The organism is Paenibacillus sp. 32O-W (genome assembly GCF_007679495.1).
GTDB classification, from domain to species: Bacteria; Bacillota; Bacilli; order Paenibacillales; family NBRC-103111; genus Paenibacillus_L; species Paenibacillus_L residui.
The window spans coordinates 1-57,671 of sequence record NZ_VEGP01000011.1 but is presented as its reverse complement, the minus strand read 5'-3'; the positions used below and the strand labels follow the sequence as shown (position 1 = coordinate 57,671).

The 57,671-nt window shown below is 49.5% G+C and carries 54 protein-coding genes and 1 pseudogene (1 of these 55 running past the window's edge); 49 read left to right on the top strand and 6 right to left on the bottom strand.

The annotated features are described in order from the left end of the window. From FS806_RS06785 to csaA, 33 genes are all read left to right on the top strand, one after another. Positions 1–410 carry the 3' portion of a PaaI family thioesterase gene (locus FS806_RS06785; protein ID WP_144933826.1) on the top strand. The gene continues 4 nt to the left of window position 1, outside the view, so 410 of the gene's 414 nt are visible here — the last part of the coding sequence; its start codon lies off the left edge, out of view; its stop codon occupies positions 408–410. Positions 411–429: 19 nt separating this feature from the next. Continuing rightward, positions 430–2,571 carry a (Fe-S)-binding protein gene (locus FS806_RS06780; protein ID WP_397346942.1) on the top strand — a complete coding sequence of 714 codons (2,142 nt, stop codon included), beginning with the start codon at positions 430–432 and terminating at the stop codon, positions 2,569–2,571. A gap of 1,775 nt (positions 2,572–4,346) precedes the next feature. After that, on the top strand, positions 4,347–5,078 hold the full coding sequence (locus FS806_RS06775; protein WP_144933825.1) for an ATP-binding cassette domain-containing protein: 732 nt from the start codon (positions 4,347–4,349) through the stop codon (positions 5,076–5,078). A 79-nt stretch (positions 5,079–5,157) separates the two neighbouring features. Further along, positions 5,158–6,396, top strand: coding sequence for an acyltransferase (locus tag FS806_RS06770; protein WP_222126601.1), 1,239 nt, complete (start codon positions 5,158–5,160; stop codon positions 6,394–6,396). Positions 6,397–6,476: 80 nt separating this feature from the next. Further along, positions 6,477–7,160, top strand: coding sequence for a metal-dependent hydrolase (locus FS806_RS06765; protein WP_144933823.1), 684 nt, complete (start codon positions 6,477–6,479; stop codon positions 7,158–7,160). Positions 7,161–7,363: 203 nt separating this feature from the next. Further along, a complete protein-coding gene (locus tag FS806_RS06760) occupies positions 7,364–8,200 on the top strand; it encodes an AraC family transcriptional regulator (protein WP_144933822.1) in 837 nt (278 codons plus the stop codon). 249 nt (positions 8,201–8,449) lie between these two features. Beyond that, entirely contained in the window at positions 8,450–9,778 is a 1,329-nt protein-coding gene (locus tag FS806_RS06755; RefSeq protein WP_144933821.1) for an ABC transporter substrate-binding protein, read from the top strand. Between the two features lie 137 nt (positions 9,779–9,915). Beyond that, positions 9,916–10,815 (top strand): carbohydrate ABC transporter permease, encoded by a 900-nt coding sequence (locus tag FS806_RS06750; RefSeq protein ID WP_144933820.1) that lies wholly within the window; start codon positions 9,916–9,918, stop codon positions 10,813–10,815. Continuing rightward, positions 10,812–11,651: a carbohydrate ABC transporter permease gene (locus tag FS806_RS06745; protein WP_144933819.1), complete on the top strand. Its 840-nt coding sequence runs from the start codon at positions 10,812–10,814 to the stop codon at positions 11,649–11,651. The genes FS806_RS06750 and FS806_RS06745 overlap by 4 nt, the downstream gene beginning before the upstream one ends. Before the next feature lie 29 nt (positions 11,652–11,680). Further along, the gene (locus FS806_RS06740) at positions 11,681–12,805 is read left to right on the top strand and encodes a Gfo/Idh/MocA family protein (protein WP_144933818.1); all 1,125 of its coding nucleotides are present in this window, start codon (positions 11,681–11,683) and stop codon (positions 12,803–12,805) included. Then, a complete protein-coding gene (locus tag FS806_RS06735) occupies positions 12,802–13,254 on the top strand; it encodes a NanQ anomerase/TabA/YiaL family protein (protein WP_144933817.1) in 453 nt (150 codons plus the stop codon). Before FS806_RS06740 ends, FS806_RS06735 begins: the two co-directional genes overlap by 4 nt. A gap of 86 nt (positions 13,255–13,340) precedes the next feature. Continuing rightward, positions 13,341–14,273 (top strand): dihydrodipicolinate synthase family protein, encoded by a 933-nt coding sequence (locus FS806_RS06730; RefSeq protein WP_260982006.1) that lies wholly within the window; start codon positions 13,341–13,343, stop codon positions 14,271–14,273. Between the two features lie 189 nt (positions 14,274–14,462). Continuing rightward, positions 14,463–15,233: a transporter substrate-binding domain-containing protein gene (locus FS806_RS06725; RefSeq protein WP_144933815.1), complete on the top strand. Its 771-nt coding sequence runs from the start codon at positions 14,463–14,465 to the stop codon at positions 15,231–15,233. 341 nt (positions 15,234–15,574) lie between these two features. Beyond that, a complete protein-coding gene (locus tag FS806_RS06720; RefSeq protein ID WP_144933814.1) occupies positions 15,575–16,120 on the top strand; it encodes a GNAT family N-acetyltransferase in 546 nt (181 codons plus the stop codon). A gap of 196 nt (positions 16,121–16,316) precedes the next feature. Beyond that, on the top strand, positions 16,317–16,961 hold the full coding sequence (locus tag FS806_RS06715) for a hypothetical protein (RefSeq protein ID WP_144933813.1): 645 nt from the start codon (positions 16,317–16,319) through the stop codon (positions 16,959–16,961). 136 nt (positions 16,962–17,097) lie between these two features. Then, positions 17,098–17,673, top strand: a complete 576-nt coding sequence (locus tag FS806_RS06710; RefSeq protein WP_144933812.1) for a class I SAM-dependent methyltransferase — start codon at positions 17,098–17,100, stop codon at positions 17,671–17,673. Positions 17,674–17,823: 150 nt separating this feature from the next. Then, positions 17,824–18,273, top strand: a complete 450-nt coding sequence (locus FS806_RS06705; protein ID WP_144933811.1) for a VOC family protein — start codon at positions 17,824–17,826, stop codon at positions 18,271–18,273. Continuing rightward, positions 18,273–19,058 carry a DNA alkylation repair protein gene (locus FS806_RS06700; RefSeq protein ID WP_144933863.1) on the top strand — a complete coding sequence of 262 codons (786 nt, stop codon included), beginning with the start codon at positions 18,273–18,275 and terminating at the stop codon, positions 19,056–19,058. Before FS806_RS06705 ends, FS806_RS06700 begins: the two co-directional genes overlap by 1 nt. A 178-nt stretch (positions 19,059–19,236) precedes the next feature. Next, the gene (locus tag FS806_RS06695; protein WP_144933810.1) at positions 19,237–19,848 is read left to right on the top strand and encodes a TetR/AcrR family transcriptional regulator; all 612 of its coding nucleotides are present in this window, start codon (positions 19,237–19,239) and stop codon (positions 19,846–19,848) included. 275 nt (positions 19,849–20,123) lie between these two features. Next, positions 20,124–20,972, top strand: coding sequence for an ABC transporter ATP-binding protein (locus tag FS806_RS06690; protein ID WP_144933809.1), 849 nt, complete (start codon positions 20,124–20,126; stop codon positions 20,970–20,972). Positions 20,973–21,215: 243 nt separating this feature from the next. After that, positions 21,216–22,268: an NAD(P)/FAD-dependent oxidoreductase gene (locus FS806_RS06685; RefSeq protein WP_144933808.1), complete on the top strand. Its 1,053-nt coding sequence runs from the start codon at positions 21,216–21,218 to the stop codon at positions 22,266–22,268. An 89-nt stretch (positions 22,269–22,357) separates the two neighbouring features. Further along, positions 22,358–23,377, top strand: coding sequence for an ABC transporter substrate-binding protein (locus FS806_RS06680; RefSeq protein ID WP_144933807.1), 1,020 nt, complete (start codon positions 22,358–22,360; stop codon positions 23,375–23,377). Then, positions 23,377–25,476: a Fe(3+)-hydroxamate ABC transporter permease FhuB gene (gene fhuB, locus FS806_RS06675; protein ID WP_370451796.1), complete on the top strand. Its 2,100-nt coding sequence runs from the start codon at positions 23,377–23,379 to the stop codon at positions 25,474–25,476. Before FS806_RS06680 ends, fhuB begins: the two co-directional genes overlap by 1 nt. Before the next feature lie 450 nt (positions 25,477–25,926). Then, positions 25,927–27,642 carry a sensor histidine kinase gene (locus tag FS806_RS06670; protein ID WP_222126600.1) on the top strand — a complete coding sequence of 572 codons (1,716 nt, stop codon included), beginning with the start codon at positions 25,927–25,929 and terminating at the stop codon, positions 27,640–27,642. 3 nt (positions 27,643–27,645) lie between these two features. Then, on the top strand, positions 27,646–29,028 hold the full coding sequence (locus FS806_RS06665; protein ID WP_144933805.1) for a response regulator transcription factor: 1,383 nt from the start codon (positions 27,646–27,648) through the stop codon (positions 29,026–29,028). A 273-nt stretch (positions 29,029–29,301) separates the two neighbouring features. Next, positions 29,302–30,921: an extracellular solute-binding protein gene (locus tag FS806_RS06660; RefSeq protein ID WP_260982005.1), complete on the top strand. Its 1,620-nt coding sequence runs from the start codon at positions 29,302–29,304 to the stop codon at positions 30,919–30,921. 82 nt (positions 30,922–31,003) lie between these two features. Next, positions 31,004–31,894 carry an ABC transporter permease gene (locus FS806_RS06655; protein WP_225312817.1) on the top strand — a complete coding sequence of 297 codons (891 nt, stop codon included), beginning with the start codon at positions 31,004–31,006 and terminating at the stop codon, positions 31,892–31,894. A 14-nt stretch (positions 31,895–31,908) separates the two neighbouring features. After that, positions 31,909–32,793 (top strand): carbohydrate ABC transporter permease, encoded by an 885-nt coding sequence (locus FS806_RS06650; protein ID WP_144933804.1) that lies wholly within the window; start codon positions 31,909–31,911, stop codon positions 32,791–32,793. Between the two features lie 46 nt (positions 32,794–32,839). Then, the gene (locus FS806_RS06645) at positions 32,840–35,221 is read left to right on the top strand and encodes a hypothetical protein (RefSeq protein WP_144933803.1); all 2,382 of its coding nucleotides are present in this window, start codon (positions 32,840–32,842) and stop codon (positions 35,219–35,221) included. Between the two features lie 603 nt (positions 35,222–35,824). Beyond that, positions 35,825–36,652, top strand: a complete 828-nt coding sequence (locus FS806_RS06640; protein ID WP_144933802.1) for a TrmB family transcriptional regulator — start codon at positions 35,825–35,827, stop codon at positions 36,650–36,652. A 165-nt stretch (positions 36,653–36,817) separates the two neighbouring features. Further along, complete coding sequence (locus FS806_RS06635; protein ID WP_144933801.1) at positions 36,818–37,546, top strand: AzlC family ABC transporter permease; 729 nt, start codon at positions 36,818–36,820, stop codon at positions 37,544–37,546. Beyond that, positions 37,537–37,866, top strand: coding sequence for an AzlD domain-containing protein (locus FS806_RS06630; RefSeq protein ID WP_144933800.1), 330 nt, complete (start codon positions 37,537–37,539; stop codon positions 37,864–37,866). Before FS806_RS06635 ends, FS806_RS06630 begins: the two co-directional genes overlap by 10 nt. 569 nt (positions 37,867–38,435) lie before the next feature. Further along, entirely contained in the window at positions 38,436–38,765 is a 330-nt protein-coding gene (csaA, locus tag FS806_RS06625) for a chaperone CsaA (RefSeq protein WP_144933799.1), read from the top strand. Between the two features lie 204 nt (positions 38,766–38,969). On the opposite strand, the gene FS806_RS06620 is transcribed toward csaA, so the two are convergent. Next, the gene (locus FS806_RS06620) at positions 38,970–39,260 is read right to left on the bottom strand and encodes a hypothetical protein (RefSeq protein WP_144933798.1); all 291 of its coding nucleotides are present in this window, start codon (positions 39,258–39,260) and stop codon (positions 38,970–38,972) included. A 305-nt stretch (positions 39,261–39,565) separates the two neighbouring features. Between FS806_RS06620 and FS806_RS25660 the strand changes: the two genes are divergently transcribed. Further along, a complete protein-coding gene (locus FS806_RS25660; RefSeq protein WP_186328234.1) occupies positions 39,566–39,709 on the top strand; it encodes a hypothetical protein in 144 nt (47 codons plus the stop codon). Next, positions 39,706–40,008, top strand: coding sequence for a hypothetical protein (locus FS806_RS06615; protein WP_222126599.1), 303 nt, complete (start codon positions 39,706–39,708; stop codon positions 40,006–40,008). The genes FS806_RS25660 and FS806_RS06615 overlap by 4 nt, the downstream gene beginning before the upstream one ends. An 81-nt stretch (positions 40,009–40,089) precedes the next feature. On the opposite strand, the gene FS806_RS06610 is transcribed toward FS806_RS06615, so the two are convergent. After that, positions 40,090–41,328, bottom strand: coding sequence for a chymotrypsin family serine protease (locus tag FS806_RS06610; protein ID WP_144933797.1), 1,239 nt, complete (start codon positions 41,326–41,328; stop codon positions 40,090–40,092). A 424-nt stretch (positions 41,329–41,752) separates the two neighbouring features. Here FS806_RS06610 and FS806_RS06605 point away from each other — a divergent pair, with 424 nt between their 5' ends. The 7 genes from FS806_RS06605 (at position 41,753) to FS806_RS06575 (ending at position 48,221) form a co-directional block, all read left to right on the top strand. Further along, positions 41,753–42,472 (top strand): AAA family ATPase, encoded by a 720-nt coding sequence (locus tag FS806_RS06605; RefSeq protein ID WP_144933859.1) that lies wholly within the window; start codon positions 41,753–41,755, stop codon positions 42,470–42,472. An 88-nt stretch (positions 42,473–42,560) separates the two neighbouring features. After that, positions 42,561–43,517, top strand: a complete 957-nt coding sequence (locus FS806_RS06600) for a phosphotransferase enzyme family protein (RefSeq protein WP_144933796.1) — start codon at positions 42,561–42,563, stop codon at positions 43,515–43,517. Between the two features lie 637 nt (positions 43,518–44,154). After that, positions 44,155–44,952: a helix-turn-helix domain-containing protein gene (locus tag FS806_RS06595; protein WP_144933795.1), complete on the top strand. Its 798-nt coding sequence runs from the start codon at positions 44,155–44,157 to the stop codon at positions 44,950–44,952. Between the two features lie 352 nt (positions 44,953–45,304). Next, positions 45,305–45,718: a VOC family protein gene (locus FS806_RS06590; RefSeq protein ID WP_144933794.1), complete on the top strand. Its 414-nt coding sequence runs from the start codon at positions 45,305–45,307 to the stop codon at positions 45,716–45,718. A 41-nt stretch (positions 45,719–45,759) separates the two neighbouring features. Next, positions 45,760–46,038, top strand: coding sequence for a DUF2277 domain-containing protein (locus FS806_RS06585; protein WP_144933793.1), 279 nt, complete (start codon positions 45,760–45,762; stop codon positions 46,036–46,038). A gap of 213 nt (positions 46,039–46,251) precedes the next feature. Beyond that, positions 46,252–47,022: a DeoR/GlpR family DNA-binding transcription regulator gene (locus FS806_RS06580; RefSeq protein ID WP_144933792.1), complete on the top strand. Its 771-nt coding sequence runs from the start codon at positions 46,252–46,254 to the stop codon at positions 47,020–47,022. A gap of 245 nt (positions 47,023–47,267) precedes the next feature. After that, complete coding sequence (locus FS806_RS06575) at positions 47,268–48,221, top strand: metallophosphoesterase family protein (protein ID WP_144933791.1); 954 nt, start codon at positions 47,268–47,270, stop codon at positions 48,219–48,221. 153 nt (positions 48,222–48,374) lie between these two features. Here the strand turns inward: FS806_RS06575 and FS806_RS06570 are convergent, their stop codons facing one another. Then, positions 48,375–48,824, bottom strand: a complete 450-nt coding sequence (locus FS806_RS06570; protein WP_144933790.1) for a carboxymuconolactone decarboxylase family protein — start codon at positions 48,822–48,824, stop codon at positions 48,375–48,377. Between the two features lie 162 nt (positions 48,825–48,986). Here FS806_RS06570 and sigJ point away from each other — a divergent pair, with 162 nt between their 5' ends. From sigJ to FS806_RS06540, 7 genes are all read left to right on the top strand, one after another. Continuing rightward, entirely contained in the window at positions 48,987–49,886 is a 900-nt protein-coding gene (sigJ, locus tag FS806_RS06565) for an RNA polymerase sigma factor SigJ (RefSeq protein ID WP_186328232.1), read from the top strand. Positions 49,887–49,896: 10 nt separating this feature from the next. Further along, positions 49,897–50,196, top strand: coding sequence for a GNAT family N-acetyltransferase (locus tag FS806_RS26975; RefSeq protein WP_313960564.1), 300 nt, complete (start codon positions 49,897–49,899; stop codon positions 50,194–50,196). Beyond that, positions 50,109–50,489: a GNAT family N-acetyltransferase gene (locus FS806_RS26970; protein ID WP_313960565.1), complete on the top strand. Its 381-nt coding sequence runs from the start codon at positions 50,109–50,111 to the stop codon at positions 50,487–50,489. Before FS806_RS26975 ends, FS806_RS26970 begins: the two co-directional genes overlap by 88 nt. Before the next feature lie 1,070 nt (positions 50,490–51,559). After that, the gene (locus FS806_RS06555) at positions 51,560–52,480 is read left to right on the top strand and encodes an aminoglycoside phosphotransferase family protein (protein ID WP_144933788.1); all 921 of its coding nucleotides are present in this window, start codon (positions 51,560–51,562) and stop codon (positions 52,478–52,480) included. A gap of 115 nt (positions 52,481–52,595) precedes the next feature. Beyond that, positions 52,596–53,003: a hypothetical protein gene (locus FS806_RS06550; protein ID WP_144933787.1), complete on the top strand. Its 408-nt coding sequence runs from the start codon at positions 52,596–52,598 to the stop codon at positions 53,001–53,003. A gap of 443 nt (positions 53,004–53,446) precedes the next feature. Continuing rightward, a complete protein-coding gene (gene tyrS, locus FS806_RS06545; RefSeq protein WP_144933786.1) occupies positions 53,447–54,706 on the top strand; it encodes a tyrosine--tRNA ligase in 1,260 nt (419 codons plus the stop codon). Between the two features lie 406 nt (positions 54,707–55,112). After that, positions 55,113–55,775, top strand: coding sequence for a FusB/FusC family EF-G-binding protein (locus FS806_RS06540; protein WP_144933785.1), 663 nt, complete (start codon positions 55,113–55,115; stop codon positions 55,773–55,775). Between the two features lie 5 nt (positions 55,776–55,780). Here FS806_RS06540 and FS806_RS26610 read toward each other — a convergent pair. The 3 genes and pseudogenes from FS806_RS26610 to FS806_RS06525 all read right to left on the bottom strand — a co-directional run. Then, positions 55,781–55,905, bottom strand: a pseudogene (locus tag FS806_RS26610) (formylglycine-generating enzyme family protein); the annotation flags it as partial. Between the two features lie 47 nt (positions 55,906–55,952). Then, positions 55,953–56,690, bottom strand: coding sequence for a cyclase family protein (locus FS806_RS06530; RefSeq protein WP_144933784.1), 738 nt, complete (start codon positions 56,688–56,690; stop codon positions 55,953–55,955). Between the two features lie 281 nt (positions 56,691–56,971). Then, positions 56,972–57,511 (bottom strand): hypothetical protein, encoded by a 540-nt coding sequence (locus tag FS806_RS06525; protein WP_144933783.1) that lies wholly within the window; start codon positions 57,509–57,511, stop codon positions 56,972–56,974. Positions 57,512–57,671: the final 160 nt, after the last annotated feature.

Sequence of the window (57,671 nt, the reverse complement as noted above, 5' to 3'; positions counted from 1 at the left end):
ACGAGCCGTTGGACTGGGAAGCTTTGGCCCGGAAGCTCGAACAGGACGTGCAAGGAACGTTCTGGGAAGATCTGGGGGCGAAGCTGGTAAGCTTCGCGGATGGCAAGGTGGTCATCTCTTTGGAAGCCTGCGACAGACATATGAACCATATCGGGATTTTGCATGGAGGGGTCCATGCTTCTCTGCTGGACAACGTCATGGGTTTGGCGGCAATGCTCGCCAAGCCCAATGACAGAATCGTAACGACCAATCTGAACGTTCATTATGTCGCACCGCTTAAGAAAGGGATGAATTATGCAGTAGGGGAAGTGCTGCATCTTTCCCGCAAAATCGTTACAACTCAAGCCAGCTTGTACAGTGAGGAAGGAGTGATCGGTTCGTTCGGTACCGGATCCTACCGATTGATTTAGGGGAAGGCGGGTGAAACCTGTGACCGGATGGGCATGGCTTCATTGGATCGGTTTTGTCGTGGCAGTTGGTTATGCAGTGTTCCTGTTTTCTCATGTAATGTACAGTCGTTATTTATTTATCCGGTTAGGAAGAGAGGAGACGGAGAAGGCCCGGAACGGGGAACGTATTCGCGAGCTTGCGGTTCAGATGCTTGGGCATAGGACTTTGATGAAGGACAGGCGCAGCGGCTGGATGCATTTGGTCATGTTCTACGGATTTATAGTTCTTCAATTCGGTGCGCTCGATCTACTGATTAGGGGACTTGAGCCGGGGCATCATCTGCCGCTTGGCCGCGGCTATCGCTATTTTGTACTGCTGCAGGAAATAACGATTGTGCTTATTTTGTTGGCGGTGGGTTATGCGTTCTACCGCCGATATATTGAAAAGTTAAAAAGGCTGAAGCGGGGCTGGAAGCCGGCTCTCGTTCTGCTTTTTATTACCGGCCTTATGCTGTCGCTGCTGCTGACGGAAAGCATGCGGGCAATCTGGAAGGGGGAGCCGTTCTCCGTCTATAGTCCTGTATCTTCCACGATCGCCGCATGGACGGGTGGAATCGGACCGGGCGCGGCAGAGCTGCTGTTTTATTTATTCTGGTGGCTTCATCTCCTGATATTGTTGGCCTTTCTTGTGTATGTGCCGCAATCCAAGCATGCTCACTTGCTGTTTGCTCCGTTTAATCTATTCTGGAGAACGCAGGGGCCGCCGGGCAAGCTCAAGCCGATTGATCTGGAGGACGAGACCGCCGAGGAATTCGGAGTAGGTCGTATTGAGCGGTTTACCCGCAATCAACTGCTTGATTTATATTCCTGCGTGGAGTGCGGACGCTGCACGAATGTATGCCCGGCCTCCACTACCGGCAAAATGTTATCTCCAATGGAATTGATCGTGAAGCTGCGCGATCATCTGACCGTCCGTGGAGCAGCAATCACGTCACGCACCCCCTGGATGCCCGCTTTCGCCTTTGCGAATTCGGAAGCGAATCGTGTCGCCCTTTCGTCTCGTTCCATGGCAGAGGCTGGCAGCCGCACCGGCGCCGGATCGGGAAGGATGAAGGCTGCAGAAATGGTGAAGGCGGAGTCAGATTCGGAGGTTAACCTGATAGGGGATGTCATTACCGAAGAGGAGCTGTGGGCCTGCACAACCTGCCGGAACTGCGAGGACCAGTGTCCCGTCGCCAACGAGCATGTGAGGATGATTATGGATATGCGTCGTTATCTGGCGCTGACCGAAGGCAAGCTTCCTTCCGAAGCGGGGCGGACGTTGAACAACATTGAGCGTCAAGGCAATCCGTGGGGCATCCATCGGCGTGAACGGAGCGGCTGGATGAGCGGCTTGGTCGACGGGGACCACGCTCCTTCTATTGAGGAGGCCGGTGAATTCGATTATTTATTTTTCGTCGGCTCTATGGGCTCTTATGATAAAAGAAGCATGAAGATTACCCGGTCGATGATCCGGATTATGAACGAAGCCGGAATATCATTCGCTGTCTTAGGGAACGAAGAGGGAAATTCCGGAGATACCGCCAGGCGGCTCGGGAATGAGTATTTATTCCAGGAGCTGGCTCGCAGCAATATCGAATTGTTCCATCAGTATAAGGTCAAGAAGATCATCACGATCGATCCGCATGCGTACCATTCATTCAAGAACGAATATCCTGATTTTGGCTTGTCTCCCCGAATAGAGGTTTATCATCATACAGAGATTCTTGCGCTTTGGATCCAAGAGGGAAGGATCGTGCCGACGCAGTCATTAGAGGAAAGAGTGACATACCATGATTCATGCTATTTGGGAAGATATAACGGCGTTTATGATGCGCCTCGTATCGTTTTGTCGGCAATTCCAGGCGTGAAGCTGGTAGAAATGGAACGGAGCGGAAATAACAGCATGTGCTGCGGCGCCGGGGGCGGCCTGATGTGGCTGGAGGAGAGGGAAGGAACAAGAGTTAATGTCGAGAGGACAAAACAGGCTGCGGCAGTTCAACCAACAGTAATCGCAAGTGCCTGCCCTTATTGCTTGACAATGCTTGGCGACGGGACGAAGGCGCTGGGCAAGGAGGATGAAATGGCCACCTATGATATTGCCGAGCTGCTGGCTATGTCGATCGGTAAATCTTACAGTTAATAATGCTGAAGCTCCGCGTAAGGTGCCACTCAGATCTAGGTGCCATGACGGTGGCCGATCAGCACTGTGAATAATGATTTTACTACAGCTTTATGGATTCAGAAGGAGTCTGAAATTTGTTTATCATTTTCCGTAATACAGGCTCATTTGATTTGGAAGCTCCTACAGCATGCAGCTCAACCATTCTTTTGACCATTATCCTGTTGACTCAGACATGGCAGCTCAATCGGTTTTTTGCTCGTTATCCCAACAGCCCAGATAAGCGGCTCAATCAACCTTCTGACCGTTATCCCAACAGCTCAGCTACTCTGCTCAAACAGCCTTTTGACCGTTACCCCAACAGCTCAGATACGCGACTCGACACACTTTTGTCCGTTATCCCAATGACTCAGATACGCAGCTCAATCAGCCTTCTGACCGTTATCCCAATAGCTCAGATACGCGACTCGACCACACTTTTGTCCGTTATCCCAATGACTCAGAACTGTAATTTTCCCATTAGCTCATAAAGTCTACTGCAGCGCCTGGTACATCTCAACTTGGTTAGAAAAAGTAGGAATTATTGATTAAAAAACAAAAGACTTACCAATTTAGAGGAACATTGAGGTTTCCTGAAGTGAAAGGATATCGGTTCCAATTTGAATGAACGAAGTGTTATAAGGCAAGGAAGTGTCAGTAGGCCAACCGATTATATGGGATAGAGGTTGAAAGCAGGTAGGGGTACTCCTCCTGAACAGAGGGGATAACAGTCAGAGGCAGAGTGAGAGCAGTCCAACGAATCAAGCCCGGCAAAACGAACAGTTGAAGAATCAAGGAGCGGTGCAGCTTCCTGAACAGAGGGGATAACAGTCAGAGGCAGGGGAAGAGTAGACCAACAAATCAAGTGAGCTAAGTGGAGTGTTTGAAAATTAGGAAGTGGGTACAGTTCTAGAACAAAGGGGATAACAGTCAAAGGCAAGTAGAGGTGGCAATCATCGAATGAAATGTGCTAAAAGGGAACAGCCGAAAATTGAGAAACTGGTACGTTTCCTGAACAGAGGGGATAACAGTCAGAGGCAGGGGAGAGTAGATCAACAAATCAAGTGAGCTAAGTGGAGTGTTTGAAAATTAGGAAGTGGGTACGGTTCCTGAACAAAGGGGATAACAGTCCAAGAGATGTGAAGACAGCCATTCCAACTGAATCTGCGCGTTAGCAGTATAATGGAGGCTGATAGCGAAAGAAAAGGGAAGTGCTGGCTGAGCGGATTTTGGAAGGGACGGGTTGGGTTCGTTCGCCCGTTCCTTCAGTTTGTTGGAACCGAGTAAGTTAGATCTCGAGGAGCAGCCCTAAAAGTGCAGGTTTGCTAAATCGGACGCTGGAGTATTAACGTAGAGTATTTAACTTATGTAGAATGCTTCCCGAGTGTTGTGTTATGACTACTTTGTTACGATTGTCATACGATTGTTGCTGCGGCTCTAGGATTATGGGCCGGTTAATGGTAAAATTTCTATGAAACCGAACGGTCCTGTCTCCATGGCAAAAATCCTTCCATACTTTCGGCGAAGGGTAGGAGGTATCAAAACTTTCTACGGAGGTGTAAGAGGTATCAAAACTTTCTACGGAGAGTAAGAGGTATCGAAACTTTCCACGGAGGGTAAGAGGTATCAAAACTTTCTACAGAGAGTAGAGGTATCAAAACTTTCGACGAAGGGTAAAAGGTATCAAAGAGCTGACAGGAGATGATAGCAGGTACGCCATACTTATACACGAATATAGAGAGAAAAGGAGCTCGCGAATGATCATCGTACGCAATCTTACCAAACGATTTGAATCCGGGCACGAAGTGCTTTCCAAGATAAGCTTTCAAGCGGACAAGGGGGATTTCATCGCCATCCTTGGAGGAAGCGGCAGCGGTAAAACGACCTTGCTCCGTTGTTTGTCCTTGCAGGAATCCTGGAGCGAAGGGCAGTACATCTATGAAGGCAGCGACATTACGGAATTGAACTTTGTCGAGAAAATGAAGATGCGGCGTAAATGGGCCATGATTGAGGAAAAACCTTATTTGAATCTGAATTCGACGGCCATCCAGAATGTCTTGAGCGGCCGCTATAAAAATACGTCTGTCTTCCGGTTTCTAACAAGAATTGCAGCCAAGGACGACCATCTCGAGGCTATGGATTTATTGGAGCATGTGGGACTGCTGGATAAGGCCAGGGAGAAGACATCCAAACTAAGCGGAGGAGAGAGACAGAGGATCGCCATTGCACAGGCACTCGTCCAGGGGACCGAGATTTTATTCGCTGACGAGCCGGTCACGGGCTTGCCGCCTGAATCCGCTAACCGGGTGATGGAAGATTTGAGGAACATCAGCCGCAAGAAGCAGGTGACGATCATCTGTACGCTTCACAATGTGGAATTGGCTGAACGGTTCGCCAGCAGAATCTGGGGGCTTGCGAGCGGCAAAATTGTGCTCGACATTGCGGCCAGGAAGCTGACCTTGCGGGAGAAAGACATCATTTTTAAATAATCATCGGGTCAAGAAGGCTTAGCCGCCGATTTGCGGTATTGTATTCATTAATGAAAGGCTTATCAAGCAACAGGCACTCTTGAACCGCAGCAAAGGGGGAGTGGCCGGTTTGGGTCACCTAAGAACGAGTCAGAAGGAGCAAATCCATGTCATCTACATCGTTCGAGCGTTGGCCATTCTAGGAGTAATACTCGTACATGTCTCATCCCTTCCGATTGGAGAAATCATTGATAAACAATCATTCATGTATCAATTCTTCAATTTCATTAATGTATTTAACCGATTTGGGACAACGACATTTATTTTTCTAAGCGCCTTCGTTCTTTTTTACAGTTATTATGATCGCAAGATGGATAAGAAGCTGATCGCCACCTTTTATAAGCGAAGATTATTATACATACTTGTACCTTACCTGATTTGCTCGATTTATTATTATACGATCCAGATGTACTATTCTTATGGGGAAGATTGGAATCAGTTTTTTCAGAATGTATCGCTGGCCGATTTTTGGTCTGCTCTGGTGATGGGGAAAGCGTTTTACCATCTATATTTTATTTTCATAAGCATTCAATTTTATTTATTGTTTCCGTTCTTCCTTTGGCTTCTGCAGCGGATTAAGCTTCTGGCCAAGCATTTGATCTGGATCGGTCTGGTGCTTCAATGGATCTTTGTTCTGCTGGATTATTTCTATTGGAATTATGCGGATAAATCGTTTCTGGCGACGAGCTATATGTCCAATTATTTGCTCGGGGCATTCTTCGGAATACATTATCATGCCATTAAAGGCTGGATAGAAGTAACTTGGAAAAAGCTGTTAAGCCGGCAGGCCTTCTATTGGATTCCATTATGGATAGTATGGGCGGGCGCGAGCTTAAGCCATGTGTACTTGTGGTATCGGACCAGGGCTTACGATGTTTTTGCCCATGGACTGGTATACGAAGGTCTATGGTTCTTACATAGCTATACATCCGGGTTAATCCTGCTTCAGCTCTCGGCCGGGCTCTATCGTTTACTAAGCCCTTTCTGGACAACTGTTCTGTATCGGCTTGGCATGGCCTCCTTTGGAATCTATATCATTCATGCGGGGATTTTGTTCTATTATTCCCTGCTTCCCGCCAGCTATAATCCGAAATTATACTACGCTTATGTGGCCGGCGGATTTGCGGTTACTCTCGGAGCATCCTGGGGAGTTGTGGCGCTGGCGCAGAAGTATATGAAGCATTCCTGGGTATTGTTCGGTGCTTTACCCAAGGGCAAACCGGTTATTCCTGGAAGGACGGCGCCGGTTCATGGACATTCGCGTACTGAGGCTGGCTAGCGGCAGATAATTTGAGTTTGCCCCCGTCTTTAATTAGAATGGTAGAAGGAATGAATTTGGATGGAAAGAGGAGGATAACAATGAAAATCACGTTTTACGGGCATTCGTGTCTGCTGGCGGAACATGAAGGAACTCGGGTTATTATCGATCCCTTCATATCGGGGAATCCCGCTTCGGGGATCCGTCCTGCCGACCTTCGCGTAGATGCCGTATTGCTGACGCATGGACATGATGATCATTTTGGCGATTCTCTGGAAATTGCCAAAGCGAATGATTGTCCCATTGTTGCCAACTTCGAGCTGGCAAGCTACTGCGAGCAGAAAGGAGCCAAGGTTCATGCGATGAACACTGGCGGTTCTTATTCATTCGACGGTTTCAGGGTCAAGTTTACATTGGCCTTCCATGGCTCTTCCCTGCGGGAAGGCGACAGCTTCCTGTATGCCGGACAGCCCGCGGGAATTCTGCTGACGATGGGGGACAAAACGCTGTACCATGCCGGAGATACCGCTTTGTTCGGGGACATGAAGCTGATAGGGGAATTAAACCGGATCGATGCGGCCGCGCTTCCGATAGGCGACAATTTCACGATGGGTCCGGAAGATGCGGTCCTTGCTGCACAATGGGTTCGGGCCAAGAAGGTCATCCCGCTGCATTACAACACGTTCCCGGTTATCGCTCAGGATCCCGACCGCTTCGTTGACATGCTGAAAGAGGTCGGAATCGAAGGGAAAGCGTTAGGTATCGGCGAAAGCCTCGAGATCTAGAAGCTAGATCATCTTCGAATGGCTCACAATATTATGCTGAAATTTTGGATTATCAATTTTTGAATGGGAAGGGAGTGCTTCCCGATTCAATAGCGCCTCCTGTCCACTATGTGGATAAGGAGGTTTTTTATGCTAACCCTAATTATATCGCAATAATGAGTGGTTAGAAAAACCTGCAATCGCAAAAAACAGGGGTGGATTTCATGACGGATAACAGCTTGCTGATGGCGCTCAGATTAAATTACCTGTATGCCGAAAAGTACTCTTTTCCGAAAAAATGGACTTATTACGAAACAATGCTTCCTTATTCGATGATCCGGTTTATTCACAAAGGGAAGGCCAAATTCATTATTGATGAGATGACATATGAGGTGGAGCAGGATGAGCTGGTCTATATTCCGCAGGGAAGCACCTTGTTTTGCGAGGCGCTGTCGGATGAATTTACTTTTACGAGTGTCCGCTTTACGGCTGCTTTTCCGCTGCAGGACAGCACGATATGGTCGGAAATACTTGGCTTCGACACGAAAGTGAAGTGCGACGATCCCCAGATCGGCCGTTATTTTGAGTGGATGGTTAAGGAAAAGAATGCCCCCAGCCGGGGAAAAAACTTTCTTCTGAGAGGGTATCTGGAGCTTATTGTCGGTTATATGGTCAACCAATCGGAGGCGTCTCCGAATAGAACCCGCAAGCCTAAGAAATTAAAGACGGACAGCAAGAATGATAATCGGGTGGAAATCGTCCTCGATTATATGATCAACCATTACCATTCGAATATCAGTATTGAAGAGATGAGCAAGATGGTACACATCAGCTCCTCTTCGCTCCGCCGATTATTTAAACGGCATACCGGCAAATCACCGAGTGAATTTTTGATTGAGCTGAAGATGGTTGTAGCAGCCAAAAAAATACTGGAAACCGACGAGCGAATTTCGGATATTGCTTACATGGTCGGGATTGAGGACCCGAACTATTTCTCCAGATTATTCAAGAAGCATTTCGGCGTATCCCCTCATTCATACAGACAGCTTGCGAGAGATTAGTTGGGTAAAACAGGATCGTATGATCGATTAGTGCTAGGATTGATTGATTTGCTATATTCAAGCCCTCTCTGCAGTTTGATATTGTTAAAGACATGGAAGGTCAAGCAAGCACACTTCAATACCGTATATTGAATATGGTGTAAGCGGATACTGATTGAGGGAGGGACAGGCCGTTTGCACCGCATTCTTCAAGGGTAATCCGTGTGTGAAGCAGTAGCATTATTTGATTACAGAGAGGGGTCACTGCACATGAAAAGAAAACTGCCGCTTATATTGACAGCCGCCATGGTTCTCTTGACGACGGCCTGCGGCAAAAATGCGGAGCAGCCGGCAGCCGGTGACGATGGAGCTTTAAAAGGCGAAATCGTGCTATGGCATTCTTTTACCCAGGGGGCAAGAAACGATTTCATGCGGGAAGCCGCGCAATCGTTTATGGATGAGCATCCGGGGGTTAAAATTACGATCGAAACCTTCGCATGGCCTGAGTTTTACACGAAGTGGACGACAGGCCTGCTGTCGGGACAAGTTCCGGATGTCAGCACGGCATTGCCGAATCATGTCGTAGAGATGATGGATGCCGACGCTATCCTTCCGCTTAATGACGTGATCGATCATATCGGTCGGGACCGCTTCTATGAAGCTCCTCTGAAAGAAGGGGATCTGGATGGGCAGAATTATTCCATCCCGCTATACTCGCATGCCCAGGTGATGTGGTACCGCAAGGATTTATTGGAGCAGGCGAATTTGCAGGTTCCGCAAACATGGGACGAGCTGTATGAAGCTGCAACCAAAATTAACAATCCGCCGGACGTTTACGGGTTATCCGTTCCGATGGGGCTGGGAGATATGATGGCGACACGCTTCCTGAACCTGTATGTCCGCTCGGCCGGAGATACTCTGATTACGGAGGACGGCAAGGCGAATCTGACGAGCAAGGCGGCGATCGACGGTATTAATTACTGGGTCAAAATGTATAAAGCAGCTTCTCCGAACGGCTCCGTCAATTTCAAGGTGCTGGATCAGGCCACTCTGTACTACCAGGGTAAAACAGCCTTCGACTTTAACAGCGGTTTCCAGATCGGCGGCGTAGAAACGAACTCTCCGCAACTGTTGGACAAAATCGATGCGGCTCCGATACCGAAAGTAAATGCGGAAGACCCGGCCCAAGGCATAGAAACATCCAACATTCCGATGGTTGTATGGAAAAACAGCAAGCATCCCGAAATTGCCAAGGCGTTCGTGGAAAGCTTGTACGAGAAGGAAAGGTATATCAAGTTTCTGCATTCGGTTCCTGCAGGAATGCTGCCGGCCATGAAGGATATTGCGGAAGCTCCCGAATTCCTGAATGAACCGACGATCCAGAAATTCAGCCACGCGGTGAAAGTAATCAGCGATGCTGTCGATCAGGGGACAGCGATTGGCATGGAGTACAAACCGACGCTGCAATCTGGAATTATTACCAGCCAAGGTATTATCGAGAAGATGTTCCAGGACGTTGTGCTGAAGAACGTGCCAGTGGAAGAAGCGGCACAGAAAGCGGAAAAAGAGCTTAATGACTTATTTCAATTAGCCAACTGAAAATAGGGGGAAGTCCCCCCTATTTTTTGAGGAGATCCAGAAGTCTATCGAGCAGACAGACTTGTTCAACGGTTAACTAAGCTTTGCTTAGGAAGGAGAGATTGTTTGAAATAGCCTTCAAAGAAGGAGTGACATCGATGATTTCCAGTGGTGGAAAAGCGAAAAGATGGAACGTGACAGGGCTGCTTTTTGTCCTCCCTGCCATATTAATCGTCATTCTATTGTTAATTTATCCTATATTTTCAAGTATTTATTTCAGCTTCACGTCTAAAAACTTGATCAAACTGAATTATTCCTGGGTATGGCTCGACAATTTTAAATTTGTTCTTACCAATGCGGACTTCTATAGAGCCTTTCTTAATTCAATCAAATGGACGGTCCTGTCCATAGCGGGTCAATTATTAGTAGGCTTTGCCGCGGCATTGGCGCTTAACAAGATCCCCAAATTTCCGGGGTTTTTCCGCACGCTGCTTATTATTCCATGGGCTTTCCCGGCGATCGTCATCGCTTTTTCATGGAAGTGGATTTTTAACGATGTGTATGGATTTGTTCCGAATTTATTGACGTTAGTCGGGATAACGGACCAGAATATGAATTTGTTGGCTGATCCGGCGTTCGTATTCGGCGCCGTCGTCTTCATAAATATATGGTTCGGAGCACCGCTGTTCATGGTGAACATTCTGTCAGCGCTCAAGACGATTCCGATGGAGCAGTATGAAGCGGCTCTGATGGACGGAGCGACCGCCTGGCAGTCGTTCTGGGCGATTACGATCCGCCACATCCGGGGAGTGATCGGATTGCTTCTGGTGCTAAGGACGATCTGGGTATTCAACAACTTTGATCTCCTGTACCTGCTGACCGGCGGAGGCCCCTCCGACTTGACGACTACGCTGCCTATCTTCGCTTACAAGGCGGGGTGGGGGCTGAAACAGCTTGGAGTGGCGTCGGCGATAACCGTTATCCTGCTGCTGTTCTTGTTGGCTGTCTGCTTGCTGTACTTCAGACTGCTCAATAAATGGGAAAGGGAGGATCGATGATGGCCGGTGTAAATAAAAATAAATTTACTCTAGTGTTGCTGTATCTTTTTCTTTCAATTTTGGCTGTCGCAGCCGTCTTTCCCCTGATCTGGATCATTCTGTCCTCGTTCAAATCGTCCGGGGAAATGGCCAGCCACCCTCTGTCGTTCTTCCCGCAAGAACTGACGTTTGAGTACTACAGCAGAGTGCTGAACAATTTGAATTTCACAACGAATATCAAAAACAGTCTAATAGTTTCATTATGTGCGACGTTAATTACGATTGTCGTTTCCTCCTTGGGGGCTTACGGAATCGTACGGTTCTTTCCAAGGACTGGCAAGAAAATGACCAAGCTGTTAATTACGACGTACATGTTTCCGCCGATTCTGCTTGCTGTTCCCTATTCCATTATCATCATCAAGATAGGATTGGTGAACACATGGACCGGTCTGGTTATTACGTATCTTTCCTTTTCGATTCCGTACGCTATATGGATGCTTATCGGATTTTTCCAAACGGTTCCGCTCGAGATCGAGGAAGCGGCGAGGGTTGATGGAGCAGGGAAGCTGCGGGTTTTTCTCCAGGTGGTCCTGCCGGTTGTCGCACCGGGCGTAGTTGCCACTGCCATTTATACTTTTATAAACACCTGGAACGAATTTTTGTTTGCTCTATTGCTTATTAACAGCTCGGAAAAAATGCCGATTTCCGTAGCTTTATATTCCTTGACAGGTTCGGAAATTCTCGATTGGGGAGAAATGATGGCGGCATCCGTCATTGTCATCCTGCCTTCGGTTGTGTTCTTCATGCTGATACAGAAGAAGATCGCCGGCGGTTTGGCGGAAGGATCTGTAAAGTAAATTTGTCATTCTGGAAGGAGTCATTATAAATGAATACAGTTAATTATGCTGTCGTAGGTACAGGTTATTTCGGTGCGGGTCTGGCAAGAATCCTTCATCAATTGGAAAGCGCAAGGGTCGTAGCGGTTTATGATCCCGCTAATGCCGAACCGTTAGCCGAGGAATTGAATTGCGATATTGAGCCCAGCATAGAATCTCTGTGCAGCAGGCCGGATGTGCATGCGGTCATCGTCGCATCGCCAAACGGTTACCATAAGGAGCCCGTTTTGTGTGCAGCCGATCATGGCAAGCATGTGTTCTGTGAGAAGCCCATTGCTCTGTCCTATCAAGATTGCAGCGAAATGATCCGCAGAACAAAGGAGAAGGGGCTTATCTTCATGGCCGGTCATGTCATGAACTTTATGAATGGGGTACGGACTGCCAAAAGATTGATTAACGAAGGCAAAATCGGAGAAATTCTGTTCTGCCACGCCGAACGGAATGGTTGGGAGGAGGCGCAGCCGGAGATTAGCTGGAAGAAAATCCGGAAAATCTCGGGGGGCCATCTGTACCACCATATCCATGAGCTGGATTTTATTCAGTTTCTGATGGGACCTGCGGAGAGAGTTTGCATGACAGGCGGAAATGTTGCTCATCAGGGAGAGCAGTTTGGCGATGAGGAGGATATGCTGTTCATTTCGCTGGAGTTCCCTAACAAGCGCTTTGCGACGCTGCAATACGGCTCCGCCTTCAGATGGAGCGATCATTATGTCAAAATCCAGGGTAACTTGGGAGCTATCTTGATCGATTTGCAGGATGTCAAGGTTGTTCTGAAGACACCGGAGGGAGAAGAGAGGTTCCTGTTACATGAATCGAAGGAGGAGGACGAAGACCGCACCCGGATTTATAAAGGGCTGGAAACGGACGGGGCGATCGCCTATGGCAAACCTAGTCTAACGCCTCCGATGTGGCTTAACAGCATAATGAAGAAGGAAATGGCCTATTTCCACAGCATTATGCAAGGTGCGGAAGTCGAGGAAGAATTCAAGCCGCTGCTGGACGGAACCGCCGCCAGAGCTTCCATTGCGACGGCAGATGCCCTGACTCTGTCGCTTGCCGAAGACAGGAAGGTAAGCGTCATAGAAATTACCGGACGAGAGGCTGCCGCTCAATGATTTATGACAAAATCGCGAATGCCGGATTATATCGATTCGATCATCCGGGTTTAATGGGAGCCATCCGGGACATGCTGTGCAACCTGCACGGGGAATTCGCAGAAGGGGCAGGCTTCCGGAAAAATACGATCGTTTTTACCACGGTTCCCAAGGAAGAAAAAAGATACGAGGCCCATAAACGGTTTATCGATATACACGTTGTTCTGGAAGGTAAAGAATATGTGGAGATCGCCCCTGTTGACTGCTTGAGCAATTCAACGGCTTATGACACCGAAGCGGATATCTATTTCGGCGAAGTGACGGCGACCTGTAAATTCAGCGGTTATTTAGAGAAGGGGCACTTTCTCTTGTGCTTTCCCGAGGATGCTCATTTGGTCGGAGCCCATGAATCAGATAAGGAAGCAAGCGGGCAGCCGGTGAGTAAGATTGTTTACAAAATTGCCGTGTAGCTGTAAAAGAGCCCGGTTTGGTTAACAGCGGACGCGGTCGAAGACGGCACGGCGTGCCTATTCTGTCCAAGAAAAGGAATGAGAGGATGATGGAGATGGATTGGGCATCGAAGTTTGCAGGCATCTACGTGGCCATGTATTCCGCGTATGACGAAGCCGGAAATGTTGATTTGGCCAGAGTGAAGAAGCTTGCGCGGTATTATGTAACGACCGGCATCCGGGGCTTGTACGTTGGAGGCAGCTCCGGGGAAGGAATTTTGCAAAGCGTAGCCGAAAGAAGGCAGGTGGTGGAGGCGGTCATGGAAGAGGTTAAAGGAGAATTAACCGTAATCGTCCATGTCGGTGCCAATTCCACGCGGGACAGTGTCGAGCTGTGCAAGCATGCCGAGCAATGCGGTGCGGATGCCGTGTCCGCCATCCCCGCAATTTACTACCGGCTATCGGAGAAGGCCGTGGAAGCACATTGGCAGCAGATGATCGACAGCACCTCCCTGCCGTTCATTATTTACAATATTCCCCAAACGACAGGGTTCAAACTGACGATGAATTTGCTTAGAAGGATGGCTGAACAGGATAAGGTCATCGGCGTGAAAATGTCCGGAGAAAGCACGTTCGAGTTACAGCAATTCAAAGCGGCCGGTGGAGAACACTTCCTTGTATTTAACGGGCCGGATGAGCAGTTTCTGGCCGGGAGGATTATGGGAGCGGATGGAGGGATCGGGGGCACTTACGGCGTCATGCCGGAGCTCTTCTGCACGCTTAACCGTTACTATGAGGCAAATCAAATTGAAGCGGCCCGGGTGCTTCAGAATCAAATCAACGAGATCATCAAGAAGTTGCTGAGCTACCCGTCCTTATATGGAGCTTGTAAGTATATTTTGAGCCTGCGGGGCATCGAGACCGGTCAACCCCGGCTGCCGCTGCTGCCGGTTACATCGGAACATCACGCTTCTCTGGCAGAGCTGAATGAAAAAATTGAACAATTAACGGCCAGATATACGGGGACAACGACAGGCTAATTCCAACTTTGCTGAGAGAATGAATAAAACATATGCTTACCGCCCGATGCTGTTTCTACAGTATCCGGGCTGTTTTTTTTGCTCAAGTCATATTCCCCCGAAATGGAGTTTGGTCAGAGGAATAGTGCATAACCTTCCAGCGATTAACAAATAATACCTATGTTTACTAAGCAAGGAGGGTAAAAGGCGATGAGTGTTGGAATGCTTGGCAAGCGGGGGCTTTACGGCTTTTTTCTACTGCTGATGATCCTGTCGGCAGGATGTACGACCAACAATTCGGTCAAAGTCGGGATAGAGAGCAACTTCCGTCCGTTCACTTATACGGAAGCAGGGGAAGGCAAAGGGTTCGAGGTAGAGCTATGGCAAGCTATCGCCGAGAAAGCGAACCTGAAGTACGAGCTGATTCCGATGGATTACCGGGAATTAAATGAAGCGGTTAAATCCGGCAAAGTCGATCTTGCTATCGCCGGGATGACGATCAACAACGCACGTAAGGAGAAATTTGCCTTTTCCGACCCTTATTTTCAGACCGGGCTGGTCATTCTCACGGCTTCGGACAACGAAACGATCAAAACCGAGGATGATCTGGCAGGAAAGGTGGTAGCGACCAGGCTCGGTTCGACGGCGTATACCTATACCGGCGATATTAAGGGAATCAAGGAAATCAGAGGCTTCCCTTCCATTACCGAAGCTTACGATCAATTGAAGGATAAAAAGGTAGACGCTGTAGTTTTCGACGAGCGCAATGCCCATGATTTTATACAAAAATCCGGGGACGGCAAAGTGAAAATAGTAGGGGAAGTGCTGAACAAAGAAAGCTATGGCGTCGTATCCAAGAAGCGAAATCAATACATCGGGAGGGTTAATCTCGGGATTGAAGCCGTCGTCAAAGACGGAACTTACGCAGCCTTGTATAAGAAATGGTTCGGCAGCGAGCCGTCCAAATTGCCGGGGGAATAGAAGATAAGGGCATACAGCAAGAGTTAAACCCGCATGATTTGCGGGTTTTTTTGTACTTCCAACATTTGCGGAAGGAATTTCATTTAGCTTCAGTAAGATCGTCGCTCTAGTCCTTCTTACCTGTACCCCCTTAAATCAGGAGGCAGCGAGAAACCATAATAAGCCCGATTGGGCTAGGGAAAGAATTTCGTGCGGAAGCCGGAATATAATCATTTTTGGACTACTAATGAAAGATAGAATAGTTTAATATACTTGCATAGGACTTGGCCCACCTATATGGAATAAATTCGGATATGATCATTTATCGGCAGGGGGCCTATAGTAAAAAGGAGATATGTTTCATGGAGATCATCGGAAAGCAAGTGGTCCTTGATAAAGTGACCGTTCATGATTTGAATTTTATATGCAGGATAGAATGCGATGAAGAGTTATGGCATTATGAAGAAGAAGTAGAGTCGGATGAAGAGGCGGTTAAGGAACAATATTTGCAAAAAATCAATGATGCCGATGAAGCGACAAGCTACGATTTTATTATAAGGCTAGTCAAGGATACGGGGAATACGCCTATCGGATTGGCACAAATTTGGAGCTACAGCGAATATAGAAAGAGCTGGGAAATAGGGTTTGCCCTGCTTCCCGAATATTGGGGGCATGGTTATGGAAGGGAAGCGGCCGGGCTTTTACTGACCTTTGCCTTCGAACAGTTGCAAGCCCATAAAGTCGTTGGTATGTGCAATTCCAACAATACTCGTTCAGCGGCACTTATGGAACATGTCGGCATGACTAAAGAAGCCGTTTTTAAGGAAGAGCTTTTTTGGAATAACCGTTGGACGGATCAATTTTATTTCTCTATTCTGGAAAAAGAGTATTTCTCGGCAAAACAATAGAGGCAAAGGTATACTCTTATGGAAAACTCCCCCGCTGTCGCAAAGGCGGGGCTGCATGAAGGAGGCTGAAGGTCCCTTGCTGGAACTTAGGAGCTTCGTGGGTGCGCATGATAAAGATTGGGAAGATCAGCGCCTCTGGAGCCATCGGGAGATGGACCATCCGGTCAGCTGAAGAAGAAGGAGGATAATCAATCATATGATAGATTTGAAATCGCTCGCTACACCCGAAGTACTGAGGAAACGGCTGCTTGTTGCGGCGGCTCTGGACTTGATCCTGTGTCCGGAGAAATGGCTTCGATACCACCACTATATCCCGCAATGGGCACCGGGCGTTACGCTTGCGAAAATCGATAACGGTGCAGGTGATCATTTGTTTGCGTTATTTACGGAGGATGGCACGATTATCAAAGGATTCGATCACGAATCTGCGTTAAGTCCGCATGCCGGCGATGAATATGAGGTTTGGCTGGGAATTTACGAAGAGGTCCCCGCTTCACTGCTGTCCTTATTGGAAGCGGAAGAACTGGAGAAAGAAGAAGTCACCTTCTGCATATGGCGTGAGAACCAAGACACTGTCTGGAGGACCGGAGAGGTGGATATTCCTCCTGGGGAAGACGATGGCTCCGGATTTTTGCTGGGGACGATTTTTGAAACAGCGGAGGATTACGCAGATTGGGCAGAAGCTTACTTCGATATGCCGATTCCGATTGATATCGTTACAAGATTTTATGAGGATTCACCCATTACGGAAGAGACGGTCCACTTGTTGAATCCCGAAAGGGATACGGAGGAAGCGCTGAGTGAATTGAAGGAATTGGGAATGCGGATTGAAACCAATTGAATCCATGGCTTCACGCCTTTGTAAAATCGGCAGGACTTCTCCGGCTGATTTGAATAAAGTTCTAAAGCCGGCAAGAGTGCAGACTGGCAACAACGATGATATCCAACATTTTCTGAGGAAGGAAGGAGGATTGCCTATGATCGATCTCACTCATGTAGCCCCAACGGAAGCCATAAAGATCATTATCGGGGCTTCGTCGCAAAATTACCCGGGATGGATTCAAACCCAGGAGGACGAATTAAATTTACTTCAACGGCGCGATTGGGAGCAGAGCTTCGGGGATGCGAGAAAAGCGGATGTGATTCTGGCCGAGCATGTGTGGGAGCATCTTACGTATGAAGAGGGAGTAGAGGCTGCGAGGATTTGTTATGACTTCCTGAACGATGGAGGATACATTCGATGCGCCGTTCCGGACGGCTTTTTCCAAAATGAATGGTACCAAAATATGGTTCAGATTGGAGGGCCGGGCCCCAAGGATCATCCCGCAGCCAGCCACAAGATTGTGCATACCTATATAAGCTTGACCCGAATGTTCGAGGAAGCCGGGTTTAAAGTACGGCTGCTGGAATACTGCGATGAAGGGGGCCGGTTTCACTACCGTGAGTGGGATCCGCAGGGAGGCTTTATTTATAGGTCTTACAGGTATGATCATCGGAACAAGGAAGGAAATCTGGGTTTCGTATCCCTGATAGCAGACGCTGTGAAGGAATGAATGGAGAGAAGCGATTCTCTCCATTTTTGCTGGCCATTTAATGAGGAGGGAGAACAATTTTTTTGATAACAATTAAAAATAATTATTTACATACATACTGTATGTATGTTAAGGTGAATTCGTTAATTCCAATACGAGGAGGACGTTATTATGAAAATTAACAGCTTCTATCCGGTCGTTCTAACGGAGAAGGTAGCACCAAGTGCGATGTTTTATACCCGTTACTTTGGATTTGAAAAGGTCTATGAGGCCGAATGGTATGTTAGTCTAAGAATGACTCGGGGCAGCGTTCCTTTCGAGCTGGCTCTGTTGGATGCTTATCACCCAACCATACCGGCAGCATACCGCAAGGTTTCGCAGGGGTTAATCCTTAATTTCGAGGTGGATGATGTGGACGCGGAATATCAGAGGCTGATTTTGGATGAGAAGCTGCCACTGGAGCTGGATATTCGGGACGAAGAATTTGGTCAGAGGCATTTTATAACATGTGATCCTAATGGCGTTCTAATCGATGTGATCAAGATCATTCCGCCGTCGGAGCAAGAAAGTGTCCAATATGTGGAGAAGATATGGTCATCTGCTGAAGAGGGCGTCAAGTGATGGGCGATACGGTGGCATTGAAGTATTATTTTGGCGAGGAACTGGCTTATCATCTTGCCAGCCTAATCCGGCCGCACTATCCGGATTTTCCAACAGAAACCTTCGTTCAATCCGTGGCCCGTCAGGTCGGACCGCTCGAGCTTAAGGGAAGGGTGGCTCTCATCACCGATGAATTACATAAGGCTTTGCCCCGGGAATACCCGGAGTCATTACGCATCCTCTTAAGTATCCTGGGACCGGAGAATGAAACGGAGGAGGGGATGTTTAAGAATGGCTACTTTCTGATGCCGGTCGCTTTTTTTGTGGAAAAGTACGGGCTTGGACATTATAAACTTTCCATGAATGCCCTGTACGAAATTACCAAGCGGCATACGTCCGAATATGCCATACGCCCATTTCTGGCCGCTTATCCGGATGAATGCTTCCGGACTTTGGGCCGGTGGACGAAGGATGTCAACCTCCATGTCCGCCGACTGGTCAGTGAAGGAACGCGACCGCGGCTCCCCTGGGCAAGAAGAATTGGCGTCATTCATGGCGACCCCGCCCATAATCTGGCTTTGCTGAAGCCGTTGCTCCATGATCCATCCTTCTATGTCCGAAAATCGGTAGCCAACCATCTGAATGATTTGACGAAGGACTATAAGGAGGTTACCTTGGAATGGGTGCGTGAGAATGGGAAAAACGGCGGTGAGCACTACGTCTGGATAGTTCGTCACGGGTTGAGGTCATTGGTGAAATCCGGAGATCGGGATGCCTTGACACTGATGGACAGGCTTAAGCGGTAGCCGGCAAGGTATCGACCCATGAAGATGACAGGCTAATGTAGGGAGGATGAGGGGGAACATTCGGCTGCAAGCTGTGGTCGCAAGCTTTAACGAAGAAATGCATAAAGCTGAAATCTATATCCCAAGGACGAAGAGATGGTGGAAGAAATAAACAAATAAACAGGAGAAAGATGGAACAGTGAGAAGAAACAAGGAAGAAACCAATGCAACGATTCACAAGCTGATTGAAACGGCCAGGAAGCACTTTACAATATATGGATATACGGATTCGGCTCTGGAGGACATTGTCCGGGAAGCGAAGCTGACACGCGGGGCGCTTTATCATCATTTCGGCAATAAGAAAGGATTATTTCTGGCAGTGCTGGAAGCGGTGCAAAGCGAAGTCGCGGAGCGCGTGGAATCAGAGGCAGCCAGGAGCGAGGATGTGTGGGAGCAGTTGATTTTTGGCTGCCGCGCTTTTGTTGCGGCTGCTGTCGAACCCCATAACAAACGAATAATGCTTATAGACGGGCCCGCTGTCCTTGGCTGGGATGCTTGGCGCAGGATGGATGAGCAGAACTCTATGCGGCTGCTCCGCGACCAGCTTCAATGGATGCAGCAGCAGGGCTACCTGAAGCCTGTATCTATCGAGGCTTTAACCCATGCGCTCTCGGGGGCCATGAACGAAGCCGCCCTCTGGATGGCGCAAATGCCGGAAGAAGGGCAGCCGTTGGAAGAGACGATGACGGTTATTTCTCTCCTGCTGGAAGGCTTTAAACAGCCTGGGCCAGGAAACGGTGACCGAACATGAAGACGGATTTCGTCAATCAACGGAATAAGAAACCTGCAATCTCCACAGAATCGGAGAAAATTGTTTAGTGAACAAACGATTTAAGACGAACCTGACGACAAGGTCAGGTTTTTTTGTTTGCTTGCGGCTTATATTCTGTAAAAAATTTATGCTAATTATTGTCTGGATCTGTTGACAAGGATAGCAGCATATGGTAATAATCAATAATGATAATCATTATCAATTAGATAAGCTGGTCCGCCTGTATTGCGAAGCTTGACAAGGAGAGTGTGGCCATGAAACGTTTATACACCGAACAACTGACGATCGGTTATTCCGACCGGGTGATTGTGGAGAACTTGAACCTGTCCATTCCCGAGGGGAAAATAACCGCGCTGGTCGGAGCGAATGGATCGGGAAAATCGACGATTCTGAAAACAATGGTGCGAATCATGAAGCCAAATGGGGGAACTGTATATCTGGATGGCAAGTCGATTCACAGCCAGCCTACCAAAGACGTCGCCAAACAGCTTGCGATTCTGCCCCAAAATCCGGTGGCACCGGATGGCTTAACGGTATCCGAGTTGATATCCTACGGCCGGTTTCCACACCAAAAGGGATTCGGCTCGCTTACGAAAGAGGATAAGGAAATCATTCGCTGGGCGGTTCAAGTGACCGGAATGAACGCCTTCAGTGATCGGCCTGTGGATCAGTTGTCCGGGGGCCAGCGACAGCGGGCCTGGATAGCCATGGCGCTTGCGCAGGGAACGGATATGCTGTTCCTGGACGAACCGACGACGTTCCTCGATATGGCACATCAATTGGAAGTGCTTAAACTCCTGCAGCGTCTCAATGAAGAGCAGGACCGAACGATCGTCATGGTGGTTCACGATCTCAATCATGCCACCCGATTCGCCCACCATATGGTTGCCATCAAGCAGGGAAGCATTGTGAGCGAAGGAGCTCCGGAAGAAGTGATGACGCAGGAAGTGCTAAGGGAAGTGTTCGGCATCGAAGCGGACATCATTCCGGATCCGAGGACGGGAGTACCGCTTTGCCTGCCTTTTGAGCTGGCATCGATAGAGGGCGGCGGCCATCATGAGCAGCCGTATGTGCAGGCGGAACGCAAAGAAGCGTCCGCTTAAGGAGCGGCTCGGGCCAACCCGGACCATAATTTGCATAAAAATCCTTAATCGCGAGAAGAAGCTAATCCAGCCTACATATTTGATTCCAACAAGACGCTAAATACGCTGTCCGTATTATGAGGACGGCGATAATTCCGAAATCTATTGAGAATGAGTATCATTTGCAAAAAAAATAAGGCGGGCAGCTTTGCATCACTTGGCAGCATTGAAGGCTAACAAATTGGAACAAGAGGAGACGGAAAGATGGAGACATACCCTGTGTTTGACGTAACGATTATCGGGGGCGGGCCTGCGGGGCTGTTCTCGGCTTTTTACAGCGGATTGCGGGAGATGAGCACGAAAATCATTGAATTTCAGCCTTTTCTTGGTGGGAAGGTGCATGTTTATCCGGAGAAAATGATCTGGGATGTCGGCGGTCTGACCCCGGTGACCGGCGCGCAGCTCATCGAGCAGATGGTGGCGCAAGGTCTGACCTTCGGCCCGGAGGTGGTGCTTGGCGAGAAAGTCATATCCATCTCCAAAGACGAAAGCGGGCACTTCATCCTGCACACGGCATCCGGGGGAAAGCATGCTTCGCGCACGGTTATTCTCGCCATTGGGGGAGGCATTTTACAACCGACAAAGTTAAATATTGAAGGGGCGGAACGATTCGAGGTCACGAATTTGCATTATACGGTGAAATCTCTGGCCCGTTTTCGGGGGAAGACCGTTCTAATTTCGGGCGGGGGCAATGCGGCTGTGGATTGGGCCAACGAATTGGAGCCCATCGCTAAGAAAGTCTATTTAACCTATCGGCAAGATATGCTGAAAGGCCATGAAGCCGAAGTATCCCGGCTCCTGAACAGCTCCGTCCATTGTCTGCTGAATACGACGATTGACAGGCTGGTGGCCGCACCGGATCACGAAACGATCGGTACCGTTGTGCTGAACCACGTTGAAGATGGGACGAAGCTCGAGCTGGCGGTAGATGAAGTCATTATTAATCACGGATATGAACGCGACAACGGGTTGCTTAAGAACAGCGAAGTGAAGCTGGCGATGGAAAATGAATACTACATAGCCGGGAGCCCGATGAGCGAAACTTCGGTGGAAGGCATCTATGCCGCCGGCGATATTCTGCATCATGCAGGGAAGCTGCATTTGATAGCAGGTGCCTTCCAGGATGCCGCGAACGCGGTTAACAAAGCGAAGCAGTATATCTCCCCGGAGGCGAAGGCGTACGGGATGGTTTCTTCGCATAACGAGCTGTTCAAACAGCGAAACCGCGAGCTGATCAAGCACTTATTTACCAACTAGCAAAAAAACTTTATCCGGACTGCGGTGACCTGCTAAGCTGTGAGTCGGACCGCAGCGGTTTCACAACACTTATACTGGGGGATAAAATTATGCGTTTTCTTAAATGGCCAAAAACAGTCATTATTCTCAGCCTGCTGCTGTTAGCGGCCGCCTGCAGCCAGCCGTCGGGACAGGCACCGGCAACTTCTCCGAATCAGAGTCCGGCAGCCTCTCCGGAAGCCGGTTCAGCCGATGGCGGGGTCCGAATCATTAAACATGCATTGGGTGAAACACCCGTCACAGGTACACCCAAGCGAGTGGTTGCGCTGGAGTGGAGCGTCGCGGAAGATGTGCTGGCGCTGGGCATCCAGCCGGTCGGCATTGCGGATATTCAGAATATGAAGAAATGGGTACGTCTTCCAGTAGAGATTGCTCCGGAAGTTGTGGATGTAGGAGATCGTCTGGCTCCCAATCTGGAAGCGATTATGGCATTAAAGCCGGATCTTATTCTCGGATTGAAGAGAAATGTGGAAACAAACTATGCGGAATTAAGCAGCATTGCTCCCACTCTTGTCTATGAGCCGTATCCGGCGGAAGGCCAGGGGGATCAGTATTCGGTGATGATCGATACATTCAAGGAAATTGCGGATGTGCTCGGGAAAAAGGAGGAGGCGGACAAGGTTCTGAATGATCTGAACCGGACCTATGAAGAGGCCAAATCCAAAATCGTGGCGAAAGGCATGGATCAGCGGCCTTTTGTGCTCGCCATGGCATACAGCAACCAGAACTCGGTCGATTTTCGTTTATCTACGGATAACTCCACCGCTGTCAAAATATTGGAGCATATCGGGTTGACCAATGCGTATAAGCCCGCGAAATTCGAGGCGTACGGGTTTACGCTCACGGATGTCGAGGCGCTGCCGGCTCTGCAGGAAGCCAACTTCCTGCATATCATCCAAGAAACCGACAATGTCATTGACAATCAGTTGAAGAATAATCCGGTATGGAATGGCCTTGACTTCGTCAAGGAAAACCGAATCTACGCTCTCGGCGGAGACATGTGGCCGTATGGAGGACCGTTGTCCGCACAAATTATGGCTGAAAAAACCGCCGAATTGTTAACGAAATGATGTCGGCCGGAAGAGATATGGCCCGGGACGCCGGCCCGAAGCCCGCTTTCGCACTAAGAGAGGGGAAGGCCGGGGCATGGAAAGGGCTCTGGATGCTGGCCGGAGGCTTGGTGGTTCTAGGGTTGATCGCGTTCGTCAGTCTGACGCAAGGGCTTGCCGAGATCTCGCTGAGTTCCGTTATCCAAGCGCTGTTGTTCCCGCAGGATATATCGGATCACCACCTGATTCGCGGGGTCAGGCTTCCGCGAACGGTGATGGGAATATTGGCGGGGGCGGCGCTTGCCGTCTCCGGCGCACTCATGCAGACGGTAACGCGGAATCCGCTCGCCTCCGAAACGACGCTGGGGGTCAACGCGGGGGCTTACTTCGTTGTAGTGCTTGGCACGATATTCTGGCCGGCACTGCTGCATACGTACCCGCTTCCCTTCGCTGTATTGGGAGGTGCTTGCGCGGCGCTGGTCGTTTATATAATGGCCGGTGGGCGTCAGGGAACTCCAATCCGCATTGCGTTGTCCGGAATGATCGTCACCCTGGTGTTCTCTTCGCTCACCAGCGCCCTTCTCCTGTTTAATCAAGAAACGGCGCAGGGCCTGTTTCTATGGGGTTCAGGCTCGTTGAAGCAGAACGACTGGAGCGGGGTTCTCTTCAGCTGGCCCTGGATCATCGGGGGAATCGTTGCCGTCAGTTTGGCTGCGCGGCAGTTGGATTTGCTGTCCTTCCATGAAGAAACGGCAAAATCATTGGGGCAGAAGGTTGGAAAGACGAGGCTTCTGGCCATGGCCATGGCGATATTGGCGGCCTGCGTCAGCGTCAGCGTCGTGGGCCCCATCGGCTTCGTCGGATTGCTGGCCCCGCATTTGGTCCGCCTCTCCGGTATGGTGCGGCATGCCTGGCTGATCCCGGTCAGCGCCGTCTGGGGCGCGGCCATTCTGGTCGGCTCGGATACGATAGCCCGCACCTTCGTGAACGCCTACGGAGAGCTGCCCGCAGGGGCGGTCACCGCCGCGGTTGGCGCCCCCTGGCTCATCTGGCTGGCGCTGCGGGTATCGCGGGGAGCCGGGGGAGGCTCCGGCTCCGGTGCCGGCCAATCCATCCGGATGGGCGCATGGCAGCCGGGGATATCTTATCCCGTGTGGATTGTGCTGCTCAGCGGGCTGCTGGCCGTTGTCTGGATCGGCAGCTTGACGAGCGGGACGCTGCACATTCTCGTATCCGATGTGTTCGCAGTGCTGACGGGGCGCGGGGAAGACTTCACCCGGCAAATTCTGTTGGAGCTGCGCCTGCCCCGATTGCTGACCGCCGGTCTGGCCGGAGTTGCCCTGGCGGTCAGCGGCAGCCTGATGCAGAGCGCGGTCCGCAATCCGCTTGCCGACCCGCAAATCGTCGGCGTCACGAGCGGCGCCGGGGTCGGGGCGATCCTGGTGCTGATCGCCGCGCCGCAGCTCCACGGCTGGATGCCGGTCGGAGCCGTGGTTGGCGGCATCGCCGCCTCGGCCATCGTCTATGCGGTCTCCTGGAGGCGGGGGCTTAACCCGGTCATCCTGACGCTCGTCGGCATAGCGGTAGCCGCGGCGGGCTCGTCCATGATCCAGATTCTGATCATTCAGGCCAAGATGACCGCCGCACCGGCGCTCGCCTGGATGGCCGGCAGCACCTATGGCCGGGGCTGGGCCGAGATCGGCCGCCTGGCTCCGACGCTCGCCGTTCTGCTGCCGCTCGGCTGGTGGCTCGGCCGCAAAGTGGATCTGCTCGCCTTCCGCGACGAGAGCTCGATCGGGCTCGGCCTGAAGGTTCGCCATACCCGGCTGCTCGCTTCCGTGATCGCCGTTCTGCTCGCGTCCATTGCCGCCTCGGCTGTCGGCACGGTCAGCTTTATCGGCCTGCTCGCTCCTCATGCGGCCCGCATGCTGGCCGGCTCCAACCACCGCCGCTCGATGGTCCTCTCGGCGCTGCTGGGTGCCGTCCTGCTGGCCGCTGCGGATTGGATCGGCCGGGTCATTCTCATTCCGAGGGACATTCCGTCCGGAATTGTCACCGCATTGCTTGGGGCGCCGTATCTGTTCTTCCTCATGTTCAGATCGGGGCGCAAGCAAGGGTAAGGGTTAGGCTAACGGTTCACTTCTTAGGTGAGGTTATAATGTAATATACGCTCAGTACCAACATCGGACTGCCTCAGGCAGCAGCCGTTTTCGGCTTCCAGATCGCTTATTTTTCGTTCCGTATAATCGATCAGGCGAACATCATTCAGGCGAACATCATTCGGTGGCAAACAGCACCTTCTTGGCGGGGAAAGATATCCCGCTGAAGGTGCTGTTTAGCATGCTTCAGCGCTTCGTAACATTCCTCGGAACGAATTCGGGGGATTGCTTTTATCCAGATAAGGTTATGCCGGTTTCAAAATTTGTGTGACACCAAGGCTAGGCTGAGGCAGGAAATAACTTTATAATTTAGGAAATCAGTTTGGCTGTTTTTGAAAACCTTTACAAACCTATTGGAAGGGCTGTTGCGAGATGGACAGGCTGTCTTCATTCCAGCGGCGCTTGCGCCGGATGATTATCCCTACTTCCCTGAAACGGAAGCTTGTTAACGTACTTCTGCTCAGCACGTTTATTCCCTTGCTTTTAATCGGCATCATTTCTTATACGTCCATGCATACCATATTGGAGAATAAAATTACGAACGGAATCCTCAGCAATTTGCAGCAGGTCCGGGTGTCTCTGGAAAATGTACTCGGCAATCTCAACTACGCTTCCCAGAATCTTGCTTTTGATGGGCGCGTGGGCAAGGACATTTACGCCTATATGTCTAATGATCATCCGTATGACCGCAAGAGTCTGGCAGGAAAAATCGAAACCGAAATGAATCTGCTGACATCGACCAACCCCAATATAGGGCTGATGTTCTATTACGTGCAGGGGACAAACTGGATTTTATTTCCCAATTTGCAGGTGAGAGAAGGAATCGACCCCGACGCGCTGCCGGTATTTACGAAGCTGCAGGACATGACTTATTACGGGCCGCACCAGACGCTGAATGCGCAATTTGACCGGAAGGTCATGTCCATCACGCGTAAAATCGATTATCCGGATCTTGAGGAATTGTACATCTATATGGAAACCGATAACCGCCTGGTCGACACCGTGTTTAATAAAATGCAGTACGGCATGGAGGTATACCACCTCATTGTGGATACGGACAACCGGATTGCGTACAGCGAGAAACCGTCGGCTTTTCCGGTGGGAATGAAGCTGGATCCGAAAGAGGAAGGAAGCGGCCGTTCCGTTTATGGAAACCAATATGTGTTTGAAGAAGCAAGCAATCAGGGCTGGCGGGTTGTAGCCGTCATCCCGATGAAATCTTATAAGCATGAAATTTTGAATTGGTTTATGCAGTTTGGACTGGTAGCTGTAGTATCTTTATTCGTCAGTTTAGGCTTCGCCTGGTTGATTTGGAGAATCGTCATGCGGCCGCTTACCCGGCTTAACCGTGAAATCCGCTTGATGATGCAGAACCAGTCGCAAGGGAAACTCCAATTAACGGGAACGGATGAGTTTGACTATTCGCTCCGGTGTTTTCATGAAATGAAGGGGACCGTCATTCAATTGATCGAGGATATCAAGGAAAATGAAAGGAATGAATCGCGGCTTGAAGTGGAAAAGATGATTTCCCAGATCAACCCGCATTTCGTCCACAATACGCTTGACACGATCCGTTGGCAGGCAAGGTTAAACGGGCAGGAGGATATCGACCACTTGATATCCACCCTGAACCGCGTGCTCCATTATAATCTGGGCAAAGGCGAGACGGCCACGATCCGCGAGGAATTGGAAGCGCTGAAGGATTATATCGCGCTTCAGGAGATCAGATATCAGTTCCATTTTGATATTCGCATATCGGTTCCGGAAGAACAGCTTGAGATTCGCATTCCGCGGTTTATGCTGCAGCCGCTGGTGGAAAATGCCTTGTATCACGGTATCGCCGATGACGGCTTGATTCGGGTTGATATTAGCCAGGAGGGGCGGCATATCCGGATTGAAGTGAGCGATAACGGGGCGGGCATGTCTCCGGAAGAGGCAGAGCGGCTTTTGCAGGGGGACGATTCGGCCCATAAACGACGCGGGATGGGAATCGGTATGCCCTACGTCATCCGGACGCTGAAATACCAATACGGCAAATCCGCCGGAATAGACATTCAAAGCCGCAGCGGGGAAGGGACAAGCATTATCATTACGATTCCGTCGTCAACAACCGGGAAAGGGGAGTAGCTTATGCGCGTATTGATTGTTGAGGATGACAGGCTTGTGCGGAAAGGTTTTATATCATTGATGCCTTGGGAGCAGTTCGGAATGCAGGTTATCGGGGAAGCGGGAAATGGGGAGGATGCGCTTGCGTTTTTAAGCAACCGGGAAGTGGATCTCTTGATTACCGATCTTTCCATGCCAAGGATGAGCGGGATCGAGTTGATCCGAACGGTAAGGCAGCTTTATCCGCGCGTTTGGACGGTTATTTTGACGTTTCATCAGGATTTTGAATATATACAGGAAGCGCTTCGGCTTGGGGCGATCGATTATATTGCCAAAACGGAGCTGCAGCAGGACAAAATGGAAGAGGTGCTGAGCAGAATCGAGCAGCGCATCAAATATGAAATGAAGCAGCAGGCGCGGGCCTGGGCGGAAAATGAAAAAGCGGCCCCGGATCGGGCGATTGTATGGCTGGCGGCTTGTATCGATGGGGACAGACAGATGTGCAGTCCGGTCTACCTCGGCAAGCCTGTGGAGGAAAGCGCTCCGGGGATTTGGTTTCTGCCCTGTGAGGAAGGAGAATGGACGGAGGAATGTAAGGCTCTCTTACTCAAAGATCCTTTTCTTTGCGGCGGGGTCGCCATGCTTCTTGACGGCATCGGCTCCGGGGGCGGCAGCCAGGTGATCCGTACGCTTCAGGAGTACAGGGAGCGCTTTATGTTTTATGAATGGAACCCTGATGCTCCGCAGGTATGGACAAGGAGCTTTCAGCAGCTGCAGGAGACGACGGGCCGAAGGCCGGTCTCCCTCGAAGAAGAACAGGCGCTTCAGGAAGTCTGGTCCAGCTTGCAGTGGGTGATTCATGATCGGCAGTATGAAGAAAACTTGGCTACGCTCGAAGCGATGAAGCTGCCCCCGCGACAGTTGGGGACTTTGTTTATAATGGCCTCTACCCGCTGGGAACGTGTCGTTTCGGCAGAAACCTGGACGGCCCCGCGCCAAGAACTGTCCTGGCAGACCTGGAAGAGGTGGCTGGAAGGCTTGCGGCAGGAGCTTGCATCCTACTTATTTAAACCCTCCTACTCTCAGGAAGTCATCTCTTGTGTCTGGAAAGCGGCCCAGATCATCCATCAGGACTTGAGCAGGGAGATCACGCTGCGGGAGGTGGCCGGGGAAGTCAATTTGAGCCAAAGCTATTTGAGCCAGTGCTTCCGGGATATTGTTGGCGTATCCTTCAATGAATATGTCCGCCGGGCCCGGATCGATTGGGCCAAGAAGCTGCTGCGAGACACCGACAAGCCGATTTATTGGATCGCGACACAGACCGGATATCCGAATGAAAAATATTTCAGCCGTGTCTTCAAGGACAAAACCGGGATGCTTCCCAGCGCCTATCGGTCAAGCAAGTAGGGCGGCCTGACGGCAGCCGGCGGCTCCCCATAGCCGATGATTTGCCGATTGGGGTCTGCAAATGATCCGCAAGCAGGTACACAAATGATTGAAAGATTCAGGGGAAAGCCAGAAGGAAAGATTTTAGCATAAGAAATGAGGCCTGATCTGACGACGAAATGAAACTCCCGCAACTCCGGCGGAAGCTACAATAATGGTAAGGCTTACGACTTCCGCCGGCTTTGCGCCAAGGGAGTTGTAAGCGCAAACAATTATGAGACAGGGGGAGTTTTCGTGAAAAAATGGATGACTGTAGTTCTGGCAAGTACCGTGCTGCTCGCAAGCGGATGCGGGGCAAAAGATCAGGGGGCTTCCACAACAGAAGAAGCAAAGACGCCGGCGGACCCATTCTATAAATTCCCCGAGCCTGTAACGCTCACGATTGCCAAGCCGCTGAATCCGGAGGACAAGACCCTTCCGGCAGAGGACACCGTAGATAACAACCAGTTCACCCGCTATATTTTCGACAAGACCAACATTAAATTTGATTACACGCTCACCGCCAAAAGCGGCGATCCGTTCACCCAGAAGGTTCAAGTGGCCATTGCCAGCAACGATATTCCGGACGTGATGGTCGTCGGCGAGAAAGAGCTGCGGCAAATGGTGGAAGCGGACCAATTGGAGGATATGACCGCAGTCTATGACAAATATGCATCGCCTCAGGTTAAGGACTTTTATGCTACAACGGAAGGCAAGGCGCTGGAGAAAGCAACGTTCGACGGCAAGCTGATGGCGATTCCGAATATCGTGCCTCAGGGCGACGCTCCGTATTTTCTGTGGGTGCGCAAAGACTGGCTGGATAAGCTGGGGCTGCAGGAGCCGAAAACGATGGAGGACATTGAGGCTGTTGCCAACGCCTTTATCGAAAAGGACCCTGACGGCAACGGCAAGGCCGATACGGTCGGACTGCCAGGTTCGCCTACGGATCTTATTTTCGGGAATAACGGGTTTGCTTCGATCTTCAGCTATTTCGGGGCTTATCCGACCTACTGGATAAAAGATAAAGAAGGTCAGATCACCTACGGCTCGATCCAACCCGAGGTGAAAGATGCCCTGGCCAAGCTGAGAGATTGGTATGCCGCAGGGCTGATCGATCAGGAATTTGCGCTTCGGAAGGAAGCTTTCGAGCTGACTGCAGGCGGCAAGGCCGGCATGTTTTTTGGCCCGTGGTGGATGCCTTGGGGGCCGCTTGGCGACGCAGTGAAAAACGATCCGAAATCCAATTGGATCGCGCTGGCCGCACCGCTGGATGCCGAGGGAAATTTCAGAACGCATACCGTTCCGGTCAGCAATTCCTTCGTGGTGGTCAAAAAAGGGATCAAGCATCCGGAAGCGGTGATGATCGCCGTGAATACGACGGTGGCCGCCGAGAGGGGAATAGATCCGGATGCGAAAAAACTGGATAACCGGGTGAATCCGGGATATTGGCCAATGCGGCTTGTTATTGAAAATGCAGACACGGTTACGCGTAAGCACGATATGCTCAGAGATGTGCTGGAAGGCAAAGCCAAGCCGGAGGATATGATTCCTGAAATGCAGGAAATCTATGCGAAAGCCAAGGCCGCGGATTTTGATCCGGCCAAGGATTTGGGGGCATGGCAGCCGTTTTACGCCTACACGGTTGGAAGCGACCCTTTGCATGGTCCGCTCAAGCCCGAGGAGAATCTGTTTACTTCCATAACCAAAACGATGGAGCTGAAGAACGCCACCCTCAACAAGATGGAGAAAGAAACATTCCTGAAGATCATTATGGGCAAAGAGCCGCTGGATGCGTTTGACAACTTCGTTGAGCAGTGGAAGAAGCTGGGCGGCGAACAAATTACAAAAGAAGTCCGGGATGCGCTTGGGGAGTAGTTCAATACGGGCGCGGGAAAGCAAAAGGACCGCCTGCCTTTCCCCGCCCTTTCCGATCATCGATGAGAGGTGAGAGAGACCAGTGAAAAAACAGCCGTTTGCGCTTCATTATCACCTGATGCTGCTGCCGGGGATCGTGCTGCTGATCTTGTTCAGCGTCGTACCGATGTTCGGTGTTACGATCGCGTTTCAGAACTTCAAGCCGAATTTGGGCTTCTGGCGTTCGGAATGGGTCGGGCTGGACAACTTCCGTTATTTGTTCGAGCTGCCTGACAGCCGCAAAATCTTTTTTAACACGATCTATATCGCCGTGCTCAAAATTGTGGCCAATTTGGCGGTGCCTGTCTTATTTGCGCTGTTGCTGAATGAAGTCAGAACGGTGCTGTTTAAGCGCAGCGTCCAGACGATCGTGTACCTGCCCCATTTTCTGTCATGGGTTATCTTGGCGGGCATTATTACCGACCTTCTGTCCATGGACGGATTGATCAACCAGCTTTTGGCCGTTTTCGGCATGGAACCGATCATGTTTATGGCCAGCAATAACTGGTTCCCGGGGATTGTCGTGGCCAGTGATGTATGGAAGGAGTTCGGGTTCGGGACGATCGTTTATTTGGCCGCGCTCACAGGGATCAGTCCGGCGCTTTACGAAGCGGCCGCAATCGACGGCGCCAGCCGGCTTCAACAACTGCGATATATTACGCTGCCAAGCCTGAAGCCGACGATCATCCTGCTGGCTACGCTGAGCCTGGGCAATGTGCTGAATGCCGGTTTTGACCAGATTTTCAACTTGTACAATCCTCTCGTATACGATTCCGGCGACATTATCGACACCTACGTTTACCGCGCCGGTCTGCTGCAGGTTCAATACGGTCTGGCAACGGCTGTCGGCCTGCTGAAATCGGTCATCAGCTTTGTGCTTATCATCCTTTCCTACGTGCTGGCGTCGAAATTCGCCAACTACCGCATTTTCTAAGGGGGCGGATCGTTATGGTTAGAAATGTCACGTTGATGTCGCGTACGGCGGATACCATAATTATCGCTATATTGGTCATTTCGTCACTGCTGTGTATCTTTCCGATCTGGTACACGATTGCGGTGTCCTTTAGCGACAAGGCCGCAGTGGCTGCAGGCATGGTTACCTTCTGGCCGGTGGATTTTACGCTTTCCTCTTACAAAAAAATCCTGCAGGAACAGGCCTTCTTCACGGCATTCGGCGTTTCTCTCAAACGGGTTTTCCTGGGAGGGATCATCAACTTTGTCGTCTGCGCCATGATGGCGTATCCGCTGTCCCGCACACCGGAGCAGTTCCGCTTCCGCAATGTGTATATGTGGTTTATCGTATTTACGATGCTGTTTAGCGGCGGGCTGATTCCCTGGTTTGTTACGATCAAGTCGTACGGCTTGCTGGATACGATTTGGGCATTGGTGCTGCCGACGGCCGTTCCGGTGTTCAACGTCATTTTGCTTGTCAACTACTTCCGGAGCATCCCGAAGGATATGGATGAGGCCGGGATGATGGACGGGGCCGGACCCTGGTATATGTTGATCAAAATCTATTTGCCGCTGTCGGTGCCCGTGCTTGCGACCATCACACTGTTTAGTATCGTGGGTCACTGGAACTCGTTTTTTGACGGGCTTATCCTGATGAACAAGCAGGAGAATTATCCGCTGCAAACCTACATTCAGCAGTTGGTGGTGCAGATCAACACGGATAACATGACGACGGAAGAGCTGCGCCAGATGGCACAGTTGTCCAATAAAACATTAAATGCGGCGAAAATCGTAATTTCGATGCTGCCGATTCTGGTGGTGTATCCGTTTTTACAGCGTTTTTTCATTCATGGCATTATGCTGGGCTCGGTAAAAGAATAGGAGTGCGATACTGCAATTCCAGAACCGGTAGAGGAGGAAGTCAATCATGTCATTACCCGCACAGGATGCTTTGATACGGATCGGAGGTCCCCGCTGGGAAGCTGCGCTGCACCGGAACGGTCAGGTGGATCGCATGCGGCTGTTGTCGGATGAAGGCTGGATCGATGTTGATTTCAGAAAAGGGCCGTTTGCCGGCTTCACGTGGGTAGGGGAATGGAACGGCGAAAAACATGTGATCGGCGTAACGCTTGATGCGCAGAAGACGGATGAGGCGGTTCTTGCGGGAAGCTCGGGTGCTTTGGAATTTTCGCTGCGCTATCACAGTATAGACGGGCAGTTGGCGGTTAGCGCGGCCGTCACCAATACGGGAAGGCTTCCGCTGCAGCCGCAATCGCTGGGGCTGATGACCGGAATCGATTCCTATATGGAGAAGTTCCCGGATTGGAACGATAAATTTTTCCCGACGCTGCTGCGGTGCGAGCGGACGCATTTCTGGGGCTACTGCAAGAGACCGGAAGGGGCGCTTATCGCCCTTGCATGCCCGCAGCCGATAGCGTCCTGGAGCCTGCAGTACAACGTCGGCTACATGGAAGGGGAACTGGAATGGGGCGGCCACCGCGTCGAAACGTTTACGATTGACTTCCTTCATGCAGGCCCCCTGCCTGAGCGCCACCCGCAGACGCAGTTCCAACTGCTTCCGGGCAAGACGAAGGAATGGACGCTCCGGCTGATTCCGCTTCAGCGTCTGGATGGGCTGCTGCCGGCGCTTGCGCCGGTCTGTGCCGCTCCCATGCTGGAAATCGCACGGACGACGCTGGCGAAAGGTGAAAGCACCCGCATGATTATTCATTCCGACGAGAGCGTCACGGCGCGGATTCAGATGCCGGATGGGCAGCGGATGACAGTGCGGCCGGAAGCAGCCGGCGGGAATAAATATGAGCTGTTGATCCAGGCAGGGGAGGCCCGGGGGCATATCCGGATCGATGTGGAGAATAGCTCGGGCAAGCAGAGCGAAGCGATTGTTTCCGTCAGACCCGACTGGCTGTGGTTTATGGACAAGGCGAGGGCGGCGGCGCTTGTCTATCCGCCGAGAGCGACGTCGCACTGCGAAAGCTGGTACGGGCTGTATACGCTCTACTTGTCACAGCAGTATTTTCCGGATCGGGAGCTGCTGGAACGGACGGAGCAAATTATGGAATCCATTTACCCATTGATGTTTGATATGGAAAGCCATGAACCGCTGCTGGTGAAGCACAGAATCCAGAACGTAAGCTCCATGGTGGGGATTCTGGTCGACCGCTACGAAGCGACAGGGGATGAAGCCGTACTGCAAAGAGCCTCTGATCTGGCGGATTGGCTCATACGGCATGCACAGCACCCGGACGGCTCCTACCGCGCCGGGAAAACACATTATACGTCGGTGATCTATCCGGCGAAGAGCCTGATGGAGCTGATCCTGGCGGAACAAGCTTTGGCCGCCGATGATCCGCTATGGCGTGAACGGCTTGTCCGGCATACCGCTTCCGTGCGCAGAGCGATGGATGAGCTGGCGGCGGCGGACGGCGACATCGATACGGAAGGCGAGCTGACTTATGAGGACGGCATGATTAGCTGCAGTGCGCTGCAGCTCGGGTTATTTGCGCTGATGCAGCCGGAGAATGAGCGTGCCGTATACCGGGAAGCGGCGCTGAAGCTGGTGGACGGACATGAGTGCCTGGCCAATCTTCTGATCCCGGACGGACGCCAAAGAGGGGCGACCAGACGGTTCTGGGAATCGCAATATGACGTGGCCATCCAGCCGAATATGCTGAATTCGCCGCATGCCTGGACTTCCTGGCGCACCTACAGCACCTGGTATGCTTATCTGCTGACCGGCAAGCTGTACTATTTGGAGCAGACGATGAACGCGCTGGGCAACTGCGTGCAGATGGTCGACATGAATTTGGGAGCGTTAAGATGGGTGTTTGTTCCCGACCCGTACGTTCGGGCAAGGCAGATCAGCAAGCAGATGATGGTAAGCGATCGGAGCCGTGCGCAGGAAGGGCATCATCATACGCTGAAATATCCTTCGCAGGAATTCGTCATCGGCGAGCAGTACATCGGGATGATCTCGGATTGGCATGAGACCAATCTGCAGGATAACGACGTGCATGAGCATTTTAAATGCCTGGCCGAGGTGGCGCTGGGCAAAGCATATGCGGCATACGACGAGCATGGAAGCTTGCGGACGTGGAACTGCCGCGCCGAAGAAAAGGACGGCGTGCTTCATGTGTATCCAACCGAGCCGAAAGTGGAACGGGTTCATCTTAACGTGGGTGAGAAGCAGGTCGCCGTTCATTTTGAAACGGGAGATGTTGCGGCCAATCTGCAGGAAATGGTTTGGGTCCATGCGGATGGAAGGATGATGCGGGATTTATATATGATATAAGAGAGTAAACGCCCACAGCTCCGACAACTCGCAAACGGTGCGAAGTCCGCATATCTAGCGTTTCACCCGCTGGGTGGACAGAGAAGCGGGCGCTGAGCCTCCGGAAGGAGTATTTTGCCCAGCGCCCTGCATCTCGTTTAAATTTTATAGATATTTCCTATTGAATATATTGGTTTTATATATTTCTGTTATAAGGAAATTTCCTGTACACTCCTGTTATTAAGCGGTTAATAAGGAGGAGATATGGGATGAATGGCATTTCTTTATCGGCCGGAGGAGTTCTTTTTCATGGGGAAGAATAGGAGGAAAACCATTCTGTTCCGAAACCAAACAGAATTATGACCGGTATATCTTGACAGGCATAATGTCTTCAAATTATAGTTGTTAGTAACATAACAACTGTTGTTTTCGGCCCGGAATCATGCGCGTTACATTCTCGCGAATCTACCTTCACAAATGATTAACGGTTCACATGGAGATGAACCGTTTTTCTTCAGCCGAAACTATAGTAGCTATAAATATAACTTCTATAACCCGGTTAAAGGAATGAAGGTTCGGGTCGGAGGAAGCAGGAGCAATAATAAAGGGTGGGATGCGAGAAATATGGATGCTGTTTTTAAAGAACTGCAGAAGCTCGGCTTTTCGCCGTACGAGTGTAAGGCCTATGTCGGATTGCTGAAGACACATCCGGTTACGGGATATGAAATCAGCAAGCGCTCCGGCGTTCCCCGGTCGATGATCTACGAGGTGCTGGGGAAGCTGATGGACAAAGGGGCCGTTCATCTGGTGCCCTCCGAACCGGTTAAATATTCGCCGGTGCCTGCGGAGGAGTTAATAGACCGGCTAAGAAAGCAGTTCGAAGAATCGCTTTCCTATTTGGAGAAAGAGTTGACGATGCTGCAGCAGGAGCGGGACATAGACGTGATCTGGCACATCCGCAGCGACGAGATGGTCATGAATGAAATCACAGAGATGATCGCACGCACTGAGAAAGAACTATGGCTCTCGGTTTGGGAGCCGCAGGTTCCGATGATTCAGGCGGCAGTGGAACGTCATCTGCGGGAAGGGGTTCATGTTTTCTCCGTTCTGTTCGGGTCCCCGGACGAGACGATTGGAACAACTTTCCATCATGATTACATGACGCCCGAGGTGGTCCGCGACCGGACGGGTGGGCACCTCACCATTGCGGCCCGGGACGGGGAAGAGGTCATCATCGCCAATTTTAGCGATCAATCTACCTCCTGGGCGGTAAAAACCCATGATCCCGTACTCGTCCTCGTGGCGACGGAATATATCCGACATGACATCATGATCGAAAAAGTAACGGCACATTTCGGTCCCGAGCGGCTGGATGCTCTCTGGCGCAATAACCCCGATCTTGTGCACGTGATGACGGGGCGGAGGCCCGACGTGCTAAATGATTTGGAGTAAAGTGCGGCAAACATTATGCTGGATCGGGTTAATCCCCCATCATTTGTGCGCAGGCCCTGTATTGGGTGAGAAAGCAGCTTTATCCGCTTTCCCCCTGCAGAGCAGCAGTTGCATTATTTTAAACGAGCTAATCAATAAATAGAAAAATAGAGCTATGGAGGAACCATGAGTAAAAAGGAAGTTCTTTTGCGGTATCCAGCCGGTCAAGAGGAGAGCTTCATGCAAGGGGTAAAGGATTGCCTACCCACGGTGCTGGGTTATTTAAGCATCGGATTTGCCGCCGGTGTGCTGGAGAAGACGGCCGGTTTATCCTTGGCGGAAATCGCCCTCATGTCGCTGCTGCTTTATGCCGGATCGGCGCAGTTCATCGCCGCCGGGATGCTTGCCTTGAGCAGCCCGGCCACAGCCATTATTTTTACTGTCTTTTTTGTCAATTTGCGCCATCTTCTCATGAGTGCGGCGGTGGCCCCCTATTTTCGCCATTTGCCCGTATGGAAGAATGTTGTGATCGGCTCCCAGCTAACGGACGAAACGTTCGGCGTCGCCGTGACCAAGCTGGCCGGGAGGTCCAGGGGAAGCTACCGCTGGATGTTCGGACTCAATCTGACCGCCTATCTCAACTGGCTGCTGGCCAATTTGGCGGGAGGAATCTTCGGGCAGTGGATAGCTTCGCCGGAGGCCTACGGGCTTGATTTCGCCTTGGCGGCCATGTTCATCGGCCTGTTCATGCTTCAACTGACCGAGCGCAAAAAATATGGGCTGGATCTCATCGTTGCAATCAGCGCCGTCGTGGTGGCGGTGGCCGGATCGGTCTTTCTGTCCGAGAGCGCCGGTGTATTGATTGCCATTGTGATTGCCGCAAGTATAGGAGTGTGGGTGGAGAAATGGAAGTGAGATGGAGTTTTCTATGGATGCTGCTCGGGGCATCGGCAGTCACCTTACTGCCGAGGGTGCTGCCGCTTGTTGTACTGAGCCGCATACAACTGCCGGAATGGGGCCTGCGCTGGCTCCAGCATATTCCGATCGCGGTCATGTCCGCCTTGCTGGCTCAAGAGCTGCTGGTGTCCGGCGGCTCCTTGGCGCCGTCGTGGATCGGGCTGCTGGCCGCTCTGCCGGCTTTTGCCGTGGCGTATTTTACCCGGAGCCTGCTTGGTACGGTGGTGACCGGGATTATTGCGGTGATGCTGATCCGTTACTTGTCTGCATTGATTTAGCTTTATTGCTTTGCGGCAAGAAATTCCTCTATGATGCCCATGGGTAAAGTTTTTTTTGGCGTGAGAGGGGCAATCTAACTGTATTTTATGCAGGTAGATTGATGTGAATGGCGGAGGATGATTGAAGTAGCTGGAAAAACTACACTTAGATTCGTGCTTTTTTGCAGATAACGCCCTTTTGGCACAAAATAACTGTAGGTTTTCCAGTAAGTTGTCGATATTTCGTCCGAAAGAGCCCATTTAGCTGGATGAAATCCATTTAGACCCGTATTCTGCTGGCACGGCAGCATCCGACGAAGATAATTTTTCATGGCGGCTGTATGCCTGCCGGAGGTCCATCCGTGTGGACGGTTCTTTTGCTATGGATGAAGTTAGCACATTCAGCCGGGGAGGCGCAGAAACTGCCGGTTGGATCAACGAAATGATAGATTGGGAAAGAAGATCCCCAAAGGAAAATTCCAGGGTCTGCTCCGGCGATGAATCACTTAATGGCCTAGCGGGCTTCACGGTTCGATTGGTGAAAGTCGGGACATAAGGATTCCCGGCAGACCTTTAAAGGAGGTATGGAAATGGCGACGATAGACGATTTTATGAAGCTGGATCTGCGTATAGGGACGATCAAGAAGGCCGAGCCGTTCCCGGAAGCGCGGAAGCCGGCGATCAAGCTGGAGATAGACTTCGGCCCTCTCGGGCTCAAGCGCTCCAGTGCGCAGATTACGAGAAGGTACTCGCCCGAGCAGTTGACAGGCCGCCAGGTAGTGGCGGTGGTCAATTTCCCTCCGAGGCGAATAGCGGGCTATGTCTCCGAAGTTCTGGTGCTGGGAGGGGTCCCGGAGGATGGGGATGTCGTTCTGCTGCGTCCGGATGAGGCCGTTAAAGACGGGACTCCCATTGCTTAAGCACGGTTACCTGTTCTTACCACATTAGAAAGTTTAAGTTCATTAAAGCATTAAAATGGAACAAACTTTCTAATTGGCATCTTCTAATACCGGGTTATTCATCTTCGAGATGGCTCCGTTAGAAGCTTTTTTTACCACAATCAGAATTTATAAGTTATTGCGTCCTTAATAACTTCAAATTCTATTTGGCGATAAAAACATCCTTTAAACGCGGTCGCTCATCCATGAAATACTCCGATAGGAGTTTTTCTCATATTTCATCGGTAAACGCGCCTGTCCAAAGGACGGCGATAGCCGTTTATCCTTGTCTTGAAGTATTAAGCGGTGGCTGTTACTATTTGAATAACCGGTTCGAGGAACGGAATGGCGGGACTGAAGATAAAGCCCCCCGCCTTTTTTTGGAACTTTGTGGATCTCTATGAATTTCATGGTAGAAATGATGCCCGGTATGATTGGAAAAAGCCATGTTCCCCACCGACCTTCTTCAAACTTCATCTTAAACCGATTCCCATTGGTTAGACTTTCACCGCAGTCCGCCATCCGGTCAATCCCGTATGCTGCTACCCCCCTGGCTCTCATTTATTTGACCCAATATCCTTCCCGCTCGCGGCCGATGCTCAGCACAGGTTGCTGGAAAAGGCGGATATCGGAGCTTCATCGTCTGCATCTGGAATTCGGCCATGTATTCAGCCAGACCACTTTGAAGGTATACTCACGATGCTTATACTTCTTGAAAATTGCTTTCTCTTTTCAACCGGCCAAGGTAGGACCAATCCATTTTCAAAAAGGAGCTTGATTCGATGACCGAGTACTATTGGGATAACAAGGTGGACTATTTAAGGAACACCCGAGGGCTGTATTACAATGACGGAAGCTGTATGAGAAGGACGGGGCCCGAACGGGCAAAGACGGAAACATCGGCATTAAGCTCCCTATATACATGAGCCAATTGGGCTTGCGGAATGTGCAGTGCAGAGTAAGCGATAAGGTGAATTTCCTGGATCAAACGATGGAGCAGCCGGATAAGGAAGATCTGTTTCGCTCTATCCAGGCGGACGGATTCGCGGCCAAACCGGGAAACCAAGAGCAGTTTGTCCGTTCTTTAGAGAAGCGGGGATTGACCCCGGAGGAAGCACGCAGACAATATGAAGCTGAGGTCCTGCTTTCCGGGCTTTTTAACATGGATTCCTATTTAGCTTATGCTCCCGGTATGAAAATCTCCTTCGGCACCGTGAAAAGGTAGGGGATTATATCTGAAGGTTGATGTAAAGGGAAAGCCGATGGTATATCCCATCGGCAAAAATAAATTATAATACTATATTAATTAATCCGCAAGGTAAACAGAACTTAAATTCAAATCATTCCATACATTATTTGATGTTGAATAGACAGTGTATACTTCGCCTGTATCTTGATCTTCAGCCACACCTTTAAGTACCCCAACTACTCTGTATTCGCTTCTATTCTTATCAGGGTTGTGTAAAATAAATTGTAGAACGGGGGAACCGCTGTCTCCTTTTATTGTAGGTGAACCCGTAGTAATTTTACCTAAACTAAGATCATTGTATCCATTCGCGCTTACACCAGTAAAGGCAACACGGATTGCTAGAAGTTGATCCGATTTAGAGGCACTGATCTGGAAGCCGTTACCAACTACGTTCTGAGTACCGTACCAATCATACTGTGCAACAGGAATACTGGTTTTTCTTTCCAGCACCCCTCTAGAATGATTGCTATAGAGTTCAATATATCCGGCGTCCGATTTATCACCTATAGATGTAGCAGTTGTAAATGTTCCAATATTAGTACTTCCCTTTTTCCAAATCTGGTTAGCATATTGTCTACAGTGACCTGCAGTGACAGATACTTCCTTATTGCCAGAACTTTTACCATTAAAAGCTACTGTGCAATCCCCCGCGCCATCGTTAATCTTATCTCCTGGATTTATTGTTAATTGATCCGTAAACTTCAAATTCATATAACCTACCATATTTTCGTCGATAACATCTGCTAAACGTTCTTTAACTTCTTCCGGATTGGTTTGATTAACATCCGTAATTACAATAACTTTGTTTTCCGGATCTTTATATACGACTGATACACCATTAATTCCATAAGAACGGATGTAAGTATCGATCGTTTCTTTCGCTTCCTTTAATTCTTGTTTAGTGTACTTCACTTTTTCAAATTTTAAATATTCCGTATAACTTGTTTTACTCAATACGGTATCTTTAATCTCTTGCGATAAATTTTGGTATTGCAGAACTAAATTTCCATCATCATCATAATAGAAGCCATCCGGTTCAAAGCCTGCATTTTTAACATTGGTAATTAACTGCTGTAAGTCATTTGCCATCTCCTCTTTCTTTTTTAACTCTTCTAAATCTTTACCTCCCGTTAGCATGTTCATAACTTCGTTGGAAATCTTTGACTCTGGGGCATTAATACGAATTACACGATCATCGTCCCTGTGTAAATTAGAAGATGCCCCATAAGAAATATTTGGTATTACTAGAAGCATGGCAACTACAGACGTCAAAAGTAATTGTTTTTTGTTTTTCATATTTTCGCCTCCTTTAGGTAATAGACTACAATAAGTTTCCATATTTGTAAATAAAATCAAATAATGTAAGTAAAAACATAAAAAATTTTGTTTGTTGTCTTTAGTTTAATAATTTACTTCCCTCAAACTAATGACGCTTTGTAAAGTGATGTTGTTACAAGAAAAAGCAAATTTTATAAAATTCATTGTAAAAAATGACAGTAATCACGGTTTAAGGATTGAGGTTGTGTGCAAGTTCATACTTTGCAACCAAGCAAAAATGAGAGTTTGGCAACCGAAATAGTCTGCTATGAACTTTGTAAGATAATATCTATGATTTCGCAGGAGAATATAGGAGGTAATAGACGTAACGTTTCTGTTATGATAGAGCAAAAGCTATGTTTTCTAAGCAATATAGCAGTAACGAAAGGTGAATCATCCGATCATGTATCTTCATGAAATTACTCTGCTGAAGGACAAGATCCGCAACCCTAAGGAATATCCGTTCAGTATTCCTTCGATTCGAACCTTGGGGACCTTGAAGCTAAGAAAAAATGTAGCCTTCTTCGTCGGAGAGAATGGCTCGGGGAAATCTACCCTGCTGGAGGCAATCGCCTACCAATGCGGTTTTAATACCGCGGGAGGGAGCCGGAACAATCTGTTTGAGCTTGCAGCCTCCGAGGCGAGGCTCGGGGACTATATAAGGCTTTCGTGGCTGCCCAAGATCAACCAGGGCTTCTTCCTGCGGGCGGAATCCTTCTACTCCTTCGCCAACCACATAGACGAGATAGCCAAGGAAGACCCGCGAATCTACCGGGCGTACGGGGGAAAATCGTTGCATGAGCATTCGCATGGAGAGTCCTTCCTGGCGCTGTTCCAAAACCGGTTCGGGCGGAAAGGAATCTATCTGCTGGATGAGCCGGAAGCCGCCCTTTCCCCGGCAAGGCAGCTTGCTTTTCTGAGCATCATCCACGAGCTGCAGAAAGATTCGCAGCTCATTATCGCCACTCATTCTCCTATTTTGCTGGGCTATCCCGATGCGGAGATTTATCAATTTGACGAACCGCCGATCCGTCCGATCCCATACGAGGAAACTTCCCATTACCAGATCACGAGGAGATTTTTAGAAAACCGCAAGGCTTATATGAGGGAATTATTGGACTAAGGAACAGCAGTAGAGCATCGTGACCGCCTCAACGGACGGGTAAGCAAGTTGTTGATCGAACCGGGTTAACCTGCATGGAACCAAGAGGATGGTGAGGAGGTGCGGACTTGTGAGTGAAGATATCTTGAATTTTCTTAATGAAAGGTATCCTGTCGTTCTGCAAAAAATTGAAGCCGTGAGCGACGGAATGTACCGCTGTTACGGAAATCAAGGGATATATTATGCACGGATCGGCCAATACAGAACCTATGAAGAGCAATTGGAAGAAGTCCAGTGGACTAATTTTCTGTACGAACAGGGAGTTGGAGTTTCGCCTGCCGTTCCCTCGGTAAACGGGCATGTGGTGGAAACGATTCTTCCCGGGGACGATCTGGTGGTCTTTTATAAGGCTGCTCCGGGCTCTCATCTGGAACGGACGGAGTGGAGGGCCTCAGTTCTAAAATCATTAGGCCGGCAAATCGGGCGGATGCATCGCTTGACGAAAGAGTACGAGAAAAGCCGCCCCTTCAAATATATTGGGGACTGGCATCATCAGGAAGAATATCAATTCGATCAATACATCCCCAGGGAAGAGACAACAATCCGGGAGCGGGCTCATGCCGTCATTTCGGAGATCAAAGCGCTGCCGATAGAGGAAGCGACTTATGGGATGATTCACGGGGACTTATGGCTGGAGAATATTGTAGTGGGGCCAGGCCAATCGGTCACTATGATAGATTTTCAGGATTGCGAGAAGCATTACTGGGTGTACGATCTGGCGGTTCCGTTTTATTCCGCGCTTCACTATACCTTCGCTGGGCAGGGAAATATAAGCGATTACGGGAAATCGATTTTCGCCTCACTAATTGACGGATATCTTATGGAGCATGCCATTTCCGATAAAACGCTGCAGCAAATTCCTGTGTTTCTAAAATTAAAGGAAATCTTCGAATATAGCTTGATGCATATGTACTGGGACCAGCGGAAGCTAAGCGAGGAGCAGGTGCGGATAATGAATTTGTATCGCATTAGAATAGAACAAGACCATCCTGTTACCGGCTGGTGACCTGTTGTTGGCTGCCATGCTCAGGGAATAGATGAACTTTATATCTGAAAATATCGATATGATCTGTAAGCTGGTATGTAAAGTTTTGCGTTATTATCCCATATAGCGAAAAAGTCCATAGGCCGCGGAGTGCCGGGGAACGAAAGTAAAGAAGCATACATCCATGACAAGCAATAATGCATGTCTATTGGCAAGAATCCGTCAAAACCCGGCCAAGACACGTGCACTTTGTCGGTACTGTCCCCAAAGAAGAGCAAAAGTGCATGTCTTTTTGCACGAATTCGGCAAATCTTGGGAAAGACGGACAAATCTGCAGGTCTTTTCCCGCCAAAAGCGGAAAGCCAGCCAAAATTGCCAAATTCACCTGCACTTTTGCATGTCATTTGCGGATATCGGCCATAATGCCTGCAAAGACCTGCACATTTGCTGGTCTTCGTTCTTTTGGTCGTGCACTTTGCCGATCCTGTCTGGTCCTTTTCTCTAGTTTCTTGGCTGTCCCGGGCTTCTATAAAAACGGTTCATGCAGCGGAACCATTTTTTTCATCTGAACAGTTGATTAGGTGAGCTCATTAATATATAATATTACACGAACTAACGTTCTGTTATTCCGATCCCGGCAGAAGAGAGGTGTGGGACTGTGACCGACCGATATCCGGAAATAGACGGGGTCATTGCCTATATTCACCAGCATATCTATGAACCGTTATCGCTTGACCGTCTGGCTCGTTATGCGGCTTACAGCCCCTATCATTTCGCCCGGATTTTCAAGGAGCGGATGGGGCTTCCTCCGCTCTATTATATTTCCTCCCTGAGGCTTCAGAAGGCCAAGGATTTATTGTTAAATACGAATTTAAGCATTCGCGATATCGGTCTGGAGATCGGCCAACAGAGTCTCGGAACCTTCACGACCCGCTTTACCGAACGGGTAGGCGTGACTCCGGCAGACTTTCGGAATCAGGTGCTGCAGGCGGATAACCATTTCCGTTCCTTGCAGAGGCTGGAGCGCTGGTCTGTCTCTCATGCATCGGCAAGCGCGTATTCACGTGTAGAAGGGAATATCCAGTCAGAGATTCCGTTCGAAGGGGTCATTCTGATCGGCTTGTTTGCCAAGCCTATTCCCGAAGGGATTCCGTTATACGGAACTCTTCTGTCCTCCGTCGGGGAGTTTTGCTTCGAGGGGGTTAAGCCGGGCACCTACTATTTAATGGCCACATCAGTTTCTTGGGGGATGCAGGCGAAGGATATTCTGCTGCCGCATACCACCTTGCGTACCCGGTCCAGGCAGCCCATTATTGTGGAGCCTTATTCCGCAGTTCCTTATCAGCAGGTCATGCTGCGTACACCTCGCCTGGACGATCCGCCCATTCTCATTTCGCTGCCTTTATTGATGAACCAGTTTCTTAATCGCGTTCTTCAGCATACCCATTCATTATGAGCCGGGACCGCTCTCACTGAGTGAAGAAAACCATCGCTTCGATGGTAAACGCTTTAGCGCAGGTAAATTCAATGAACAATAGGGCAATGGACGAAAAGTAAGTTGAAAATCGCAGCTAGGTTGATCAATAAAGCGGTTTCTGAAAAAGCTGCGATTTCAAGTGCAATTAGAGGCAAATCAGCTTATGAAATCCAGGCAGACATCCATAAATAAAGATCGGGTTGGTTTAAATATCGTTCCCTTGACTTTTTCGTTGTCATTGTCATTGTCGTCATCATAGCAATCCATAAGAAATTTGCTGTCGGGTCATGTGCTACAATCAAAGTAATTCATAAACCTAGAGGTGATATCAATGAAAATGATTACGAAAAACATCTTTATTAATTTGCCAGTTAAAGATTTGCAGAAGTCGATTGATTTTTTCACGGCATTAGGGTTTGAATTCAATGCCCAATTTACGGATGACAAGGCGACCTGCATGGTAATACACGACAATATCTTTGCCATGCTTCTGGTGGAAAGCCGCTTTAAAGATTTCACCAAGAAGGAAATTGCCGATGCCACGCAGAGTACGGAAGCGATCATCGCCTTGTCGGCAGAGAGCCGGGAACAGGTGGATGAAATGGTTAACCGGGCTCTGGCCGCCGGAGGAAAGCAGACGAACGAGCCGATGGACCATGGATTCATGTACCAGCGGAGTTTCGAGGATCTCGACGGCCATCTGTGGGAAGTAATGTATATGGATGCAAGTGTGATCAATAAGTAGTAAGATGGATAATAGATAACGATTATCCAAAGGAGAAAGCTATGTGCCGAAACATCAGAACCTTGTTCAATTTCGATCCTCCGGCCACCGATGAGGAGGTACAGGCGGCCGCCCTCCAGTTCGTAAGGAAGCTATCGGGCTATAACAAGCCTTCGAAGGCGAACGAGGAGGCGTTCGATCGCGCTGTCGATGAAGTGGCTTTGGCGGCCCGCCGTTTGCTGGATTCACTCGTGACCGAGGCCGGGCTTCGCAATCGGGAGATCGAGATCGAACGGGCTCGTGCCAGAGCTGCCAGAAGGTTTGGGAACGGGAACGGCTAGCTTGAGAGTGAATGTGAAGGAAGAGGGAGAACGTTAAGGTTCTCTCTCTTTTTTTTGTGGCTGACCAATACAAAAACCACATCATACAACAAAAATCCATTGACAACAGTCAAGAATGGTTTGTATTATAGATAAAAACCAACAGAACAGTCATTTAGAATGTGGTTTTGCAGAGGAGTTCCGCCCGATTTGGTGATTTCAGGAGGTGAAGGGATGTCATTAACCTTTGAAGAGCGGAAAAGGACGATTCTGGAGCAACTGATGAAAGAGGAAAAGGTCCGGGTACCTCAGTTATCGGAGCAGTTGAACGTTTCGATGGAAACGATACGCCGTGATCTGGATCGGTTGGAAAAAGAAGGCCTGCTCAAAAAAGTGTACGGCGGGGCCGTCAAAACGCGACTGAACATGATCGAGCCACCGTTTTTGCAAAGAGCGCAAATGCACCGGGAGGAGAAGGAGGCGCTCGGCAGATGCGCTGCCCGGCTCGTCAAAGACGGGGAAACGATCATGATTGACAACGGGACGACTACAGTTGAAGTGATCCGTTATTTGCACGATCGGTCAGATGTAACGATTGTTACACATTCGATCTCGGCCATGCTGCTGGCGGCGGAGATGTTTCCGGGACGGATCTTTTTTGCCGGTGGCGAGGTGGACATCAAGCTGCAGTCGGCTGGCGGATCACTGACAGAACGGATGCTTGAGCAGTTTAAGGTTCATAAAGCGTTTATTTCCGTCGGAGGTATCTCGCTGGTGGATGGAATTACGGACTACGATGTCAACGAGGCAAGCATCTCCCGCAAAATGATCGAGCGCGCGGAAGAAGCAATCGTCTTGGCCGATCATTCCAAGCTGGGGGTGACTACATTTGCCAAAATTGCAGATCTTCAGGAAGTATCGATGATTGTGACCGATCGGAATTGCCCTGCGGAATGGATCAGGCACCTGCAGGAGAAAAATGTAGAAATCAGATTGGCGGAGTAGTGAAGGAGTGGGTGAAGGTTAGTTTGATTTTATCCGGAGGAAGGGCTCCATTTGACAGGGTGGCTGCTGCGTACGGCTAAACTTCGAAAGCGCATTCAATTAAATTGATATTGCGGTATGTTGCCCGATGAAGCAGCCGAGCGGTTATTGGCTTCAGCTATACGGCAGTCGTTAGTTTTTCAGGAATGGAAGGCAAGCAAGCTTACCGCATCCTTGCAAGATTAAGATGGGAGGAACAGATTCCTATGAAGTCTGTGTTCACTTTTCGCGAAAATAACACCTTTACGATTGCGCAGTTTACGGATGTCCATTGGAATGATTGGGGAGAGCCCGGACTGGATAGCGAACGGGAAAATACCCGCTCCCGCGAACTGATGCAGATGGTAATTCGGGAGGAGCAGCCCGATCTTGTCGTTTTTACCGGTGATGTGATTACCGCAGGAAGATGTCATGACCCTGTTAAATCGTTTCGCGCCGCCGTTTCCGTTGTCGAGGATCATCAGGTGTCATGGGCGGTAGTATTCGGCAATCATGATACGGAAGCCCAGATTACGAGACAGGAACTGATGGAGGCGGTGACGGAATACCGCTATGCGGTTGCCGAACCCGGCCCGGACGAAATCAGCGGAGTCGGAAATTATATAATACAAATACAAAATGCGGATGGGAAAACCGGAGCGGTGCTTTATTTCTTCGATTCCGGAAATATGTCCTGTATTCCGCATGTCAAAGGGTATGACTGGATTCGGCGAGACCAGGTCGCCTGGTATGAGCGCGAATCCGTCCGCTTGACGGCACAGAATGGGGGCAGCCCGCTGCCGGGACTTGCTTTTCTCCATATTCCGCTGCCTGAGTACCGCGAAGTATGGGAGCGAGAGGTGTGTTACGGGCATAAGTATGAGGAAGTATGCTGTCCGCAGGTGAACAGCGGATTATTCTCGGCCATGGTTGAAAGGGGCGACGTCATGGGAACCTTCGTCGGGCATGACCATATCAACGATTATACCGGCTGGCTTCACGGAATCAGGCTCTGTTACGGACGGGCGACCGGGTTCAATACGTACGGACGCGAAGGGTTCCCGCGCGGCGCAAGAATGATTCGCCTTCACGCCGGTGAACGACGGTTCGACACCTGGCTTCGACTGGATGACGGTTCTGTCGTGATGGAGCAGCAGGAGCACCAACCGGAGGGGAAGTAAACGTTAGAAGCTGCACGGGGCGGAAACTTCAAATTATCTACTGGGACAATAGGATAGGAACGAAAAACAGGCAGACCATCCTTCGGATAACGAGGGTAGGCCTGCCTTTGTCGTATTGCTATGATAATAACGGATCCGCTCGAAGCCGGAAAATTAGCGGACGAAACAGCCCGGCGACATTCCGGTAGCTATTCCGAGCCGGTTCCAGCCGTTGATGGTATTGATCGCCATGATCAGGTCAATATATTCCTTCTCGTCGAAATGGGCACGAACCTGATCGTACACATGGTCCGGCACTCCGGCTTCCCCAATGTTGGTAACATGCTCGGCCAGCTCCAGAGCGGCCTTTTCCTTGTCCGAATAAAGGGAGACTTCACGCCATGCGGTCAGAAGCAGGAGGCGGTCGATGCTCTCGCCATTCTTCAGCATATCTTTACCGTGCTTATCGATACAGAATGAGCAGCCGTTGATTTGCGAAACCCTCACTTTAATCAGCTCGTATAAGACCGGATCCAAGCCGCTTTTTTTGACGAAGGCTTCCAGTGCCATCATGGCCTCGTAGGCCCCAGAATTTGCTTGATAGTGATTGATTCTTAGACTCATTTCCAATTCCTCCTGATTAAATGTTTGCTTGCATTAGTTAAGACAATCAAGCCCCCCGATTTGTGACATTCAGCTTAGAGAGAAGTATAATATGTCAGAAAGAGCAGAGGCGCATCAAGTCTGGAGGGTGCCGGTTGATTAAACGGGAAGGAGATGGAGTTGTTGCTCGAAGAGTTTTACTCCGATTACAAAGGCCAACTGTTCCGGATCGCTTACCGCATGCTGGGATCGGTAGCGGATGCGGAAGATATCGTGCACGATGTATTTGTAGGTTTATCCAGGCAGGATTGGAACCAGGTGGTAAGCCCAAAATCCTATTTAGTGAAAACGACAATTAACCGCTGTCTTAATTTACTGCAGTCCGGTGCCCGCCAGAAGGAGCAGTATGTGGGCCCGTGGCTGCCGGAGCCGATCCTGGACAGCATCGATGGACAGCCGGAAGAGAAGGCGGAAAGGGACGAGCGAGTGAGATACGCGCTGCTGGTCATGCTGCAAACTTTGTCTCCGCAGGAACGGGCGCTCTTTATCCTGAAGGATATTTTGGGATATAGCTACCCGGAAATAGCTGGGATGCTGGAGCGGACCGAGAGCAACTGCCGGAAAATATTCAGCCGGGCCAAGCAGAAGATGAATCAGGCAGCACCGGAGCCGGCAGAGGGCTTGGAGGAAGAGTCAGGTGAAGTGGCGGCCTTTTTTGTCAAACAGTTCATTCATGCCGTTCAAACCGGGGACGTCCAAGGCCTCGTCAAGCATTTGCGGGAAGAAGTGACGCTCATTACGGATGGCGGCGGCAAAACAAAAGCAGCCTACAGGCCGATCTTTGGCATGGACCGCGTACTTGCTTTCCTGCGTGGCGTGAAGACCAAAGGCACCTTCGACGGGGAGATGGCAGCCGTTCATTTGAACGGGGAGGTCGGGGTGCTGTTAACCCGCCAATGGCGAGCCGTTCTGGCAATTTGTTTTCACCGGGAACCGCGCTCAAGACGAATTTTGAACATTTATATGGTCATGAACCCGGACAAACTTCGTCGTTTTCAGGAGATCAAGCAAAGTTTAGGATAGGAGGGTTTATATGAATGCGGATAAGAAGCTTAAGAGCGCGGACGATGAGTTCACCATTGAATGCAGCGAAATTATTTTACGAGAATATAGAGTTGAAGATTTGGATGACTTATATGCTCTGACGCAACAGCCCGAGATTACACAGTATTTGCCGGATTGGAACGTTCCTAAGGAGCAAAGGCTTCACTGGTTAATCCATTATGAAACGGTCGAGAATAAAAAATTCCTCCGAGCGATCACAGAAGGAGGGCATATTGGTCAGCTTCGTCTTCGTCTAGGAATTATTTTGAAGGCAACCGCGAGTTTATAGGCTGGTGCTGTACGGGGATAAAGGAGGAATTACCGCCGCCAAATAGAGAGATTGTGTTTGCCATCTCCAGAGATCATAGAAGTATGGGGTACACTACCCAGGCCGTACAGGCGACAATCAAGTATTTATTTGAGCACACGAAGGTGGAGGAATTGAACGCGGTAGCTCTGACCCATAACCTGCCCTCCAATAAAGTGATTCAAAAATGCGGGTTTGACCTTGTGAACAGGATTGAGATCGACAACGAGCCATATAATCATTACAAAATTCGCAGGAGTCAATGGATACAGTAGGCGAGTAGACTTGGATTATTCCGAACAAAGGCTTCTACAGTTTATTGAAGAATTTCGATTATATTGATGGTCAATTTTGGAACAGAGAGGAAGAAAGCTTAATATCAGAGGTATATCTATGAAAAACGAACCATTGAGTTTACCAAGCAAAATAATAAACCCGGAAGAGATAATAAAGATAATTCCTATCAATCTTTGAATATATTAGAGCTTAATAATTCAACTTTCGCAGCTTAAATTCGGCAGATAAGCCTTGATTTTCGTTTTAGTAGTGAACTTTTTTGGACAACCCCGTATCGTCTACCGGATGGTGTAAAAGACAAGCAAAACTGCAGGTCTTTTTTAGAAAAAACCGCGGAGTGCCCTATTCTAAAGCGATAATGCACGTCTTTTTGGAGAAAAGTCGCTACATACCTGATTCTAAAGCAATAATGCACGTCTTTTTTAGAAAAAGCCACGCAATGCCCTATTCTAGAGCAATAATGCATGTCTTTGGAGCGATTTTTGCGAAATGGCCCCATTTTGTGAAAAAGACGTGCACATTTGAGCGTCTTTCGCCTTCTTTTTGGAAAAGGGCACGATTTTAATGTATTTTTGCTCGTCTTTGCGATGTCTTCACCGACCCGGATGCGACGTTGGCTTTCCCTCAGGTCTCCGTCAGGAGCTTATTTTAAAAATATAGTGTATAGAGTATCCGGAAAGTTTGTGTGATGAGGCTGAAAGGCTGCGATGATTAGAGGACAAGCTTCCAGTCCCTGGAGTTGTTGGCTATCAAGTGGAAAATGGACATGAGCATTTACTTATGACATTTGTGGAAGGTTGTTCCGCGAATCAATATGAATCGGAGGAAGGGCAAGGTTCAGCCCGAGAACCATCGAGATTGAGAAGGGATATAACCAGGAAAATGACGATTGGGACGCCAGATTATATTAATTTGAACATCAGGATGTCAATGACGGATTCATTCGGACTGCTCGAAAAAATAACGAGCTAAACATCGGCATCTCCGCTATAATACGGATAAACCATCATGATGTCGGACTTCATTCAAGAAAGTGAAAGGAGGATTCATGGACGATCAGGCTCTTTCCAGGCTAGGCCGGTACATCCCGTATTTGACGGGAGATCACAAGCTTGTCCGCATTCATAAAGGCTATTCGAATGACGAGAAATACCGTGTCTCACATCCGGATGGTAGGCGGTATCTTTTGCGAATGTTTGATTTGAAGCACTGGAACTCCAAAAAAAGCGAGTTCAATGTCCTGCAAAAAATGGAGAAATACAACGTAAAATGCTCGAGACCGGTTGATTTCGGAGCCGTGGAGCCGTTGGATAAAGGATACATGCTCCTATCCTATATTGAAGGTGAAGATGCCGAGGAGCATATCGGCGCTTTATCCGAACAAGCCCAGTATGCCATTGGGAAGGAGGCGGGGGAAGAGCTGCTCAGGATGCATCAATATACCGCTCCTGCTGAAGTCCCTGGATGGTTCGAACGCAAATATAAGAAGCACAGACAGTACATAGAGCAGTATCAAGCTTGCGGTTATAAGCTGAGGGAGGCTCCCCGGATCGGGTCTTTTATCGATGACTATATTCATCTGATGAAGCAGCGTCCCAACTTATTTCAGCATGATGACTTTCATGTCGGGAACTTGATCATTAAGGATGAGAAGTTGGCGGGGATTATTGATTTTAACCGCTATGACTGGGGCGACCCGATCCATGAATTTTTGAAAACGGGATTATTCAGCAGCGAAGTGAGTGTTCCTTTTGCGATCGGTCAAATCGTAGGGTATCACAAGGGGAGCCAGCCGGATGAGCTTTTCTGGAAGTTATATTCCTTGTATCTGGCGATGAGTATTTTTTCATCCATCGTATGGATTCTGCGGGTGAAGCCGGAGGAACTGGATCAGATGTTGGAAAAGCTCCATAGAGTGATAGAAGATCACCATGGTTTTGAAGAAGTCAAGCCCGGATGGTATGCTTAGAGCAGCCTTCGTCCATAACGCAGGCAAGCTGAATCTATGGCACATGCGGAGACCTTGATTAGCCAAGGAAACAGAAGCTTAGCTTGGAAAATATATAAGTATAGGGGGAGAAGGGATGAGAAAATGGGCTGTTTTGTTCACGTTCTTGGCCGTCCTGCTGGTCGGTTGCGGCAGCCGTCCGCCAACGCCAAGCCTAAACGCCGGTGATGTCAAAATCCCGGTCGTTCTGGGCACGTACGCCTGGAAAAACGTCGTTGCAGATGCACCTGGACCGAATTATTTGGTCAAAGACACGGAGTCGGTCACCGTTTCACCGGGTACAGAAGTTACCATTAAATTTTCGGGAAAGCCGGACCGCATGATCCTGTCCAGATGGGAGGGGCAGGAAAGCAGAGAAGAGGTTGAACTTGAGTCTAACAAGTTTACTCTTCCGGAGGAAAAAGGGGAGTATATATACTCCATTCGTGCCGAGTGGGGGAAGAATAAAAGCGGATTATATGCATTTATAGTTAAGGTAGAGTAGACTTAAGCTTCATCGTTGATCGGCTGCCTTGTGTTCGGAATAGGACGCTTTATAGAATAATCATATAAATAAGCTCCATCCGGTTGACATCGATAAATTAATTCACTATACTGATCTGTAATCTTATATGTGATATACGTTGAAAGAGCCCAGTAGTCGCTTAATCCCTGTTCCAGAAAGTCGGGGGTAGTGGAACCCGATACACATTAAGACGGCGAATTACACTCTGGAGTATCTCGGGTAATGCCGAGCGGAATGGCGAACGATATCTCGCCGAGAGCGGCACGAATGGAGCGCGCAAGCGCCGGGTTCCATGGTGCAATCTGGGTGGTAACGCGGTTATACAATCGTCCCTATGTCTACAATAGACAAGGGGCGTTTTTTTATTTTCAACGTAAAATCATCTTACTATGGCAGATATTAATTGAAGGAGTGGCAAGGCAATGAATATTATTGACGAACTCGAATGGCGCGACGCCATCAATCAGCAGACCGACGCCGAAGGGCTTCGCGAATTGACTAATGAGAAATCCATTTCATTATACTGTGGTGTGGACCCGACCGGCGACAGCATGCATATCGGCCACTTGATTCCATTCATGGTACTGAAACGCTTCCAGCTTGCCGGCCATCGTCCGGTCATTCTGATCGGCGGCGCAACGGGGACGATCGGCGATCCGAGCGGCCGCCAAACGGAGCGCTCTCTGCAAACGCTGGAACAAGTCCAGGCCAATGTCGAGGCGCTGACGGCCCAGTTGAAAAAGCTGTTTATCACCGAAGGTGACAACCAAATTCGCATGGTCAATAACTACGACTGGACGCACAAAATCAATATTATCGAATTTCTGCGCGATTACGGTAAAAACTTCAGCATCAACTCGATGCTTGCCAAAGATGTTGTCGCCAGCCGGCTGGAAAGCGGAATTTCGTTCACGGAATTCTCCTACCAGATTCTGCAGTCGATTGACTACCTATATCTGTATGAGAATGAAGACGTACAGCTGCAAATCGGAGGCTCCGATCAATGGGGCAACATTACAAGCGGTCTGGATCTAATTCGCAAGAAGAAAGGACCTGAGGCTAAAGCATTCGGTCTGACCATTCCGCTAATGCTGAAGGCTGATGGCACGAAATTCGGCAAAACGGCAGGAGGGGCGATCTGGTTAGATCCCAACAAAACGACTCCTTACGAGTTCTACCAGTTCTGGGCCAATACCGATGACCGCGATGTCGTGAAATACTTGAAGTACTTCACTTTCCTGTCCAAGGAGCAGATTGACGAGCTGGAGGAGAAGGTACGGACCGAGCCGCATAAGCGCGAAGCGCAAAAAACACTCGCCGAAGAAATGACAAGGTTTGTCCATGGCGAGGAGCTGCTGGAGCAGGCGAAGCGGATCACAGCCGCTTTGTTCAGCGGGGATATTAAATCGTTGACCGCGGACGAGATCGAGCAGGGCTTCAAGGAAATGCCGACGTACGAAGCCACACGGGATTCCAAAAATATCGTTGAATGGCTGGTCGAGCTAGGCATTGAGCCGTCCAAGCGGCAGGCCCGCGAGGACATTACGAAGGGCGCAATCTCGATCAACGGCGAGCGCATCAACGATCTGGAACTGGTCGTGACAGCCGATCAAGCGATCGGCGGACGCTTCATCATTATCCGCAAGGGCAAGAAAAACTACAGCCTGGTCAGATTGTCTTAGACGTAAAGAATGATAAGAAGCTGCCCTTTGGTATAGCAGAGGCGCAGCTTCTTGTTTTGTTTAAGCAAGGTAAGATGACTCCGTCCTGAACAGCTTTTAACTTAAATTAGGCCTTAGTAAAATGTTATAAACTTGCGGTGTTTCAACCCGTATATACTCTTTATAATTGTTTTTGGGATTGATGCGGGGGCAGAAGTATGTATATACTGATTGATGACTGGGGGTGTTAAGGATGGCAATTTCAATTGCCGGAAGAAGAAGCTGCTCATGCAAAGCCTGGCATTAGGGCGATACTTTGCATGGGCGGACAGTTATTAGAGCATGTCGCCCGAGAGAGCTTATATCGTTTCTAATAATGGGCTTTGCACCTTGTTTTCGCTTTTATAAAAAATAAGGGGCTGAGAGCATGAACCAACCATTCATTAGAAACCACCAATATAACTTAATCAAAAAGCAGACAGGCCTGCTTAAGAGTGCCTGCAGCAACGTTTCCGACCCGAAAGTGGTGGAATCGGTCAGATACAGCGCTCAATCGAAAATGATCGAAGCGTTCCCGGATGCCACAGAGCTTCAACAACAATTGCTGGAGAAGATTGCAACGCTTCATACGGCCGAACAATTCCAGCACTATCTGGAGTCGTTGGAGCCTTATTTGGCGGAGTTTCCGCAAATCACGGGAAAGCAGCTTAACAAGCTGTTCCCTAAAATCAAAAAAATGAAGCAGCCTGATTTGACCGCTCTCGATTACCGCCATCTCACTTATCTGGGCTGGGTAGATATAGCGACAAATAAATTGTTTCTTGTCTATCCTCTGAACGGGAAATTCGTCGGCATCGAGGGTAGATTTACTCCGACGAACAAGGGCGTGTGCTTTTTTTGCAATCGCCATGAAGACGTTGCTTTATTCTCTGCGATTACGAAACACAGACCGGCCAAAGCTTCGCCTGACTACTACAAGGCTATCGGGAACTATGTATGCGTGGACAGCGAAGTTTGCAATAAGAATATTACCGATGTCACCGCACTGGAAAAGTTCGTTCGAGAAGTGACGGGATACGAGGAAATATAATAAAACTATAGAGACCTGGCAAGACGAAAGCCAGGATCATCTATTCGAAACGCAGGGTGACTGCGGCGGCGCCAGGTCGCCCCGCAGCCTCCGGTTTCTTCACCCAGCTGCCGCCGCAGACCACGTCATAAAGTCATGGTTTGTAGATGACTTTCTCTGTCAGCTAAAGCTCAAAGCTCAGGGCAAAATGGCGAATGACCGGACCGGGAAGCCGGAAGCTTTCTCCGGTTTGGGGACAAGATTGAAAATGACGGCGCCGGTTGCCGGAACCTTGTCCAGATTCGTTAATAGCTCTACTTGATAAGTGTCCTGCTCCAGCACATAGTATTCGCTTATAAGCGACCCGTTTCTCCGATAATCGAGACTGGAATCCGTATCGAACGTTTCGTGACCGATCGCCTTAATTTTTCTCTCCTCGAACAAAACCTTCAGCGCCTCCAGAGACCAGCCGGGCACGTGGCTATGGCCATCGTCATCCTTGTTGTTGAAGGCTTCCACATCCGGCCAGCGCTTGCTCCAGTCCGTACGCAGCGCGACGAACGTACCGGGTTCGATATGGCCGTGTTCCTCTTCGAAGCGCAGCAGATCTTCAACGCTTAAGGAGTAATCGTTATTCTCCGCCGCTTCTTTAGACTTATCGATGACCACAAGCGGCAGTACCAATTCCTTCAAATCCAGTTCGTCCAAATATCTCGTATTCCGAACGAAATGAATAGGAGCATCCAGATGCGTTCCATATTGTCCGACAAATTTAAAGCTTTGGGCCAGGAAACCGTCGTCATGGGTAAACATGGCTGAAAATTCGGCGGCGGGAAAGGCGGAAAAATGCGGGGATTCCGGACCAAACGTGTGCGTCAGGTCCACCCATTCTTTTTCCTTCAGCAAGGCAAGGGCTTTGATCAATTCATTCGCCATCGGATCACCTCATCATATTTTCTACAGCTTGCTTAAGCAAAAAATAAAGCCTCATTCCAGAAACAGAAGAGGCTGCGGCAACAGGATGATTCTTCTTATCTTCAAGCTCTACGCTTCCGGAATTAGCTCCCTTCACCGGATGACTGGTGCAGAGGCTTCCAAGGGCCAGCCACCCACTTCTTTCGGATAAGAAAATCGGTTATTGACTTCTACTTTAAATGCTTAAATAGCCGAGTGTCAAGGCAGTAAGACAGAGTCCTCTGCAAAAAAAGCGGGGTTTGTTACCCGTTGGCTTTCCTCGGCCAGATAAAATTGGAAATGGTTATGAGCAAATCAATTCCGAGCGCCAATGTCCATACTTTTAATATTTTAGACAGGGCTTCCGTCCGGTCGGGATCGTCAATGAAGTAAATGAGGGCGGCAAGGCATCCGGCGCCGATCAGATAAGCCAGCACGTGTTTCAACCAGCTTTTGAAATAATTGATCGCATACTCCATTCCGTACAGCTTGACCGGTTTGGGGCCTTGCTTGGCGACGTAATAGCGAAACCGTTCGTCTGCCCATTGGATCATGCTTTTGCCGAAGGCAATCGATACCCCTATATAGACGGCGGCAATTGCGTGTGCGGTAGTGGCGGTTGCTCCACGGTACAAATCGACGCCGGTCGTAATTAATAAAATCAAGTCCACAACGGGGGTCAATGCAAGCAGGAACACTCCCAGCTTCTGTTGTTTCAAGACGTATCTAACAAATAATCCTAAAATAATGACGACCCAGAATGCAATTTCACAGGCTACAATCATCCAGGCTACTAAATTCATGCGAACGCTCCTTCTTCATCGGTGTATTCCTTGTTAACAAGAAACATTATAACAGGAGGCTTTAAATAATACAATTGTATTAAACTGGACAGTGAAAAGTTCTTGTCGAAAAATTCATGGGAATAAAGGTTAAAGGTGCATACAGGAAAAGTAACCCAAT

Bases quoted from the DNA above. Each gene is read 5' to 3' on its own strand.
- FS806_RS06775 (WP_144933825.1), top strand. From the start codon at position 4,347: ATGATCATCGTACGCAATCTTACCAAACGATTTGAATCCGGGCACGAA.
- FS806_RS06765 (WP_144933823.1), top strand. From the start codon at position 6,477: ATGAAAATCACGTTTTACGGGCATTCGTGTCTGCTGGCGGAACATGAA.
- FS806_RS06760 (WP_144933822.1), top strand. From the start codon at position 7,364: ATGACGGATAACAGCTTGCTGATGGCGCTCAGATTAAATTACCTGTAT.
- FS806_RS06755 (WP_144933821.1), top strand. From the start codon at position 8,450: ATGAAAAGAAAACTGCCGCTTATATTGACAGCCGCCATGGTTCTCTTG.
- FS806_RS06750 (WP_144933820.1), top strand. From the start codon at position 9,916: ATGATTTCCAGTGGTGGAAAAGCGAAAAGATGGAACGTGACAGGGCTG.
- FS806_RS06745 (WP_144933819.1), top strand. From the start codon at position 10,812: ATGATGGCCGGTGTAAATAAAAATAAATTTACTCTAGTGTTGCTGTAT.
- FS806_RS06740 (WP_144933818.1), top strand. From the start codon at position 11,681: ATGAATACAGTTAATTATGCTGTCGTAGGTACAGGTTATTTCGGTGCG.
- FS806_RS06735 (WP_144933817.1), top strand. From the start codon at position 12,802: ATGATTTATGACAAAATCGCGAATGCCGGATTATATCGATTCGATCAT.
- FS806_RS06730 (WP_260982006.1), top strand. From the start codon at position 13,341: ATGATGGAGATGGATTGGGCATCGAAGTTTGCAGGCATCTACGTGGCC.
- FS806_RS06725 (WP_144933815.1), top strand. From the start codon at position 14,463: ATGAGTGTTGGAATGCTTGGCAAGCGGGGGCTTTACGGCTTTTTTCTA.
- FS806_RS06720 (WP_144933814.1), top strand. From the start codon at position 15,575: ATGGAGATCATCGGAAAGCAAGTGGTCCTTGATAAAGTGACCGTTCAT.
- FS806_RS06715 (WP_144933813.1), top strand. From the start codon at position 16,317: ATGATAGATTTGAAATCGCTCGCTACACCCGAAGTACTGAGGAAACGG.
- FS806_RS06710 (WP_144933812.1), top strand. From the start codon at position 17,098: ATGATCGATCTCACTCATGTAGCCCCAACGGAAGCCATAAAGATCATT.
- FS806_RS06705 (WP_144933811.1), top strand. From the start codon at position 17,824: ATGAAAATTAACAGCTTCTATCCGGTCGTTCTAACGGAGAAGGTAGCA.
- FS806_RS06700 (WP_144933863.1), top strand. From the start codon at position 18,273: ATGGGCGATACGGTGGCATTGAAGTATTATTTTGGCGAGGAACTGGCT.
- FS806_RS06690 (WP_144933809.1), top strand. From the start codon at position 20,124: ATGAAACGTTTATACACCGAACAACTGACGATCGGTTATTCCGACCGG.
- FS806_RS06685 (WP_144933808.1), top strand. From the start codon at position 21,216: ATGGAGACATACCCTGTGTTTGACGTAACGATTATCGGGGGCGGGCCT.
- FS806_RS06680 (WP_144933807.1), top strand. From the start codon at position 22,358: ATGCGTTTTCTTAAATGGCCAAAAACAGTCATTATTCTCAGCCTGCTG.
- fhuB (WP_370451796.1), top strand. From the start codon at position 23,377: ATGTCGGCCGGAAGAGATATGGCCCGGGACGCCGGCCCGAAGCCCGCT.
- FS806_RS06670 (WP_222126600.1), top strand. From the start codon at position 25,927: ATGATTATCCCTACTTCCCTGAAACGGAAGCTTGTTAACGTACTTCTG.
- FS806_RS06665 (WP_144933805.1), top strand. From the start codon at position 27,646: ATGCGCGTATTGATTGTTGAGGATGACAGGCTTGTGCGGAAAGGTTTT.
- FS806_RS06650 (WP_144933804.1), top strand. From the start codon at position 31,909: ATGGTTAGAAATGTCACGTTGATGTCGCGTACGGCGGATACCATAATT.
- FS806_RS06645 (WP_144933803.1), top strand. From the start codon at position 32,840: ATGTCATTACCCGCACAGGATGCTTTGATACGGATCGGAGGTCCCCGC.
- FS806_RS06640 (WP_144933802.1), top strand. From the start codon at position 35,825: ATGGATGCTGTTTTTAAAGAACTGCAGAAGCTCGGCTTTTCGCCGTAC.
- FS806_RS06635 (WP_144933801.1), top strand. From the start codon at position 36,818: ATGAGTAAAAAGGAAGTTCTTTTGCGGTATCCAGCCGGTCAAGAGGAG.
- FS806_RS06630 (WP_144933800.1), top strand. From the start codon at position 37,537: ATGGAAGTGAGATGGAGTTTTCTATGGATGCTGCTCGGGGCATCGGCA.
- csaA (WP_144933799.1), top strand. From the start codon at position 38,436: ATGGCGACGATAGACGATTTTATGAAGCTGGATCTGCGTATAGGGACG.
- FS806_RS06620 (WP_144933798.1), bottom strand. From the start codon at position 39,260: ATGAAGTTTGAAGAAGGTCGGTGGGGAACATGGCTTTTTCCAATCATA.
- FS806_RS25660 (WP_186328234.1), top strand. From the start codon at position 39,566: ATGACCGAGTACTATTGGGATAACAAGGTGGACTATTTAAGGAACACC.
- FS806_RS06615 (WP_222126599.1), top strand. From the start codon at position 39,706: ATGAGCCAATTGGGCTTGCGGAATGTGCAGTGCAGAGTAAGCGATAAG.
- FS806_RS06610 (WP_144933797.1), bottom strand. From the start codon at position 41,328: ATGAAAAACAAAAAACAATTACTTTTGACGTCTGTAGTTGCCATGCTT.
- FS806_RS06605 (WP_144933859.1), top strand. From the start codon at position 41,753: ATGTATCTTCATGAAATTACTCTGCTGAAGGACAAGATCCGCAACCCT.
- FS806_RS06600 (WP_144933796.1), top strand. From the start codon at position 42,561: ATGGTGAGGAGGTGCGGACTTGTGAGTGAAGATATCTTGAATTTTCTT.
- FS806_RS06590 (WP_144933794.1), top strand. From the start codon at position 45,305: ATGAAAATGATTACGAAAAACATCTTTATTAATTTGCCAGTTAAAGAT.
- FS806_RS06585 (WP_144933793.1), top strand. From the start codon at position 45,760: ATGTGCCGAAACATCAGAACCTTGTTCAATTTCGATCCTCCGGCCACC.
- FS806_RS06580 (WP_144933792.1), top strand. From the start codon at position 46,252: ATGTCATTAACCTTTGAAGAGCGGAAAAGGACGATTCTGGAGCAACTG.
- FS806_RS06575 (WP_144933791.1), top strand. From the start codon at position 47,268: ATGAAGTCTGTGTTCACTTTTCGCGAAAATAACACCTTTACGATTGCG.
- FS806_RS06570 (WP_144933790.1), bottom strand. From the start codon at position 48,824: ATGAGTCTAAGAATCAATCACTATCAAGCAAATTCTGGGGCCTACGAG.
- FS806_RS26975 (WP_313960564.1), top strand. From the start codon at position 49,897: ATGAATGCGGATAAGAAGCTTAAGAGCGCGGACGATGAGTTCACCATT.
- FS806_RS06555 (WP_144933788.1), top strand. From the start codon at position 51,560: ATGGACGATCAGGCTCTTTCCAGGCTAGGCCGGTACATCCCGTATTTG.
- FS806_RS06550 (WP_144933787.1), top strand. From the start codon at position 52,596: ATGAGAAAATGGGCTGTTTTGTTCACGTTCTTGGCCGTCCTGCTGGTC.
- tyrS (WP_144933786.1), top strand. From the start codon at position 53,447: ATGAATATTATTGACGAACTCGAATGGCGCGACGCCATCAATCAGCAG.
- FS806_RS06540 (WP_144933785.1), top strand. From the start codon at position 55,113: ATGAACCAACCATTCATTAGAAACCACCAATATAACTTAATCAAAAAG.
- FS806_RS06530 (WP_144933784.1), bottom strand. From the start codon at position 56,690: ATGGCGAATGAATTGATCAAAGCCCTTGCCTTGCTGAAGGAAAAAGAA.
- FS806_RS06525 (WP_144933783.1), bottom strand. From the start codon at position 57,511: ATGAATTTAGTAGCCTGGATGATTGTAGCCTGTGAAATTGCATTCTGG.